Origin of the sequence: Massilia sp. X63, assembly GCF_041023745.1 — a bacterium.
Taxonomy (GTDB): Bacteria; Pseudomonadota; Gammaproteobacteria; order Burkholderiales; family Burkholderiaceae_D; genus Telluria.
This window is the reverse complement of record NZ_JBFTEF010000016.1, coordinates 57,672-103,095: the sequence shown is the minus strand read 5'-3', so window position 1 is coordinate 103,095 and position 45,424 is coordinate 57,672. Positions and strand designations below refer to the sequence as shown.

34 protein-coding genes (1 of these 34 running past the window's edge) are annotated in these 45,424 nt (G+C 64.8%); 15 read left to right on the top strand and 19 right to left on the bottom strand.

Annotated elements, in window-relative coordinates; all coding sequences use genetic code 11:
- From AB3347_RS22935 to rpsL, 4 genes are all read right to left on the bottom strand, one after another.
- The coding region (locus AB3347_RS22935) for a GTP-binding protein (RefSeq protein ID WP_227803300.1) at positions 1 to 124 on the bottom strand (124 nt) is incomplete at its 3' end.
- Between the two features lie 83 nt (positions 125 to 207).
- Positions 208 to 2,313, bottom strand: coding sequence for an elongation factor G (gene fusA / locus AB3347_RS22930; protein ID WP_369094028.1), 2,106 nt, complete (start codon positions 2,311 to 2,313; stop codon positions 208 to 210).
- 115 nt (positions 2,314 to 2,428) lie between these two features.
- Positions 2,429 to 2,899 (bottom strand): 30S ribosomal protein S7, encoded by a 471-nt coding sequence (gene rpsG, locus AB3347_RS22925; protein WP_027867277.1) that lies wholly within the window; start codon positions 2,897 to 2,899, stop codon positions 2,429 to 2,431.
- A gap of 151 nt (positions 2,900 to 3,050) precedes the next feature.
- The gene (gene rpsL / locus AB3347_RS22920) at positions 3,051 to 3,437 is read right to left on the bottom strand and encodes a 30S ribosomal protein S12 (protein WP_027867278.1); all 387 of its coding nucleotides are present in this window, start codon (positions 3,435 to 3,437) and stop codon (positions 3,051 to 3,053) included.
- Between the two features lie 361 nt (positions 3,438 to 3,798).
- On the opposite strand from rpsL, the gene AB3347_RS22915 reads away from it, so the two are divergent.
- The 11 genes from AB3347_RS22915 to AB3347_RS22865 all read left to right on the top strand — a co-directional run bounded on the left by AB3347_RS22915 (position 3,799) and on the right by AB3347_RS22865 (position 19,108).
- On the top strand, positions 3,799 to 5,607 hold the full coding sequence (locus tag AB3347_RS22915; protein ID WP_369094027.1) for a phosphoethanolamine transferase: 1,809 nt from the start codon (positions 3,799 to 3,801) through the stop codon (positions 5,605 to 5,607).
- A gap of 407 nt (positions 5,608 to 6,014) precedes the next feature.
- Entirely contained in the window at positions 6,015 to 7,283 is a 1,269-nt protein-coding gene (locus tag AB3347_RS22910) for an efflux RND transporter periplasmic adaptor subunit (RefSeq protein WP_369094026.1), read from the top strand.
- 30 nt (positions 7,284 to 7,313) lie between these two features.
- The gene (locus tag AB3347_RS22905) at positions 7,314 to 8,030 is read left to right on the top strand and encodes an ABC transporter ATP-binding protein (protein ID WP_369094025.1); all 717 of its coding nucleotides are present in this window, start codon (positions 7,314 to 7,316) and stop codon (positions 8,028 to 8,030) included.
- A 13-nt stretch (positions 8,031 to 8,043) separates the two neighbouring features.
- Positions 8,044 to 9,354: an ABC transporter permease gene (locus AB3347_RS22900; protein ID WP_369094024.1), complete on the top strand. Its 1,311-nt coding sequence runs from the start codon at positions 8,044 to 8,046 to the stop codon at positions 9,352 to 9,354.
- Positions 9,355 to 9,371: 17 nt separating this feature from the next.
- Complete coding sequence (locus AB3347_RS22895; RefSeq protein WP_369094023.1) at positions 9,372 to 10,604, top strand: ABC transporter permease; 1,233 nt, start codon at positions 9,372 to 9,374, stop codon at positions 10,602 to 10,604.
- 30 nt (positions 10,605 to 10,634) lie between these two features.
- Positions 10,635 to 11,966: a sigma-54-dependent transcriptional regulator gene (locus AB3347_RS22890; RefSeq protein WP_369094022.1), complete on the top strand. Its 1,332-nt coding sequence runs from the start codon at positions 10,635 to 10,637 to the stop codon at positions 11,964 to 11,966.
- Positions 11,963 to 13,339: a PAS domain-containing sensor histidine kinase gene (locus tag AB3347_RS22885; protein ID WP_369094021.1), complete on the top strand. Its 1,377-nt coding sequence runs from the start codon at positions 11,963 to 11,965 to the stop codon at positions 13,337 to 13,339. The genes AB3347_RS22890 and AB3347_RS22885 overlap by 4 nt, the downstream gene beginning before the upstream one ends.
- Positions 13,340 to 13,355: 16 nt before the next feature.
- Entirely contained in the window at positions 13,356 to 13,964 is a 609-nt protein-coding gene (locus AB3347_RS22880; protein WP_369094020.1) for a glutathione S-transferase family protein, read from the top strand.
- A gap of 53 nt (positions 13,965 to 14,017) precedes the next feature.
- The gene (locus tag AB3347_RS22875) at positions 14,018 to 14,794 is read left to right on the top strand and encodes a spermidine synthase (protein ID WP_369094019.1); all 777 of its coding nucleotides are present in this window, start codon (positions 14,018 to 14,020) and stop codon (positions 14,792 to 14,794) included.
- Between the two features lie 146 nt (positions 14,795 to 14,940).
- Positions 14,941 to 16,389, top strand: coding sequence for a Gfo/Idh/MocA family protein (locus AB3347_RS22870; protein ID WP_369094018.1), 1,449 nt, complete (start codon positions 14,941 to 14,943; stop codon positions 16,387 to 16,389).
- Between the two features lie 289 nt (positions 16,390 to 16,678).
- Positions 16,679 to 19,108: a TonB-dependent receptor plug domain-containing protein gene (locus AB3347_RS22865; RefSeq protein WP_369094017.1), complete on the top strand. Its 2,430-nt coding sequence runs from the start codon at positions 16,679 to 16,681 to the stop codon at positions 19,106 to 19,108.
- A gap of 157 nt (positions 19,109 to 19,265) precedes the next feature.
- Here AB3347_RS22865 and AB3347_RS22860 read toward each other — a convergent pair whose 3' ends face one another.
- From AB3347_RS22860 to AB3347_RS22805, 12 genes are all read right to left on the bottom strand, one after another.
- The gene (locus AB3347_RS22860; protein WP_369094016.1) at positions 19,266 to 19,694 is read right to left on the bottom strand and encodes a hypothetical protein; all 429 of its coding nucleotides are present in this window, start codon (positions 19,692 to 19,694) and stop codon (positions 19,266 to 19,268) included.
- 845 nt (positions 19,695 to 20,539) lie between these two features.
- Positions 20,540 to 22,231: an AIPR family protein gene (locus tag AB3347_RS22855; protein ID WP_369094015.1), complete on the bottom strand. Its 1,692-nt coding sequence runs from the start codon at positions 22,229 to 22,231 to the stop codon at positions 20,540 to 20,542.
- Positions 22,232 to 22,351: 120 nt separating this feature from the next.
- Positions 22,352 to 23,881 carry a hypothetical protein gene (locus tag AB3347_RS22850; RefSeq protein ID WP_369094014.1) on the bottom strand — a complete coding sequence of 510 codons (1,530 nt, stop codon included), beginning with the start codon at positions 23,879 to 23,881 and terminating at the stop codon, positions 22,352 to 22,354.
- A gap of 8 nt (positions 23,882 to 23,889) precedes the next feature.
- Complete coding sequence (locus AB3347_RS22845) at positions 23,890 to 25,887, bottom strand: hypothetical protein (RefSeq protein WP_369094013.1); 1,998 nt, start codon at positions 25,885 to 25,887, stop codon at positions 23,890 to 23,892.
- The gene (locus tag AB3347_RS22840) at positions 25,871 to 26,854 is read right to left on the bottom strand and encodes a BatA domain-containing protein (protein WP_369094012.1); all 984 of its coding nucleotides are present in this window, start codon (positions 26,852 to 26,854) and stop codon (positions 25,871 to 25,873) included. The genes AB3347_RS22845 and AB3347_RS22840 overlap by 17 nt, the downstream gene beginning before the upstream one ends.
- A complete protein-coding gene (locus tag AB3347_RS22835) occupies positions 26,851 to 27,741 on the bottom strand; it encodes a DUF58 domain-containing protein (protein ID WP_369094011.1) in 891 nt (296 codons plus the stop codon). The genes AB3347_RS22840 and AB3347_RS22835 overlap by 4 nt, the downstream gene beginning before the upstream one ends.
- A 2-nt stretch (positions 27,742 to 27,743) precedes the next feature.
- On the bottom strand, positions 27,744 to 28,748 hold the full coding sequence (locus AB3347_RS22830; RefSeq protein WP_369094010.1) for an AAA family ATPase: 1,005 nt from the start codon (positions 28,746 to 28,748) through the stop codon (positions 27,744 to 27,746).
- 3 nt (positions 28,749 to 28,751) lie between these two features.
- Complete coding sequence (locus tag AB3347_RS22825; protein ID WP_369094009.1) at positions 28,752 to 29,372, bottom strand: DUF4159 domain-containing protein; 621 nt, start codon at positions 29,370 to 29,372, stop codon at positions 28,752 to 28,754.
- 23 nt (positions 29,373 to 29,395) lie between these two features.
- Positions 29,396 to 30,733, bottom strand: a complete 1,338-nt coding sequence (locus AB3347_RS22820) for a TldD/PmbA family protein (protein ID WP_369094008.1) — start codon at positions 30,731 to 30,733, stop codon at positions 29,396 to 29,398.
- Between the two features lie 13 nt (positions 30,734 to 30,746).
- Complete coding sequence (locus tag AB3347_RS22815; RefSeq protein ID WP_369094007.1) at positions 30,747 to 32,384, bottom strand: TldD/PmbA family protein; 1,638 nt, start codon at positions 32,382 to 32,384, stop codon at positions 30,747 to 30,749.
- 140 nt (positions 32,385 to 32,524) lie between these two features.
- Entirely contained in the window at positions 32,525 to 33,859 is a 1,335-nt protein-coding gene (locus tag AB3347_RS22810; RefSeq protein WP_369094006.1) for a TldD/PmbA family protein, read from the bottom strand.
- Positions 33,860 to 33,873: 14 nt separating this feature from the next.
- Complete coding sequence (locus tag AB3347_RS22805) at positions 33,874 to 35,508, bottom strand: TldD/PmbA family protein (protein WP_369094005.1); 1,635 nt, start codon at positions 35,506 to 35,508, stop codon at positions 33,874 to 33,876.
- Positions 35,509 to 35,899: 391 nt separating this feature from the next.
- On the opposite strand from AB3347_RS22805, the gene AB3347_RS22800 reads away from it, so the two are divergent.
- Positions 35,900 to 36,700 carry a class I SAM-dependent methyltransferase gene (locus AB3347_RS22800; protein ID WP_369094004.1) on the top strand — a complete coding sequence of 267 codons (801 nt, stop codon included), beginning with the start codon at positions 35,900 to 35,902 and terminating at the stop codon, positions 36,698 to 36,700.
- Between the two features lie 131 nt (positions 36,701 to 36,831).
- Positions 36,832 to 38,403, top strand: coding sequence for a trypsin-like peptidase domain-containing protein (locus AB3347_RS22795; RefSeq protein WP_369094003.1), 1,572 nt, complete (start codon positions 36,832 to 36,834; stop codon positions 38,401 to 38,403).
- Between the two features lie 73 nt (positions 38,404 to 38,476).
- Here the strand turns inward: AB3347_RS22795 and AB3347_RS22790 are convergent, their stop codons facing one another.
- The gene (locus AB3347_RS22790; RefSeq protein WP_369094002.1) at positions 38,477 to 40,090 is read right to left on the bottom strand and encodes a serine hydrolase; all 1,614 of its coding nucleotides are present in this window, start codon (positions 40,088 to 40,090) and stop codon (positions 38,477 to 38,479) included.
- 32 nt (positions 40,091 to 40,122) lie between these two features.
- On the bottom strand, positions 40,123 to 41,976 hold the full coding sequence (locus AB3347_RS22785) for a M1 family metallopeptidase (RefSeq protein ID WP_369094001.1): 1,854 nt from the start codon (positions 41,974 to 41,976) through the stop codon (positions 40,123 to 40,125).
- Between the two features lie 173 nt (positions 41,977 to 42,149).
- Between AB3347_RS22785 and AB3347_RS22780 the strand changes: the two genes are divergently transcribed.
- On the top strand, positions 42,150 to 42,725 hold the full coding sequence (locus tag AB3347_RS22780) for a TMEM165/GDT1 family protein (RefSeq protein WP_369094000.1): 576 nt from the start codon (positions 42,150 to 42,152) through the stop codon (positions 42,723 to 42,725).
- Between the two features lie 15 nt (positions 42,726 to 42,740).
- On the opposite strand, the gene AB3347_RS22775 is transcribed toward AB3347_RS22780, so the two are convergent.
- Complete coding sequence (locus AB3347_RS22775; RefSeq protein ID WP_369093999.1) at positions 42,741 to 44,378, bottom strand: CehA/McbA family metallohydrolase; 1,638 nt, start codon at positions 44,376 to 44,378, stop codon at positions 42,741 to 42,743.
- 677 nt (positions 44,379 to 45,055) lie between these two features.
- Between AB3347_RS22775 and AB3347_RS22770 the strand changes: the two genes are divergently transcribed.
- A protein-coding gene (locus AB3347_RS22770; RefSeq protein WP_369093998.1) for a DUF3828 domain-containing protein crosses the window boundary here: on the top strand, positions 45,056 to 45,424 show its 5' portion. Its footprint extends 147 nt past the window's final position; 369 of the gene's 516 nt are visible here — the first part of the coding sequence; the start codon lies at positions 45,056 to 45,058; the stop codon falls past the right edge of the window.

Sequence of the window (45,424 nt, the reverse complement as noted above, 5' to 3'; positions counted from 1 at the left end):
CGCCGAACTTCTTCGACAGAACGGTTGCGATTGCAGCCGTCAGGGTGGTTTTGCCGTGGTCAACGTGACCGATGGTGCCGACGTTGACGTGCGGCTTGGTCCGTTCGAATTTTTCCTTTGCCATTTCCTATCTTCCTTTAAAAGAAACGTATTTGTTTTTAGCTTGTTGGGGACAGGTTCTCGTGAAACCCGTCCCCGGTTTTTTTATTACTTGGCTTTCGCGGTCACGATAGCGTCGATCACGTGCTTCGGAGCTTCCGAATAGTGCTTGAACTCCATCGTGTAGGTCGCGCGGCCCTGGGTCGCCGAACGCAGCGAGGTCGAGTAACCGAACATTTCCGACAGCGGGACTTCGGCCTTGATGATCTTGCCGCCGCCGCCCGGGATTTCGTCCATGCCCTGCACCATGCCGCGGCGGGACGACAGGTCGCCCATCACGGAACCGGCGTAGTCTTCCGGCGTTTCCACTTCCACGGCCATCATCGGCTCGAGGATGACCGGATTCGCTTTACGGCAGCCGTCCTTGAACGCCATCGAGCCCGCCATGCGGAACGCGTTTTCGTTCGAGTCGACGTCGTGGTACGAACCGAAGGTCAGGGTGACCTTGACGTCGACGACCGGGTAACCGGCCAGCACGCCGCTGGTCAGGGTCTCGCGCACACCCTTCTCGACTGCCGGGATGTATTCGCGCGGAACCACGCCGCCCTTGATGGCGTCGACGAATTCGAAGCCCTTGCCCGGCTCTTGCGGCTCGATGGTCAGGACAGCGTGACCGTACTGGCCGCGACCGCCCGACTGCTTGACGAACTTGCCTTCGACGTCGGTGACTGCCTTGCGGATGGTTTCGCGGTAGGCGACCTGCGGCTTGCCGACGGTTGCTTCCACGTTGAACTCACGCTTCATGCGGTCAACGATAATTTCCAGGTGCAGCTCGCCCATACCACCGATGATGGTCTGGCCCGATTCTTCGTCGGTACGCACGCGGAACGACGGGTCTTCCTGAGCCAGACGGTTCAGTGCCAGGCCCATCTTTTCCTGGTCAGCCTTGGTCTTCGGCTCGACAGCCTGCTGAATGACCGGCTCCGGGAACACCATCTTTTCCAGAGTGATGACGGCCGATGGATCGCACAGGGTTTCGCCCGTGGTCGCTTCTTTCAGGCCGACTGCAGCGGCGATGTCGCCGGCGCGGACTTCCTTGATTTCTTCGCGCTGGTTGGCGTGCATCTGCAGGATACGACCCAGACGTTCCTTCTTGCCCTTGACCGGGTTGTAGACGGTGTCGCCCGAATTGATCATGCCCGAGTAGACGCGGAAGAAGATCAGCTGGCCGACGAACGGGTCGGTCATGATCTTGAACGCCAGTGCCGAGAACTTCTCGTTATCGTCAGCCTTACGGGTGACCGGCTGGTCGTCTTCATCGGTACCTGCCACTGGCGGGATGTCGACTGGCGATGGCAGGTATTCGATCACGGCGTCGAGCATGGCTTGCACGCCCTTGTTCTTGAACGCGGTACCGCACAACATCGGCACGATTTCCGATGCGATGGTGCGCTGGCGCAGGGCGGCCTTGATCTCTTCTTCCGACAGATCGCCTTCTTCCAGGTACTTGTTCATCAGGTCTTCGTTCGCTTCAGCAGCGGTCTCGACCAGTTTTTCACGCCATTCGTTCGCCTGCGCAACCAGGTGCTCCGGGATGTCAGCGTATTCGAATTTCATGCCTTGCGAAGCCTCGTCCCAGATGATTGCTTTCATCTTGACCAGATCGACTACGCCTTGGAAGCTGTCTTCCGCGCCGATTGGGATCACGACCGGGATTGGGTTCGCCTTCAGGCGTGTGCGCATCTGTTCGTACACTTTGAAGAAGTTCGCACCGGTACGGTCCATCTTGTTGACGAATGCCAGACGTGGGACTTTGTACTTGTTAGCCTGACGCCACACGGTTTCCGACTGTGGCTGCACGCCACCGACTGCACAGTAAACCATGCAAGCGCCGTCGAGCACGCGCATCGAACGCTCGACTTCAATGGTGAAGTCAACGTGGCCCGGGGTGTCGATGATGTTGATGTGGTGAGGCTGGAAGTTCTTGGCCATACCGCTCCAGTAGCAGGTCGTCGCTGCCGAGGTAATGGTAATGCCGCGTTCCTGCTCCTGCTCCATCCAGTCCATGGTGGCGGCGCCGTCGTGCACTTCGCCCAGCTTGTGGTTCACGCCCGTGTAGAACAGGACGCGTTCGGTGGTGGTGGTCTTACCAGCATCGATGTGAGCGGAAATACCGATATTGCGGTAGCGCTCAATGGGGGTCTTGCGTGCCATAATTTTTCCTAAATCTTTGAATGGACAAAACCGGGCGGCATCTTGGTGTCAAAATGTGCCCGGCCTGAACAACGAATATTGCTTTGGCCGCCCCCCGCAGGGTTTGGCCATGTGCTTAGAAGCGGAAGTGCGAGAACGCTTTGTTCGCTTCAGCCATGCGGTGCACTTCGTCACGGCGCTTCATTGCGCCACCGCGCATTTCGGCCGCTTCCATCAGTTCACCACCCAGGCGTTGCGGCATGGATTTTTCGCTGCGCTTGTTTGCGGCTTCGCGCAACCAACGCATGGACAGCGCCATACGACGAACCGGACGAACTTCCACTGGCACCTGGTAGTTGGCGCCGCCGACACGGCGGGATTTCACCTCGACCATCGGCTTGCAGTTGTTGATCGCGGTCGTGAACACTTCCAGCGGGTCCTTGCCCGATTTTTGCTGGATGTGCTCGAACGCACCGTAGATGATGTTTTCAGCGACCGATTTCTTACCGGACAGCATCAGAACGTTGACGAACTTGGCGACATCGGTGTTGCCGAATTTTGGATCCGGCAGGATTTCGCGCTTGGGTACTTCACGACGACGTGGCATTTCAATTCCTTCCTATCTTCAGTTGAGTGCGGTAACCGCACTCGCGAAAGACCCTCATGATCTTTCACTTACTCGGCCTTCCGGCCGGCTCAACTTAACTTTTTAATGTGACCTGTATGTGACAGGGTCCGCAGGATGACAGCCCGAAGAATTACTTCTTGGCGCCAGCTTTAGCGCGCTTCGCACCGTACTTCGAGCGAGCCTGCTTACGGTCTTTCACGCCCTGGGTATCCAGCGCGCCGCGGACCATGTGGTAACGCACACCTGGCAAGTCTTTCACACGGCCGCCGCGGATCAGGACGACGCTGTGCTCTTGCAGGTTGTGGCCTTCACCGCCGATGTACGAAATGACTTCGAAACCGTTGGTCAGGCGAACTTTAGCGACCTTACGCAGTGCCGAGTTCGGCTTCTTCGGGGTCGTGGTGTAAACACGGGTGCACACGCCGCGCTTCTGCGGGCAGTTTTCCAGTGCCGGGGACTTGCTCTTCACAACCGCGGCTTCACGCGGCTTGCGAATCAGTTGATTGATGGTTGGCATCGTTCAAAAATCCAACAAAATTACTACGTTGATGACCCGGACCCTTGTTGCGCTGGTCCGGGGACTGAAACCTAGTCCCGCTTGTTGCTCACAGCAGAGGCGACGAAAGCCACTCACCGAAGGAGCGGCCGCGAATGCGTATACCATGTGCAGAATAAATCGAGAACTCGCGAGTATAGACCCGATGCGGGAGTGGGTCAACCGCTTTGCCGGATGCGGAACCGACGACGAAGGTAAACCGCGGTTTACCATGGTGGATGTGGCAAGCCTGCTACAAAACAGCGCTGAAGCTTACAGGCAGAATAGTGTATTTCCAGCTATAAAGACGGGATAATAGCCGATTTCGCCCTCTTCCTGACCGATGTCCAGCCTGCCGCCGCTCCTGCCACGCCTCCCGCTGCGTCCGGCCAACCTGTACCTCCTGCTGAGCTACGCGCTGCTCTCCTGCATGCCCTTTGCCGGTCATCTGCTGGGCGGCCAGGGGCAGCCGGACAGCCCCTGGCAGCTACTGGGCGCCGGGCTGTTCTCCTGGATCGCGGCCTGGGCCCTGTGCAAGCGTCCGGCCTGGTTCCATTGGGCCCTGCTGCCGGCCTTCCTGGCGCTGCCGACCGAGCTCTATCTGCTTCTTTATTATGGACAGGGGATCTCGACCCACCATCTTGGCGTCATTGCCGAGACCAGTCCGAGCGAAGCCCTGGAATTCCTGGGCGGGAAAGCCTGGCTGCTGGGCGCCGTGCTGCTCGGCGTGCTGCTGTGGTTCGGCTCGACCTGGGTAGTGGCCTGGCGCAGCCGCGACTTCGACTGGAACGACCGCTCGCGCTGGGTCGTGCTGGGCGTGCTGGCCGCCTGCGCGGCGGTGCTGGCCTATGGCCAGGCAGTCGGCGTCGCCCAGTCCAGGACGCCGGCCAGCGCCTCCTCCCCGGCCGCCTCGGCGGGCAGCTGGCCGGCCTTGCCCGCCTGGGCCAGGCCGCCGGTCGACCTGGCGCTGTTTGCCCATTCCTGGCCCTTCGGCCTGGCCGCGCGCGGCCTCGACTTCTACAAGGAGCGCGTCTACCTGGCGGAACTGAACCGGCGCAGCGCCGCCTTCCGCTTCCATGCGCGCCAGAGCGGCGAGGCGCACGGGCCGCAGGTCTTCGTCGTGGTGCTGGGCGAATCCTCGCGCTTCGACCGCTGGAGCCTGAACGGCTATGCGCGCGAGACCAATCCCCTGCTGGCGCAGGAAGCGAACCTGGTGATGCTGAAGGACGTGATCACGCCGGTATCGGCCACCCGCCTGTCGGTGCCGGTGATCATCTCGCGCAAACCGGCGATGCAGAGCCTGAAGGACGGTTTTTCGGAAAAATCCTTCCTGTCGGCCTTCAAGGAAGCCGGCTTCAAGACCTTCTGGATCTCGAACCAGGTCTCGTTCGGCAAGTTCGACACGCCGGTATCGGTGTTCGCGCAAGAGGCGGACGAGGTCCAGTTCCTGAACCTGGGCGACACCTCGGGCGCTTCGAACCACGACGCGGTGCTGCTCGATCCGCTGCGCCGCGCGCTCGCCGACCCGGCGCAGAAGGTGCTGGTGGTGCTGCACACGCTGGGCAGCCACTGGAACTACGCGCACCGCTATCCGAAGGAATTCGACCGCTGGCTGCCCTCCCTGCGCGCGCTCGACAAGCCCGACTACACGAATCCGCGCATCGAGCCGGAAATGAACAACAGCTACGACAGCGCCATCCTGTACACCGACTGGTTCCTGTCGCACGTGATCGGGGTGCTGAAGGAAAGCGGCTTGCCGGCCTCGATGCTGTACGTGGCCGACCACGGCCAGACCCTGTACGACAAATCGTGCAAGATCGCCTTCCACGGCCACAATACCCAGTACGAATTCCACGTGCCGGCCTTCGTCTGGTATTCGAACAGCTACGGCGAGCGCTTCCCCGGCAAGATCGCCCAGCTGCAGCGCCATCGCCAGGCCCGGCTCTCGACCGAGAACATGTTCCACACCCTGCTCGACATGGCCGACATCCGCTATCCGGACGAGCGGCTGGCCTGGAGCTTCGTCAACCCGGCCTTCCAGCGCCACAAGCGCTACGTCGACAGCTACGGCTGGACCGACTACGACGATGCGAAGATGCGCGGCGACTGCCGCGAGGTGATCGCGAACGGCAAGCCGCTCAAGCGCTACTGAGGCTGGCTTGCGCTTGTGCTTCCGGCTCGACCGGGTCGGCACTCGGATGGTCGTGAGCCGGCGCGCCACCTCGCAGATCAGGCAGGTCTAACATTTAGACACGCAGATCGGGGTCAGGTCTGACATTTAGACACGAACTCTGCCTTGCGACAGTGGCTTCTACTGACGAGCTCGTGTCCGAATGTCAGACCTGACACCAGTCTTAAGCGCCAATCTTCAGTCTTTATCGCAGCGGACCCGAATGGCCGCCTGTGCCGGACACTGTCCGCCGCACTGTCCGCGCGCGTATTGACGGACAGCCCGGACAGCGGACACGGCTGCATCATTCCCTGCAAAATCAAGGACTTGCTTAACTGGCACGAAACCTGCATTGACAGCGCCATCCAATGTTGTCACCAGAAGATGCCATGATCCGCGATACCTCACATCAAGACGCCGTCCTCACACCGGCCCCGGTCCACAAGCTCAAGCGCCGCGCCCTGTGGGTGGGCGGCGCCGTCGCTATCCTTGCCCTGAGCGCCGCCGTGCTGGGCGCCTGGACCAGCAGCGAGCACTCGGTCAGCGCAGCGCGCCTGCGCATCGCCGAAGTCACGCGCGGCACCCTGGTGCGCGACGCGTCGGTGAACGGTCGCATCGTCGCCGCCGTCAGCCCCACCCTGTATTCGACCGCCCCGGCCACCGTCAACCTGAAGGTCGCCGCCGGCGACACCGTCAAGAAAGGCGACGTGCTGGCCGTGCTGGAATCGCCCGACCTGAGCGATGAACTCAAGCGCGAAACCTCGAGCTACGAGCAGCTCAAGGCCGAGGTGGCCCGCCAGCACATCCTGGCGCGCAAGCAGAAGCTGCTGGCGCAGAAGGAAGCCGACACCGCCGAAATCGAGCGCCTGTCGGCCCAGCGCACCCTGGAACGCTACGAAAGCGTGGCCCAGGTCGGCGTCATCGCCAAGATCGACTACCAGAAGGCCAAGGATGCGCTGAACTCGGCCGATATCCGCGCCCGCCACGCCTCGCAGGCGGCCAGCCTGGAAGGCGACGACGTCCAGCTGGCCCTGAAGACCAAGGTCAACGAGCTGGAACGCCAGCGCCTGTCGCTGGCCAACGCCCAGCGCCGCGTCGACGAACTGACCGTGCGCGCCCCGGTGGACGGCTTTATCGGCACCCTGAACGTCCAGAACCGCATGGTGGTGGCCGCCAATGCACCCCTGATGACCCTGGTGGACCTGTCCAAGCTCGAGGTCGAGGTCGAGGTGCCGGAAACCTATGTGGCCGACATTGGCCTGGGCATGAACGCCGAGATCACCCTGCCCTCCGGCAAAGCCACCGGCAAGCTGTCCGCGCTGTCGCCGGAGGTGGTCAGGAACCAGGTGCTGGCGCGCGTGCGCTTCGACGGCGAACAGCCCAAGGGCCTGCGCCAGAGCCAGCGCGTGACTGCCCGCCTGCTGATCGAGGAACGCCCGAACGTGCTGATGCTCCCGCGCGGCCCCTTCGTGGAAAGCGAAGGCGGGCGCCATGCCTACGTGGTGCAGGACGGGATCGCCGTGCGCACCCCGATCCAGCTGGGCGCCACCAGCATTTCCGCCGTCGAGATCCTGTCCGGCCTGAAGCCGGGCGACAAGGTCGTCGTCGCCGGCACCGATACCTTCGAAAACGCCGCCCGCGTCTCGATCAACCGTTAAGCCAGAAAACCAACAAACTAGGAGAATCCCATGCTGCGCATGACCAACCTGAGCAAGGTGTACCGCACCCACATGATCGAGACCCACGCGCTGCGCGGTTTCGAGATCGAAGTCAGGCAGGGCGAGTTCGTCACCGTGACCGGCCCGTCCGGCTCCGGCAAGACCAGCTTCCTGAACATCGCCGGCCTGCTGGAAGAATTCACCTCGGGCGAGTACATCCTGGACGGCGTCAACGTGAAAGGCCTGGACGACAGCGCCCGCTCGCGCCTGCGCAACGAAAAGCTCGGCTTCATCTTCCAGGGCTTCAACCTGATCCCCGACCTGAACCTGTTCGACAACGTCGACGTGCCGCTGCGCTACCGCGGCTTCAACAAGACCGAGCGCAAGGAACGCATCGAGGACGCGCTAGCCAAGGTCGGCCTGGCTTCGCGCATGAAGCACTACCCGGCCGAGCTGTCCGGCGGCCAGCAGCAGCGCGTGGCGATCGCGCGCGCGCTGGCCGGTTCGCCCAAGCTGCTGCTGGCCGACGAACCGACCGGCAACCTGGATACGCAGATGGCGCGCGGCGTGATGGAGCTGCTGGAAGAGATCAACGCGGCCGGCACCACCATCCTGATGGTGACCCACGATCCGGAACTGGCGGTGCGCACCCACCGCAACGTCCACATCATCGACGGCCAGGTGTCCGACCTGGTGCGCAAGGGCCCGTCCCTGGTCGACGCCAAGACTGCCGTGGCATCGGCATAAGGAGCCAGGCGCCATGTTTTCCTATTACTTCAAGCTCGGCGTGCGCAGCCTGCGCCGCAACCCCGCCCTGACCGCCCTGATGGTGCTGACCCTGGCCATCGGCGTGGCCGCCAGCGTCTCCACGCTCACCATCCTGCACATGATGTCGGGCGACCCGATCCCGCACAAGAGCGACCGCCTGCTGGTGCCGCATGTGGACAACGGCCCGGCCGAAGGCTGGGTGCCGAGCGACGGTCCCAACGACCACCAGCTGGGCTACATCGACGCCGCCAACTTCCTCAAGAGCGGCCAGGGCGAGCGCCGCAGCGCCATGTACGGGGTGTTCCAGCCGATCGAACCGCCACGCAGCGACATCCCGGCCTTCACCGCGTCCGGCCTGGCGCCGACGCGCGACTTCTTTGCCATGTTCGACGTGCCTTTCCTGCACGGCCAGCCCTGGCTTGAAGCCGACGACGCACGCGGCGCCGACGTGGTGGTGCTGGGCCGCGCGGTCTCCGAGAAGCTGTTCGGCGACGCCAACCCGGTCGGCAAGCAGCTCAGGATCGGCGGCTTCCCGTACACCGTGGTGGGCGTGCTCGATACCTGGAATCCGCTGCCGCGCTACTACCGGCTGATCGGCGGAAGCCGCTTCGGCAACCCCGAGGAATTCCTCATCCCGTTCTCGACCGCGCTGCGCCACGAGATGGGCCACAACGGCAGCATGAACTGCAGCGCCAACCGCGACCCCGGCTTCGCCAACCTCTTGACGTCGGAGTGCACCTGGATCCAGTTCTGGTTCGAAGCCCGCGCGGCAAGCGACCGCGCTGAACTGCAGTCCTGGCTCGACAACTATGCCAGCGAGCAGCGCAAGCTGGGACGCCTGAAGCGCAATGCACCGAACAAGCTGTACAACGTGCGCGAGTGGATGGAGGAACTGAAGGTCGTCGGCAACGACAGCAAGCTGTCGGCCTGGCTGGCCTTCGGCTTCCTGATCCTGTGCCTGGTCAACACCGTCGGCCTGCTGCTGGCGAAGTTCTCGGTGCGCGCCTCCGAGATCGGCGTGCGCCGCGCGCTCGGCGCCTCGCGCCGCGACGTGTTCCAGCAGTTCCTGGTCGAGACCAGCGTGGTCGGCCTGGTCGGCGGCGTGCTCGGCCTGGCACTGTCCTTCGGCGCGCTGGCGCTGATCGGCATGCAGAGCAAGGGCATGGCGGCGGTCGCCCGCATGGACTGGCAGATGCTGATGCTGACCTTCATCATGTCCGTCACCGCCGCCATCGTCGCCGGCCTGCTGCCGACCTGGCGCGCCTGCCAGGTGACCCCGGCGATCCAGCTGAAATCGCAATAAGAACGAGAGAGACCATCATGGAAATCAAGCCCATCCTGTCCGCGATGATGCGCAACAAGACCGGTCCGATCCTGGTTGCGCTGCAGGTCGCGCTGAGCCTGGCGATCCTGGCCAACGCCCTGCACGTGGTGAACGAGCGCCGCGAAGTGGCGGCGCGCCCGACCGGCCTGTCCGACGAGGCAGCCACCTTCTACTTCAATGTCCGCAACCTGAACAGCGACGGCCCCGAGCAGATGCTCGCCACCATGAAACGCGAAGCCGAGGTGCTGCGCGCGGTGCCGGGCGTGGTCTCGGTGGCGAACGTGTCGCAGATGCCGATTTCCGGCAGCGGCAGCACCAACAGCGTCGCCCTCGATCGCCGCCAGGAGCGCGAAAGCGCGCTGGCCTCGATCTACGTCTCGGGCGACTCGCTGGTCAAGACCCTCGGCTTGCGGATCGTCGAAGGCCGCGATTTCCTGCCGCAGGAAATCGTCGACATCAACGAGAACGAGAATCGCGACCTGCCCAAGCAGCTGATCATCTCGAAAGCCCTGGCGGACAAGCTGTGGCCGGGCGGCTCCGCCATCGGCAAGACCATGTACTTCGGCACCGGCGAGGGCGCCCAGGGCGCCCAGATCGTCGGCGTGGTCGAGCGCTTGCAATCGGCGCATGGCGACGTCGGCGAACGCGGCGAGTGGTCTGCGATCACCCCGGCGCGCCTGTACGGCAACCCCGGCGCCCTGTACGCGATCCGCGCCGAAGCGGGCCAGCGCGACCGCGTGATGAAGGAAGCGGAAGCGGCGCTGCGCAAGTCCTCGGCCACGCCGATGATCCTGGAAGCCAAGACCGTCGAGGACGACCGCAAGAAGCGCTACCGCGGCGATGTCGCGCTGTCGTGGATGCTGATCACCGTCAGCGTGCTGCTGCTCCTGATTACCTGCTCGGGCATCGTCGGCATGGCCAGCCTGTGGGTCACCCAGCGCCGCAAGCAGATCGGCGTGCGCCGCGCCCTGGGTGCGCGCAAGCTGGACATCCTGCGCTACTTCATCACCGAGAACGTCATGATCACCAGCGCCGGCGTGTTCGGCGGCGTGCTGCTGGGCCTGGGCCTGAACCATCTGCTGGTGACCAAGCTCGAGATGGCGCGCCTGCCGGGCCACTACCTGGCGGGCGGGGCGATCGTATTCTGGGCGCTCGGCATCCTGGCGGCCTACGGCCCGGCCTGGCGCGCGGCCAGCATCTCGCCGGCCACGGCCACCCGCAGTGCCTGACGATCAGCAAGCAATGCTAAACTCGCCGCCATGCCCACTGTACTGATCATCGACGACAACGCCGCCGTCGCCATCGCGCTCGACGTCCTGTTCTCCCTCCACGACATCGCCTCCCTGAGCGCGGCGTCGCCCGAGGAAGGACTGGACATCCTCGGGCGCGAACAGGTGGACCTGGTCATCCAGGACATGAACTTCACGGCCGACACCACGTCCGGCGAGGAAGGCGTGGCCCTGTTCCGCGAGATCCGCAAGCGCCACCCGGACCTGCCGGTGATCCTGCTGACCGCCTGGACCCACCTCGACGCCGCGGTAGAGCTGATCAAGGCCGGCGCCGCCGACTACCTGTCCAAGCCTTGGCACGACGAGCGCCTGCTCACCACGGTCAGCAACCTGATCGAGCTGGGCCAGGCCAACCGCGCCCTGAACCAGCGCCTGCAGCGCGAGCGCAAGGCCAAGCGCGAGCTGGAACAGAACTTCGACCTGCGCGGCCTGGTGTGGCAAGACCCGGCCACCGAACGCGTTCTGAGCCTGGCCTGCCAGGTGGCGCGCGCCGACGTGCCGGTGCTCATCACCGGCCCGAACGGCACCGGCAAGGAACGCATCGCCGAGATCATCCAGGCCAACTCGCAGGTGGCCGACGGCCCCTTCGTGGTGCTCAACTGCGGCGCCCTGCCCTCGGAGCTGATCGAGGCCGAACTGTTCGGGGCCGACGCCGGCGCCTACACCGGCGCTTCGAAGGCGCGCGAAGGCAAGTTCGAGGCGGCCGACGGCGGCACCCTGTTCCTCGACGAAATCGGCAACCTGCCGCTGGCCGGGCAGATGAAACTGCTGCGCGTGCTGGAGACCGGGCGCTTCGAGCGCCTTGGTTCCAACCGCGAGCGCCAGGTCAAGGTGCGGGTGATCAGCGCCACCAATGCGGATCTCGGGGCCATGATCCGCGCCGGCAGCTTCCGCGAAGACCTGTTCTACCGCCTGAACGTGATCGAGCTGCGCCTGCCGCCGCTCGCCGCGCGTCCGGGCGACATCCTGCCGCTGGCGCGCTCCTTCCTGCGCGGGAAGACCCTGCATCCGTCGGCGGAAAGCGCGCTGCAGGCCCACACCTGGCCCGGCAACGTGCGCGAGCTGAAGAACGTGATGGCGCGCGCCAGCCTGCTGGCGCAGGGCGACCTCATCAAGGCGCCGGACCTTGGCCTGCCGGTGACGGTGGCGCCCTCCCCGGACGCCGAACCAGACCGCGAAGCCATCGTGCAGGCGCTGGCGCGCGCCGGCGGCGTGGTGGCGCAGGCGTCAAGCGAACTGGGCCTGTCGCGCCAGGCCCTGTACCGGCGCATGGAGCGGCTCGGCATCGCCAGGCCGGCATGAAGCGCCCGGGCCTGCGGCTCTCGCTGGTAACGCGCTGGTCGGCGCTGGTCGGCACCCTGCTGGCCCTGGGCATGCTGATCGCGCTCGGACTGGACCATTTCTTTCCCGAACATCCGGTGCTGGTCTTCCTGGCCTGCCTGGGGGCGATCGTCCCGATCGCCATCGTCACCATCCGCTCGCAGATCCAGCCGATCCTGTCGCTGTTCCGCGCCCTCGAGGGCACGGTGGCGAGCTACCGCGACGGCGACTTTTCCTTCAGCCTGCACTGGCCGCAGAACGACGAGCTGGCCGACCTGATAGCCGCCCACAACGACCTCGGCCAGGTGCTGCGCGCACAGCGCCTCGGCCTGGTGCAGCGCGAGCTGCTGCTCGACACCATGGTCCAGAACACGCCGGTGGCGATGCTGCTGGTGACGGATTTCGCCACCGGCGCCAACACCCCCGCCGGCGCCGCGGCCGGCACCATCGTCTACGCCAACCTGGCGGCGCGCCAGCTGCTGTCCGAAGGCCGCAAGCTCGAAGGACACGGCCTGGACGCGGTGCTGGAAACCGCCGCGCCAGCCCTGAAGGAGGCGCTGGCGCGCGGCGGCGACGGCCTGTTCACCGCCGGCGAGTCCGAGGACGAAGAGGTCTACCATCTGGCGCGCAGCAGCTTTACCCTGAACGGCCGGCGCCACGAACTGCTGCTGCTGCGCCACCTGACCACCGAACTGCGCCGCCAGGAAGTGCAGACCTGGAAGAAGGTGATCCGCGTGATCAGCCATGAGCTGAACAACTCGCTGGCGCCACTGGCCTCGCTCGCCCACTCGGGCGCGGAACTGGTGCGGCGCGGCCAGACCGAGCGCCTGCCGCAGATCCTGCAGACCATCGGCGAGCGCACCCGCCACCTCGAAACCTTCATCCTCGGCTACGCGCGCTTCGCCAAGCTGCCCACGCCGCGCCTCGACGCGGTGCCGTGGCAGGCCTTCGTGGACCGGCTGGCCGACCAGGTGGCGTTCCGCCAGGGCGGCGAGCTGCCCGCGGAGCCGGCCTGGGTCGACGCCGCCCAGATGGAGCAGGCCCTGCTCAACCTGCTCAAGAACGCCCACGAATCCGGATCGCCACCGGACGGCGTCGAGCTGCACGTGCGCCGCGTGCAGGAGGCGGTGCGTATCGACGTGCTGGACCGCGGCAGCGGCATGAGCGACACCGTGCTGACCAACGCCCTGGTGCCCTTCTACTCCACCAAGCGCAGCGGCACCGGTCTCGGGCTGGCGCTGGCGCGCGAGATCGCCGAAGCCCACGGCGGCCGCATCTCGCTGTCGAACCGCGAGGGCGGCGGGCTGGCCGTGACCCTGATCCTGCCGGCGCTGCCCGGAACGCAGAATCCGTGACCACGAAAGGACGCACATGCTGAAGATCATCGGCAAGGACAGCTCGATCAACGTCCGCAAGGTGCTATGGACCTGCGCCGAGCTCGGGCAGCGCGTCGCGCGCGAGGAGTGGAACGCCGGCCACGCGGACCTGAATCCGAACGCGCTGGTGCCGGTGCTGGTGGACGATGGTTTCGTGCTGTGGGAGTCGAACGCCATCTGCCGCTACCTCTGCACGCAATATGGCGAGCAAGGCGGCGCTGCCCTGCTGCCGTCCGGCGCGCGTGAGCGTGCCCGCGTCGAGCAATGGATGGACTGGCAGGCCACCGAGCTGAACACGGCATGGCGCTACGCCTTCATGGCGCTGGTGCGCAACAGCCCGGCGCACCGGGACCGGGCCCAGGTAGAAAGCAGCATCGCCGCCTGGAACCGGCACATCGGCCTCCTCGACGCACAGCTGGGCAGCACCGGCGCCTACGCGACGGGGACCGCTTTTACCCTGGCGGACGTCGTGCTGGGCCTGTCGGTGAACCGCTGGATGATGACGCCGATGGACAGGCCGGATTTCCACCATGTGGCGGCCTACGTCGACCGCCTGGCGCAGCGGCCGGGCTTTCGGGAGTTCGGGCGGAACGGCATCGCCTGAAGTATGCCGGCGGGCGTGGTGGTAGGATAGGCTTTCATTGCTGCCGTTTCACCATGCCGCCTTCCTACGCCCGTATCGATCCCCGCTTCGCCCAGCCCGGTCACCCGCCCGCCACCATCGACGAATTCGACGGGGTGCGCTTCCTGCACCTCGGCACTTCCTGGGTGCAGGGTGCGATGCGCCTGTCCAAGCCGGACGCGATCGAGCTCGAATACGTCCAGATGATGATGATGTGGACGCTGTTCATCGCAGCGCCGCGCCGCATCGTCCAGCTGGGCCTGGGCAGCGCGGCCCTGACCAAGTTCTGCTACCGGCGCTTTCCCGACGCCCGCGTGACCGTGGCCGAGCTCAATCCCAACGTGATCGCCATCTGCCGCGCCCTGTTCGGCCTGCCCGAGAACGACGCGCGCCTGGACGTGCGCGAGATGAACGCGCTCGACTTCGTGCTCGATGCCGCCAACCACGGCCAGGTCGACGCGCTGCAGGTCGACCTGTACGACCACGACGCGCGCGGGCCCGTGCTCGACTCCCTGGACTTCTACCAGGGCTGCTACGACTGCCTGACGGAAAACGGCATCATGACCGCCAACGTCTTCGGCGACTTCAACAGCTACGACAAGAACCTGCTCACCATGCAGCAGGTATTCGACGCCGTGGTCTGGCTGCCCGAGGTGCACGACGCGAACATCGTGGTCCTCGCCTTCAAGCACGCGCCCCAGCTCGACTTCTCGGTGCTGTACGAACGCGCCGGCGAGATCCGGCGCCACCTGAACCTGCCGGCCAGGAAATGGGTCGACGGGCTGAAGGAGTGGATGCGCGACCACGCCTGAGGCGACAGCGCGGCACTGCGCTACCTGGCCACCCACCCTGCAGATTCAGTCCAACCAGTTTGCAAATTGGTCTTGCCAATTTCTTTTCTTCACGCCACCATATGCGGCAAGGTCCTCCGAGGGCCTGGCTAACGTGGAGACGAAGCATGAACGAAAAGAATTCCGGCGGCATGGACCGCCGCACCGTCTTGAAAACCGCCGGCGCGGCCGGGCTGCTGCTCGCCACCGGCGCCTACGCGGCTGCCCCGCGCAAGCGCTATGCGGTGGTCGGCGTGGGTTCGCGTGCCCGCATGTTCACCAACGCGATGACGGGCAAGTTCCGCGACACCAGCGAAGTGGTGGCCGTCTGCGACCGCAACGCCGGCCGCCTGGCGCGTGCCGTGAAGGTCATCACCGAGACCGGCGCCAGCCAGCCGCGCGCCTATGCCGCGGCCGACTTCGACCGCATGATCCGCGAGACCAGGCCGCAATTCGTGATCGTCACCACCACCGACGCCAGCCACGACGACTACATCGTGCGCGCGCTCGACGCGGGCTGCGACGTGATCACCGAAAAGCCGATGACCACCACCGCCGAGAAGGCGCAGCGCATCCTCGACGCCGTCAAGCGCAGCGGCCGCCAGGTCCGCGTCACCTTCAACTACCGCTATTCGCCGCCGCGCACCCAGATCAAGGAGCTCCTGATGTCGGGCGAGATCGGCGACGTGATCTCGGTCGACTTCACCTGGCTGCTCAACACCGTGCACGGCGCGGATTACTTCCGCCGCTGGCATGCCAACAAGGCCAACTCGGGCGGCCTGATGGTGCACAAGTCGACCCACCACTTCGACCTGGTCAACTGGTGGCTCGGCGCCCAGCCCGAGACCGTGCACGCCTTCGGCTCGCGCCAGTTCTATACCCCGGAAACGGCGCGCCGCATGGGCCTGTCCGGCCCGCACGAGCGCTGCCTCACCTGCCCGGAAAAACAGAAATGCAACTTCTACTTCGACCTGGCGTCCGACCCTGGGCTGAAAGCCCTGTACCTCGACAATGAACGGTACGACGGCTACTACCGCGACCAGTGCGTGTGGCGCCCGAGCATCGACATCGAAGACACCATGAACGTGCTGGTCCGCTATGACAACGGCGTGCACCTGAACTATGCGCTGTCGGCCTATGACGCCTGGGAGGGCTACCACATCGCTTTCAACGGCACCAAGGGCCGCATCGAGCACCGCATCGTCGAATCCGGCGGCGCGGCCGGCGCGGCCAAGGTGCAAAGCGGCAGCGAGAGCGTGTCGATCCGCGTCATCCCGATGCGCGGCCAGCCGCGCGACATCGAACCGATCATCGGCAAGGGCAGCCACGGCGGCGGCGACGACGTCATGCTCACCGAGATCTTCGGCGACGGCCCGGCCGACAAGTACAAGCGCGCCTCGGACGAGCGCGCCGGCGCCTGGTCGGCCCTGGTCGGAATTGCGGCGAACAAGTGCTTCGAGACGGGACAGACGGTGCGTGTCGCCGACCTGGTCACGGGACTCACGCCGCCGGACCGCGCACCGATGCCGGATCGCCGCGCGCCGGTCCCGATGCCGATCCGGATCAAGATCCCCTGATGGCCTCCACGGCAGCGGCACGGCTGCCGCTGCCGGGTGCGGCATCAACGGCCCTCATTCCAGCCGCAGGCGGAATGAGGGCTTTTTTTGGCCCCTGCACTGCCTCCAAAACCATTTCCGCTCAAGACGCAAGTGCGATTCCATGAATAAGGGGAATCACGTAAAAGTGTTGTGTATTGCACAGTTCACACTTGTACTTACGTAAAGGTTTGCTCAGAATCAAGTAGCTAGAGTTATAGCAGACATAGCTTTTGTGATGCCTTTATTTCAAACTCATTGAGGGGACAAGATGGTGAATCAAGCGAACAAGCGGGCATTGGTGGCGACCGCACTGGTATCGGCCATGGCATCGGCATTCGCGCAGGAAGCCGCTGACAGCCAGAAGGAGCCGGCCACCGTCGTGGTGCTGGGTTCGCGGACCCAGGCCAAGAGCGCGCTCGACACCGCCGTGCCGGTCGGCCTGATCAGCGCGAAAGACCTGCAGTCGGCCGGCTCGCTCGAACTCGGCAAGGTGCTGCAAGACCTCGACCCGTCGTTCAACTTCACGACGACTTTCATTAGCGACGGCACCGACATCATCCGCCCCGCCACGCTGCGCGGCCTCGGCCCCGACCAGCTGCTGGTGCTGGTCAACGGCAAGCGCCGCCACCAGCAGGCGCTGGTCAACGTGCAGCAGACCATCGGCCGCGGCTCGGCCGGTACCGACATCAATGCGATTCCCCTGTCCGCGATCCAGTCGATCGAGGTGCTGCGCGACGGCGCCGCCGCCCAGTACGGCTCGGACGCGATCGCCGGCGTGATCAACATCGTGCTCAAGAAGGGCGTCACGGACACCCAGCTCAGCGCCAGCGCCGGCACCACCAGCGAAGGCGACGGCGACACCTATACCGCCAGCGCGCACAAGGGGGTAGCTCTCGGCGCCGACGGCGGCTACCTGAACCTGTCGCTCGAAGGCCGGCGCCGCAACGAAACCAACCGCGCCGGCGTCGACAGCCTGCGCGTGAATCCGCCGCGCGTGACCCAGCGCATCGGCGACAGCCTGGCCAAGGACGGCTACCTGTGGATGAACGCGGCGCTGCCGGTCGGCGGCGGCGAACTGTATGCTTTCGGCGGTGCCTCCAAGCGCACGGGCGACGCGGCCGGCTTCTTCCGCTCGGCCGGCGACGCGCGCAACGTCCCGGCCGTGTACCCGAACGGCTTCCTGCCGAACATCAACACCACCGTCAAGGACTCCTCGCTGGCCGTCGGCTACAAGCACGACCTGGGCAAGGACTGGAGCGTGGACCTGAGCCTGAACCACGGCCGCAGCGAACTCGGTTTCCATGAGAGCAATTCGATCAACGTCAGCTACTACTACGAGAACGGCAGCTCGCCGCTGGCAGCCGACACCGGCAAGCTGAAGTTCGACCAGACCACCCTCAACCTCGACTTCAAGGGCTCGGTCGACTTTGCCGGCGCCCCGCTCTACATCGGCACCGGCTTCGAATGGCGCCGGGATAACTACCAGATCGTCGCGGGCGACCCGGTCTCGTACCAGTACGGCCGCACCAACGATCCGCGCAAGATCATCCGCGACCAGTCGGGTGGCATCGCGGCATCGGGCATCCAGGGCTTCCCCGGCTACACCCCGGGCACCGAAGTCGACGACGGCCGCCACAACACCGCCTATTACGTCGACCTCGAGCGCAAGCTGGGCGACATGCTGTCGCTCGGCGCGGCCCTGCGCCACGAACGCTATTCGGACTTCGGCAACACCACCATCGGCAAGCTGAGCGTGCGCTACGACCCGTCGCGCCTGATCGGCCTGCGCGCTTCCGCCTCGACGGGTTTTCGCGCACCGGGCGTGCAGCAGAAGTTCTACAGCTCGGTCTCGACCAACCTGAACGCCGCCGGCGTGCTCACCGAAACCCTGACCGCGCGCGAGAACAGCGCCGTGACCCGCGCCTTCGGCATCGCCCCGCTGCAGGAAGAAACCTCGAAAAGCGCCAGCGTCGGCATGATCCTGCGCCCGACCCAGAACTTCTCGGTGACGGCCGACCTGTACCGCACCAACATCGACGACCGCATCGTGTTCTCGTCGAACATCGCGCCGGAATCGGGCGCCTGCGCCACCGCAGCCGCCTGCCCGATCAAGGCCATCCTCGACCCGCTGCGCGTGGGCCAGGCCCAGTTCTTCACCAACGCGATCGACACCTCGACCACCGGCTTCGACCTGGTCGCCCAGCACACCACCCGCGGCCAGGGTTCGACCCTGGTGCTGTCCGGCCAGCTCGGCTTCAACCGCACCAAGGTGAAGGGCCGCCATTCGCAATCCTCGGTCCTGACGGGCGAACAGCTGTTCGACGATACCCAGGTGACCCTGATCGAGAAAGGCCAGCCGCGCCAGCACCACGTGGTGGCCGCCGACTACACCATCGGCCAGTGGAACGCGACCGCGCGCGCCAACTACTTCGGCGAGGTGGAAGGACAAGGCTTCACCCCGGGCTTCATCCAGACCTGGGCAGCGAAGTGGATCCTCGACCTGACCGGCCGCTACAACTTCAGCAAGAAGCTGAGCGTCACCGCAGGCGTGAACAACGTGTTCGACACCTACCCGACCAAGTGGGATCCGGTGAAGGCGGCGCCGTTCCCGCAGCTGGGCTTCACCTACTGCTGGGAGACCTGCCCGTTCGGGATCAATGGGCGGTCGATGTATGCGAAGGTGGACTACGCGTTCTGAGGCGGCTTGCCTGCGCCCCGTGCGTCGCGCGGGGGGCAGGCATTTTCGATTCGACGCCTGATTCAGATTTCGGCGACGTGCGCTGTTTCAGTCAGTTCCGGTCTCAGCTGAACGGCCGGAACCGACCCGAAGCAGACTCACTAACCGGATCATATGGTTACATTTGATCCGCACCGAGAAGGATCGCTTCCCCGTAACCCGCTTGGACAAGGGTAGTGAGTTCAAGGAGGAACTTATCGACGGCACTCGGTTCGGTGCGTAACTCCGCTTCGAGCTTGTTCTTGCTTTCGAAAGTGAGGGCCCGGTTGGACTCGATCGCTACGTGACAAACACAATGCCCAACCGAGTCCAGAACAGAGATGGTAATCCCAAGAAACGCATAGCTATCCCGTTCACCCGCATGGAACGCGGCAGACTGGCCTGCGACGAGCGATAGTCGCTCGAGCTCTCCCGCCCATTTCTCCAGCTCTTTAAAGCTGGTGTAAACATGGGTCTTGCCAGTAAATCCCCAGCTCGTCGCGGAACACTCGATGGTCAACAAACCGTCTTCGTTCCCCAGTAGCCGAATCGAAACGTACGAGTCCATGGGATTCCTCCAAATTCATCATTGACCGCTTCTGGCCGAAGACAGTCCTTGACGGCCCCGTTGTTCCAACTTCTAAGGTGACTGATCGCCGCTGCCTGGAAGCGCACGTACTGCCATCTCTACCAGCGCCCAGAAACCACGCCTGTGTGCTTCAGCGACGACATGGAGCCGGTCCGCAAATACCGAATTGTTCGCTCCCATCTCATGTCCGCGCCCAAAGTAGCCTCGCACAGAATTGCAGGTCACACGCTCTTCAGATCCTGGACGCCCTGCCCAGTGGTGGAGTGAGCGAAGTTGGTCAAGCGTCATGCCCGCTGACTCTAGATAAGCTCACGGGCAGAGGGTCAAGTCTGGCATCCGGACACGAACTCATCCACAGGTCATGTTGAGCTCGTGTCCGTTTGTTAGACCTGACCCTGATTCCGAAGATGCATTGCTTTGCGTAGCCACTAGAGAATAACAAAGACGAAATTATCGACGTTTTGAGACCTTTCTGTCATTAAGTCTGAAGCACAGGGGCCATAAGCCGTGTTACCAACAGCACAATTGACCCGACAGCAGTGTGACAAGTAAAAATGACGAAGTCGGTCTTGCTAAAGTTCAGCGTCGGATCAGGCCTGACATTCGAACACGGCCTCTTCCATACTAATGCTGAGTTCGTGTCTGCATGTCAGAATTAACCCTAATGTACTGGCTCCTCGGAAATTCAAGAAATGTCGATCTCGCCTGTCCTTCACTTATTTATTGCTGAGCAGCCATAGCTAGAGATCCTGATTGCTTTATACTCCTGTCGAGTAATCGCTAGCCCGTGCAGAGCACGGCTAGCTCTGACTAGAATTTTAACCTTAAGCCATTGCATTAATGTCAGTCATTTCCGCCGCTAGTAGCGTCTCAGCAAAGGCCGACCCTTTCGCTACTTGATCGGTTCCACCAGCGTCCTCAAACATCGACTTTACTTTCAACGTAACCGCTGTGAGTTCGTCGGTGTCGATAATTAGTTGTGCCATACCATTTAGTTTGACAGCAATGTCATACTTTGTTCCAGTAAGAGAGATCGCATAGATCATCGCAACATAGTATTTAATGTTAGCGCTAGTCTTCCGATCTATTTCCAGATCCCTCATCTTGCGCTCAACGGTCCGCATGATTTGGATAACTTTTAGATAGACGTCGATTGGCATGTCAAGACTGAAAATCCGTTTGTATTCAGCGTCGGAGTTCAAAAGGGTCGAAGGCCGTGCACGGGCTTGATCCGGCTTTTGCAGAATCATTGCCATCATCGCTTGCGCCATATAAGGAATGCTGATGATCTGTGAGCTCGGCATGCCCTTGTTCTTGTAATAATTCTTTTTACGGTCATAATAAAAGCCGTTCGCCTTCAAGAAATCCTCAATGTTGCGGTGAATTTCATCCGAACTGCGGAGCGAAGCCGGCGGGATTGCTGTCTGGCTATTCGTGGCGCGGATAATCCGGTCTCGCGCCGGCTCATCTTTCTCACAGATGATACGAACCAGAACGGTACGCTTGTCCGCTACATCCTCGCTCAACTCCGAAAAATGTTGGTAGATTTCGTGAGACGTTTGTAGACCATTAACGATCTGTGGATCTTCGATTGTGAGCTGTTTGCCAGCCAGCACAGCCTTAGGAGTGATAATTGTGACGCCGTTATTGAGATACCAGAAGTCCTCGGACTGGGCGTTCTGCAAGGTTTGTCGAATGCCCGTATTGACGATAACACTCCCTTGGTAGTCCCGCACGTTCGACTCAAACAGGCTGCGAGCAAGAGCTCCGGCATCGGAGATGAATTTGAAATAACTTTTTAGGTCCACTAAGCAAATATAGCTTCCACCAGCGGTCCCGATCGGAGACTCTGCCACTTCGAGAGTACGCGAGGTTGTCGGAATATCGCGGGTCAATTCAAGCAAGCGAGAGGCGCCTACAAACTCGAACGAAAATTCCGAATTACTGAACATCGACGAAATCACCTCGCGCAGCTTATCCACTTTGCCCTCTACATTAGGATGTGCTGCAACCCCTTGAGTAACATAGAAGTACCGGATGATAAGTTTCGGAAAAGTCTTTGCAAGTAGGCCGTATGCCTTTCTAAACAACTCGACCTTTTCCCGGATATCTTTGTTGTAACGAGCCGCGAAGTCGTCAGTCGCGTTGGCCAAGTTAAACAGATCTTCGGCGGACTCCCGGAATCTGACGACAGCGTCCTCCTTAAATGTCGGCGAGGTCTTCGACTGAATGATCACGAGCTCGATCGTGTTTTTCTTTTGCGTAGCGTTGATCGGTGTGTCTTCTTTAAGAAGCTCACCGTTGATGAACGTGTAGATAGAGTCAATTCCGCCGTCACCGCCATTGCCCACAATCCCATATTCAATATCATCATAGGAAAGGTCTTGGTTCTTAAGCAGTTCGGTGGCTGCGTAAATTTCGAAGTATTCTGAAATGGACGAGCCGTCTTGGCTCTCTTCCCAGCGCTCTTTGATTATTTGCTCAAGAATAATTTGGTCGTTCGTTTTCTTGTCCATAAAACTTCGCGAAATAGGTTGTGCGTTGGGTTGGCTCTGAATATATCAGATTGCCCCGAATGGTATGTGATACTTTTGACCATAAAATTAAAAACACGCGCTGATGTCCCCTCTGACGACTCAGCGGCGTTCGCGCCACCACAACAGCAGCATCGCCAGGGTGAACGCGAGCGCAAACGGCCAGGCCGGGAAGGCGCGCGCGGCGCCCTCCAATGCCTTCACCGGCGTGCGGGCCGCATAGCGCGCGGTGGCATCGCGACGCTGCGCGGCCTGCCAACGCGGCCAGTCGCCGGGCGCGTAGACGTACACAGCGTGCTCGCCCGCCTTCGCATCGTGTACCCGCAGCCAGCCCGGCTTCTCCGGCCACACCGCCACGCAGGCGGCATCCAGGCGCGGCGTCCAGGTGCGCGTCAGTTTCAGGTCGGGGAAGCTCGCCTCCCCTTGCACGCCGCGCGCGCACAGTTCCATGCGCTGGCCCGGCAGCGGCAGCTCTTCCGGCTCCAACCATTCGACTTCTTTCGAAACGTCGATGCCGACGCGATCCAGCACGCCCTGCCACCACAGCGCCAGTGCCTGCGGCTCGGCGATCGCATGGCGGTGCCATTCGCTGGCGCCGAGCCAGGCGATGCGGCCCTTCTGCCAGCTGCGGGTCCAGACCAGGTTGTCGGACCCCGTCCATTCGCCGGCGTCGCGCGTGGCCGGATTCAAGGCCGCCACCGGCAGCTCCAGCGGCGCATCGATCTTCTTGCCCGAGGGTTGCGCCTGCAGCGGCAGGCCCAGGGTGCGCGACCAGATGCCCGGATCATTGGCATTCGCGCCCAGCACCAGCAGCGGCAGGCCACCGCCCACGCGGCCCAGCAGCGCGGAACGTTCGGCGCCGCTGGCGCGCTCGAACCAGGCGGCGTCGATGACGAGCAGATTCGGCGCCTTCATTTCTTCCAGCGGCAGCTCGGTGCGTGTGATGGCGCGGCCCAGCACCACCTGCCAGTCGAGCAGCGCGCCGCTGCCGGCCAGCAGCTCGTTCAGGGTGCGCAGGTCGAAGGATGGCGCGCCGAAGCGGCCCTGCACCTGCAGGATGTTCGGCTCGATGATGGTCAGCGGCACTGGGCCTTCGGCGATGATCTTGCCGGCGGCGTCCAGCAGGCGCGCCTTGAGCACCACCCGTTCGGCCAGCGGCGGGATCCAGTTCACCGCCAGCTCGCCGGCGCCGCGCGTTTCCGCGATGAGCTGGCCGTTTTCGGCCAGCAACTGCAGGCGCGCGTCCGTCTTGTCGTCGCGCTGCACGCGCAGGGTGAAAGTGCGACCCAGCGCCAGCTGGCGCGGGTAGTGCAGGCGCAGGCTGCCGCCTTCGGGGCGCTGCCACAGCAAGGGCAGCGCCGGCAGGTCGTTCCACTGCGCGGCGCGCAGGCCGTCGCCCTCCACCGCGAAGGCGCGCACGCCTTCCAGCATCGGCGCAGGCGCGGCCGGGTCGAGCGTCAGGGTGCGTCCTGCGTCGCCCGGCAGGCGGATGCCGGCCGCGAACAGGCCGAGCGCCGCCGCGGCGACCAGCACCAGCACGGCATCGATCCATGTGCGGCGCCGGGCGTAAAAGCCGGCGCTGGCGACGCCGGACAGGCCGATCAGGACCAGCAACAGGTTTGTACTCATCATTATTTCGCTCATGGCCTGGCCCCTTCACGCCATGCGCGCACGAAGGGCGTCTCGACCCTTGGCGTGGCCTGCAGCAACACCTGGCCCTGCCCTGCGCCCTGGCGCAGCCAGGCGCGCAGCACCGGGCGGCACGGCAGGCAGCCGTCAAGCACGTCCTGGATCGCGGTCTGGGCCGACAGGCGCTGGTCGTCGTCCTGCAGGCGCTCGCGCACCCAGTCGTGGGCAGTGCGGGTCCACAGCGCCGGCAACGGGCCGTCGCCGGACAGCGCCTGCACCAGCAGGCTAACGTCTTCCGGCACCCGCTTGTCGGCGCCGCCCTGCGCGCGACGATAGCTGGCGGTGCCGTCCATGTCGCCGGTCATGCGCTTTTCTTCCTTGATCGGCGGCGGCACGAAGGCGGTCTTGTGCAGGTAGATGCGTTCGGCCTGCTGCAATTCCTTGATCGCCTCCAGCGCCTTGTGCTCGGGCGGCAAGGCCAGCTTCGGCGTGAGCGCGCGCAGCGCCTTCTCCGCATCCCACATCGCCACCAGCGCGCGGCGCAGCACCTTCTTGGTTCCTTCGTCGTACAGCGTGGCGTTCTCGGCCTCGTCGTGGGCATGGCCGTACTGGTGCAGGATGTCCTGGGCACTCCCCCCTCCTGCGCTAGCTTCGCCCGGGCCGTGATCGTCGTGATCGTCCTCGCCATCGGCGAACAGCGACGATTCCTCGCCCAGGAACTGGCCGTAGCGGCGCCGCAGCCCGCCCTGGTCGGCGGCGATCTTCTGGCTGCGCTCGACCACTTCGTCCCGGCTCATCTTCGTGCTGCGCATGTCGGCCACCAGCTGTTCGGTATCGATGATGATCTGGCGCTGGCTGCGCAGGCTCTGGGGCTTGACCAGCATCGGCATCGCGGCGCTCTCTTCCTCCGCCTCCTCGGGCGGCGCCGGCAGGCGCAGCGTGTAGGTCGGCGACTGCACGGTGTGCGGGCGGGCCGCGTTGTCGGTGGCGCGGACGAAGAAATACAGCTCGTCGCCCGGCTCCATGCCCAGTTCCTGCAGCGACCAGTTCTTCGACCAGTTGCGCTGCCTGCGGTCGGGCGATGCGGGAATCGGCATCTCGCGGTCGGTAAAACGGATGTTCTCGCCGCTGCCGCGCGCCAGCGTCATGTGCAGGGTAGCCCGCGTGACGATGTAGTCGTCGCGTACCTTCACGCCCATCGCGGCGCTGGTGGCGGTATCGCGCAGTTCCTGCACCATCTGGGTCGGCGCGGTGATGGTGATTTCCGGCGGCTGGTCGGGAATGACCTTGACGGTATAACGGTTGCCGCGCCAGCGCCAGAACACCGATTCGGTCGCAAGCCAGCGTGCGCATTCCCTGGCCGGCTTGAGCAACTGGCCGTTGCTGACTTCGATGGCTTCTTCGGCGGCTGCGGGATCTTTCAGGCACCAGGTAATGACGGTCTGTTCCGGCACCTGCAGGTCCTTCGGCGCCGATTCGAGCGGCGCCACGCCGGTATAGGCCGGCGGCGCGGTGCGCACTACCAGCTGCGCGGCCAGCGGCGCCGCGATTGCTGCCGGCGCCTTGCCGGGCGCGGGGGCGCCGGCCTGCGTGGCCGGCGCACTGGCGAACCAGACCGCCGCTGCCGCCACTGCGCTGCCCAGCAGCCAGGGCCAGCCGGCCTTGACGCGGCCGCGCGCGATGCGGCGCAGCTGCTGCCCGCTCACGCTGGCGTCGAGACGCTCGAGCAGGCGGCGGCGCTGGAGCTGGGCCACCGGCGTGGCCGCGTGCTCGAGCAGCGCGCTGCTGTCTTCCATTTCCGGCACGGCGCCATCCAGCCACGCGGTCCACTCGAAGGCGACGCGGCGGCGCAGGATGGCCCAGTCCCAGGCACACCACATGGTCCAGGCGATCAGGCCCGGGGCCGAGCGGATGAGCAGCCACGGCAAGGCGCCCGCGATCCACAAGGGCAGCCGGCGCAGCTGGGCGGCACGCCAGACGCGCCGGACGATATCAGCGCCTTCTTGCATGCGTCAGGATCCTTTCGAGTACGAACAATGCCACCAGCAGCGCCATCAGCATGTCGCGCAGCGCGCCGCTCGGTTCGGGCGCACGGCCCGTGCCTGCGGCCTCGAACACGCGCGACGGTGCGGTGTAGCTTGGCGGGCCAAGGTGCAGGTGCTGCCAGTTGTCCAGCAGCGCGCGCGCGGCTTCCGCGTTCTTTGGCGGCCAGGCCTCCGCATGCCACAGGCGGCCGCGCGCGCTGTCGGCATAGTGCAGGCCATCGACGTGCGGCGCCTTGGCCAGTTCCGGGAAAGCGGCGCGATCGGTGACAAGCCACAGCGGCGCGCGCAGCGACGCCGGCGGCGCGTCCTTGCGGTCCCAGACGATGAGCGATGTGCTGGCGCCAGGGGTCTCGTCGATGGCGATGCCGGCGGCGGCGAACACGCGGCGCCACTGCTCGGGGCGCTCGCTGGCGACGTACACGCGGCGCGCCTTGTTCTCCGGCTGGCGCGCCAGCGTGCGCAGTTCGATCCGGCGGCCGAACTCGGGGACGAGCGCCGGCATCGGCACATCGCCCAGCACCAGCAGGCGCGCCTCAGGGCGCCATTCGCGCTGGTGGGCGCGCAGCCAGGCGATCGCCTGGGCGGCAGGCATGACGAGCCGGTCGGCCTTGGCCAGCCCGGCCTGCGCCGCCTGCTGCTCCACCCAGTTCGGATCGGTGCCGGCAGCCACGACGACCGTATCGCCGCGCCGCGGCATGACGGGATCGGCCAGCCAGGCGATGACGACCGCCAGCATCAGGCAGCGCACCAGCAGCAGGACCAGATCGTTCAAGCGCCACTCGCGTGTCTGGCGCGGCTCGGCGCGCGGCAGGAAGCGGCTGGTCGCCAGCAGCTCGGCCTTGTGCTGCTCGCGCTTGCGGCGGTGCCACCAGATGGGCAGCAGCAGGATCGGCAGCGCCAGCCACCAGAGCGCATTCATGGTCGACATCATGCGCGGCTCCCGGGCCGGCGCAGCCACAGACGCAGGACCTCGCCCGGAGGCTGCTCGATGCGCGCCGACACGATCGGGATGTCGCTTCTGCGGCAGCTCGCGGTCACCGCCGCGAAATGCTGTTCGCGGTTGCGGCGGTAGCCTTCCTTCAGGTCGGCGCCGAAGCGGTACACGCCGGCGCCCTGCTCGGGGTCGCGATAGGCCAGGTTCGCGGAAAAGCTCGCGTCCACTTCCGCCTGCGTCTGCAGGCACAGCACGCGCACGTCATGGCGCATGCCGCGCAGGCGCATCAAGGCCTGCGACAGCGGCGAGGGCCAGTCGAGAAGGTCGCTGGCGGCAAAGATCACGCTTGGGGATTGCGCAAAATGCAGGCTGGCGCGCAGGGTGTCGGCATCGGGCAGCTCGCCGGCGGCCTGCACGCGGCTGAGCTGCAGCAGCACGCGCTGCAGCTGGCGCGGGCCGCGCATGGCCGGGGTGAACTGCACCTTGCCATCGTTGAGCACGACCAGGCCGAAGGCGTCGCCCTGGCGCTGGGCGATGGCAGCCACGCAGCCGAGCAGCGTGCGCGCATAGGCCAGCTTGTCCACGCCTTCCACCTCGCGGCTGGGTTCCAGCATCGAGGCGCTGGCGTCCAGCACCAGCCAGACCGCCACGTGGCTGTCGCGTTCAGCCTCGCGCACAAAGTAACGGTCGGCGCGCGCCAGCAGTTTCCAGTCGACGCGGCGCCACTCGTCCCCGGGCGCATAGGCCCGGTATTCCGAGAATTCGACGCCCGCCCCGCGCTCGCGCCCGGCGTGGATGCCGTGGCCGAGCCCCGCCAGCACATGGCGGATGACGAGGTCGAGCTTCTGCGTGTGCGCGATCAACGCGGTCTTCGCCAGCGACAAGATTAATCGACCCGGATCTCGTTACGCAGGGATTGCAGGATGTCGGCGATGGCGATGCCGTCGGCCTCCGCCTCGAAGTTGCGCAGCACGCGGTGCGCCAGCACCGGCAGCAGCATGGCCTGGATATCCTCGCGGGTAACCGCCAGGCGTCCCTGCATCAGGGCGCGCGCCTTGGAGGCCAGCACCAGCGCCTGGCCGGCGCGCGGACCGGCGCCCCAGCCGATGTGGTTCTTGACCGCGGCCACCGTGGTGAGCGCCGGGCGGGTGTTGCGCACCAGGCGCGTCGCGTAGCGCAGCAGGTGCTCGCCGATCTCGATGTCGCGCACCAGCTGTTGCAGGCGCAGCAGGGTCTCGACCGTCATCGCCGGTTCCGCATCGTCCAGGCCGGCGTGGGTGGTGCGCGAGACCATCAGCACTTCTTCGTCCTCGGTCGGGTAGACCACGTCGATGCGCAGCAGGAAGCGGTCCAGCTGCGCTTCCGGCAGCGGATAGGTGCCGGCCTGCTCGATGGGGTTCTGGGTGGCCAGCACGAAGAAGGGACGCGGCAGCTTGTGCGTAGTGCCGGCGAAGGTGACGGCGCGTTCCTGCATCGCTTCTAGCAATGCCGACTGGGTCTTGGGCGGCGCGCGGTTGATCTCGTCCGCCAGCAGAACCTGGGTGAACACGGGGCCCGGCTGGAAGCGGAACACGCGCTGGCGCGTGCTGGTGTCTTCTTCCAGGATCTCGGTGCCGACGATATCCGAGGGCATCAGGTCCGGCGTGAACTGCACGCGGCGGAACTGCATGTCGGTGGCCTGCGCCAGCGACTTTACCAGCAAGGTCTTGCCCAGGCCCGGCACGCCTTCGACCAGCGCATGGCCGCCCGCCAGCAGGCAGGTCACGAGCAGGTCGACCACGTCTTCCTGTCCGATGATGACGCGCGCCATGCTCTCCTTCAGCGCCTTGATGCTCGCCACCAGTCCGGCGATTTCCTGTTCACTCCACGCTACCGCATCACGCTCAGCCACCACTTACGCTCCCAACGCATATTGAATGATATTGACTGCGAAACGGGTGTTGTCGACCGCGAGGAACCGCTTGTTGCGGAAGTCGTAGTCCCACTCGCATCCGTAGTCCTTGTTCGAGTACAGCAGGCGGATGCGCCCGCCGAACTCGATCGCCTTCAGGTACTCGTGCACCAGGTCGTCGCCCCAGCCATTGAGTTCCCCGCCGGTGGTCGGCGGCCCGTCGAACTTGAAGAAGCAGGAATACAGCGGATGCGTATTCGGGATCTTCTTCAAGGCGGAGGCGCCGAAAATCTTCGTCATCTCCGCTTCGAACGACTTGGCGAACAGGCCGTCGATGTCGTGGTTGCAGTCGTCCACGAAAATGAAGCCGCCGCCGCGCACGTATTTTTCGAGGTTGCGCCGCTCGGCCGGGGTGAACTGCACCAGCTTGTGCCCCGCGAAATAACAGAACGGCGCCTGCAGCATCTTCGGATCCGACAGCGCGACGATGCGCTCCGCCGGATCCACCCGCAAGGTGGTGTACTCGACCAGCGAGTTCAGCACGTTGCTGGGCATACGGATATCCACGTCCCAGTCGCCCGATTCGTAGCTCAGGCGCGTGAAGTAGAAATCGAAATTCGCCATTAGATGCGCGCCATCCGTGAACCTTAGACCGCGTCGGACAGCGAGGTGAAGTTGAAGTCGCGGACCTTCATCGGCGGCAGCACCATCTGGAACGGCACCTCGTCGCCACCGATGATCTGCGGCTTGCCCAGTTCGTCGATGTTGTTGAGGATGGTGACCGGGCTTTCGTTGAAGCGGAAGTTCTTCACCGGGTACTTGATCTTGCCGTTCTCGACGTAGAAGGTGCCGTCGCGGGTCAGGCCGGTGATCAGGAGCGACTGCGGATCGACCATGCGGATGTACCAGGTGCGGGTGACCACGATGCCCTTCTTGGTGCCTTCGATCAGCTCTTCCAGCGACTTGGTGCCGCCGGCCATGATCATGTTGCCGTGGCCCGCGGTGGCCTGGTTGCCGGTCTTCTTGGCCCAGAATGGCGAATAGCCGAGCGAGGCGACGCGGCCGTCCTTGATCAGGTCGGTGCGCTTGCGGGCCAGCATGGTCTGGTTGTCCCAGGGTGCCACCGGCACGTCCGGATTCCACGGATCGGCCCAGATATTCACCTGCTGGTCGAACAGCTTCTCGCCCAGGCGGTTGCCGCCGCCCTTCTTGGCCAGGAAGCTGCGGCCTTCGTCGGCGGCGCGCGCGCTGAAGGAACTGAACATGTTGCCCAGGATTTCCGAGGTCGCCGCCGGTTCCAGGATCACGGTGTAGCGGCCCGGCTCCAGCGCTTTCGCATCGACCGAACGCAGCGCCTTGTCGATCGCGATCTCGGCCGCTTCGCCGGCGTTGAAGCGGCGCGCATCGACCGCCGAGCGGGTCACCCAGCCCGAACCGCGGCCGTCTTCGGTGCGCGCGGTGCAGGTGAACGAGAGGTCGGTGAATTCCTGGAAGCCGAACACGCCGTTCGAGTTGGCGACGCAGGCGAAACGGGTGCTGTCGGTGAAGAAGCCGGCGGTGACCAGCTTCTTGGCGCGCGCCTGGCCGATGGCGGCCGCGGCGACGTCGGCGCGGTAATCCGGATCGATCGCGGCGGTCGAGCCCACGAAGGTCTTGGTGGCGAGGTATTCCTGCTTGCCGACGGCCGGCATGAACTCCGGGTTCTCCGGCGCCAGGCGCGCCAGCTCCTCGGCGCGGCGCACGGCTTTTTCCAGCGACTTGTCGTCGAACTCGTTGACGACGGCGGTGCCGACGCGCTTGCCGAAGGCCACGCGCACGGCCAGCTGGGTGTCTTCGGTCAGGCCGGCGGTCGACACGCTGTTGCGCGCGAAGCGGATGTTACCGGTGCGGTTGCCTTCGATCGACACGCTGCATTCGTCGGCCTTGGAGAAACCGATCACGCGGTCGGCGATGCGTTTTGCTTGTTCCTGGTTCAGCTGTTTCATGATGTTCTTCCCCTCAACCGATCTTGCGTGCAGTGTTGATGACGTTGATGCCATTGAAGCGGCTGGTAGCCGATCCATGCGAGACGGCGCTGACCTGGCTCGGCTGGCCCTTGCCGTCGAAGAAGGAGCCGCCCATGCGCCAGTCGCGCTCGTCGCAGATGGCCGAGCAGGCGTTCCAGAACTCCTGGGTATTGGCCTGGTAGGCCACGTCTTCGAGCGGGCCGGCGATCTTGCCGTTCTTGATCTCGTAGAACAGCGTGCCGCCGAACTGGAAGTTGTAGCGCTGCTGGTCGATCGAGTAGGAGCCGCGGCCGAGGATGTAGATGCCCTTTTTCACGTCCTTGACCATCTCGTCCGGGGTCAGGCGTGCCTTGCCGGCTTCCAGCGACACGTTCGGCATGCGCTGGAACTGGATGGTGCTCCAGCTGTCGGCGTAGGAGCAGCCGTGCGATTCCTTCTCGCCGATGATATGGGCCTGGTCGCGGGTGGCCTGGTAGTTGACCAGCACGCCGTTGCGGATGATGTCCCACTTCTTGGCGCCCACGCCCTCGTCGTCGTAGCCGATCAGGCCCAGCGAACCCGGGGTGGTGCGGTCGGCAACGAAATTCACGCGCTCGGAACCGTACTTGAATTTCTTCGTTTCCCACTTGTCCAGCGAAGCGAAGCTGGTGCCGGCGTAGTTGGCTTCGTAGCCGAGCACGCGGTCCAGTTCGGTCGGGTGGCCGACGTTTTCGTGGATGGTCAGGAACAGGTGTTCGGGACTCAGCACCAGGTCATACTTGCCCGGCTCGACCGACTTGGCGCTGAGCTTCTCGCGCGCCTGCTTGCCGGCCAGGCGGGCGTCCTCGACGATGTCGTAGGAGTTGGTGTACAGCGTGGTCACGCCGCCGGCGGCCTGCACCTTGTCGCTGGCCTTGGCGTCGAAGTATTCGTAGCCCATGCTCACCGGCGAGGAGAGGCCGGCGCGCGAGCGGAACTTGCCGCTGGCCTTGTCGACCGCGGTGGCATTGATCGGCGCCCACAGGCGGTGCACGTCCTGGTCGATGTAGGAGCCGTCGGTGGAGGCAAAGTACTTCTGCTGGTTGATCTGGAACAGCGACGCGGTCATGAAGGTGGCGCCGGCGTCCAGGCCCGCCTTGTTGGCGGCGATCAGCATGTCGGCCTTGTCCTTGACCGGAATGCCGCGCCAGTCCTTCTTCATCGGGGTGGCCCAGGCCACTTCGCCCACGCCCTTCACCGGCGCCAGGCGCACCGGCTCCGACTGCAGCTTGGCGTTGGCCTTGGCGATCGCGACCGCCTGGCGCGCCGCGTTGGCGACGCCGTCCGGGCTCATGTCGTTGGTCGAGGCGAAGCCGTAGGCGCCGTTGGCGATCACGCGCACGCCCACCCCGCTCGACTCGGTGTTGCTGATGTTCTCGACGTTCAGGTCGCGCGTGATGATGAACTGGTTCAGGTAGCGGCCGATGCGCACGTCGCAATACGACGCGCCGGCCTGGGTGGCGGCGTTCAGCGCGGTGTCGGCCAACAGCTTCTTGGCGCTGCGCGGCATGGCGCTCATGAGCTCATCGGCGGCGATGGCGTTGCCGAAGACCGGGATGAGCATGGCGCCCGCGGTGCCGGCGCCGATCTGGAGGAATTTACGACGTTCCATGTGAATTATCCGTGTGTTTTTCGTAGGGTGGGCGGCTCCGCCGCCCACGCGGTGATAGTTAGCAGCGAGATCATCCCGCACGAAAGCGGAGCTGTTGCATATCACCGCGTGGGCGGGGAACCCGCCCACCCTACAATGGCTTAAACAGCGTCCGAGAGCGACGTGAAGTTGAAATCGCGAATCTTCATCGACGGAATCAGCATCGAATAATTCGCCTCGTCGCCGCCGATCACCAGCGGCTTGCCGATTTCCTCGATGTTGTTCAGCATGGACACCGGGCTCTCGTTGAAGCGGAAGTTCTTGATCGGGTACTTGACCTTGCCGTTCTCGATGTAGAAGGTGCCGTCGCGGGTCAGGCCGGTCACCAGCACCGATTGCGGGTCCACCATGCGGATGTACCAGGTGCGGGTCACCAGCACGCCCTTCTTGGTGTTGGCGATCAGCTCGGCCGTGCTCTTGTCGGTGCCGGCCATGATGATGTTGCCGGCGCTGCCGATGGCGCGCTGGCCTTTCTTCTGGGCCCAGTACTGCGAGTAGTTCAGCGCATTGATGCGGCCGTCCTTCACCAGGTGGGTGCGTTCGCGCGGCAGCATGTTGCCGTCCCACGGCAGCACCGGCACGTCCTTGTCCCACGGGTCCGACCAGATGTTCACCTGCTGGTCGAACAGCTTGTCGCCCAGGCGGTTCTGGCCGCCCTTCTTCGACAGGAAGCTGCGGCCTTCGTCGGCCATGCGGGCATTGAAGCCGCCGATCATGAAGGTCAGCAGGTCGCTGGTGGCGCTCGGTTCCATCACCACGGTGTAGCGGCCCGGCTCGAGGGCCTTGGCGTCCACCGAGCGCAGCGCCTTCTCGATGGCGATGTCGGCCGCTTCGCGTGCGTCGAACCTGGCGACGTCGCGCGCCGAGCGCTTGACCCAGCCCGAACCGCGGCCGTCTTCGGTGCGCACGGTGCAGGTGAAGTCGAGCGAGGTGGCGACCTGGTGGCCGAACACGCCGTTCGAGTTGGCGACGGTCTCGAAGGTCTCGCGGTCGGTGAAGAAGCCGGCCGACACCAGGCCCTTCTTGCGGCAGGCTTCCATCGCGTAGGCGGCGGCCTGGGCGCGAAACTCGGGGTCGATGGCGGCGGTGCCTGCGACGAAGGTCTCGGACGGCTTGTAGGCGGTCTTGGCGATCGCGGGCATGAATTCCGGATTCTCCGGCGCCAGGCGCGCCAGGTCCTCGGCGCGGCGCACGGCCTTTTCCAGCGACTTGTCGTCGAACTCGTTGATGGTGGCGGTGCCCTGGCGCTTGCCGAAGGCGACCTGCACCGTGATGCGGGTGTCGTCGGCCAGGCCGGCGGTGGACACGGCGTTGCGGGCGAAGCGGATGTTGCCGATGCGGGCGCCTTCGACGTTGACGATGCACTCGTCGGCCTTCGAGAGCGACAGCACGCGGTCGGTGATGCGCTTGGTCTGGTCCTGGGTAAGGATGCTCATGGTTGTCCCCTGCCTCAGCCGATCTTGCGAGCGGTGTTGATCACGTTGATGCCGTTGAAGCGCGCGGTCGACGAACCGTGCGAGACGATGCTGATCTGCGGCGGCTGGCCTTTGCCGTCGAAGAAGGAGCCGCCCATGCGCCAGTCGCGCTCGTCGCAGATGGCGGTGCAGGCGTTCCAGAATTCCTGGGTGTTGGCCTGGTAGGCCACGTCTTCCAGCATCGGGCCGATCTTGCCGTCCTTGATTTCGTAGAACAGCTGGCCGCCGAACTGGAAGTTGTAGCGCTGCTGGTCGATCGAGAACGAGCCGTCGCCGACGATGTAGATGCCCTTCTTGATGTCCTTGACCATCTCGTCCGGGGTCAGCTTCTTCTTGCCGGCGGCCAGCGAGACGTTCGGCATGCGCTGGAACTGCACCGAGTTCCAGCTGTCGGCGTACGAGCAGCCGTGCGATTCCTTTTCGCCGATGATGTGGGCCTGGTCGCGGGTGGCCTGGTAGTTGACCAGGATGCCGTCCTTGATGATGTCCCACTTCTTGGTCCTGACGCCTTCGTCGTCGTAGCCCACGCAGCCGAGCGAGCCCGGGGTGGTCTTGTCGGCGAACAGGTTGACGATCTGGTTACCGTACTTGAATTTCTTCGATTCCCACTTGTCGAGGGTGGCGAAGCTGGTGCCGGCGTAGTTGGCTTCGTAGCCGAGCACGCGATCCAGTTCGGTCGGGTGGCCGACGTTCTCGTGGATGGTCAGCCACAGGTGTTCCGGCGACAGCATCAGGTCGTACTTGCCCGGGGTGACCGACTTGGCGGTCAGCTTGGCCTTGGCGTCGCGGCCGGCGGCGCGCGCATCCTCGATGATGTCGTAGGAGCCGGTGTACAGGGTGGCGACGCCGCCCGCGGCCTTGAGCTTGTGCTCGGGGCGCGCGTCCAGGTATTCGTAGCCCATGCCCACCGGCGCGCCGAGGCCGGAACGCGAACGGAACTTGCCGGTGGTCTTGTCCACGGCGGTGGCCTGGAAGGGAGCCCACAGGCGGTGCACGTCCTGCTCGATGTAGGAGCCGTCGGTGGACGCGAAGTACTTCTGCTGGTTCACCTGGAACAGCATCGAATTCATGAAGGTCGCGCCGCCTTCCATGCCGGCCTTGTTGGCGGCGATCAGCAGGTCCGCTTTCTCCTTGATCGGCACCGCGCGCCAGTCCTTCTTGATCGGCGTGGCCCACGAGACCTCGCCGACGCCCTTCACCGGTGCAAGACGCACCGGTTCGGACTGCAGCTTGGCGTTGGCCTTGGCGATGGCGACCGCCTGGCGTGCCGCGTTGGCGATGCCGTCGTTCGACATGTCCGAGGTGGCGGCGAAGCCGTAGGCGCCGTTGGCGATCACGCGCACGCCGACCCCGGCCGACTCGGTATTGGCCACGTTCTCGACGTTCAGGTCGCGGGTGGTGATGAACTGGTTCAGGTAGCGGCCGATGCGCACGTCGGCGTAGCTGGCGCCGGCCTTGGTGGCGGCGTTCAGCGCGACGTCGGCCAGCGCCTTCTTGGCGGCCGTGGGCATGGAGCTGAGCAGTTCGTCAGCGGCGATCGCGCGGGTGAAGGGGACGAGCGTGGAGGCGAGCGCCAGGCTGCTGAAATTGAGAAAGGTACGGCGTTCCATAATGTCTCCTGAAATCAACCTACTTCTGGGCAGCGGTCCCGCCTTGGCGTGCGGTCCGCTCTTGTATTTACCGCGGAGGGATGGGTCTTTACCGGGGACGGCGCCCCTCGGCAAACTTGTCAACCTTAGCAGTAACTCGACATTTTGAATAGGCAATTGTTGTGCCAGATCAAAGCATCTTTTAAATGCATGATTCGACGGGTGTCCGGTGTCCGCAGGGAGTGTCCGCGCAGCTGTCCGGGCGTCCGCGGCGGACACTCGCGCGGACATCTTTACGAAGGCGAACATGCATATACGAGGAAGGCTTGACTGTCCGGCAAGGGTGGCCGATCATCAGCGCGGCGGCGGCGTCCCGCCCGGCCGCGCACAATCACTTGGAGACCTCGAACCGATGAAACGACTGATCCTGGCCGCGATGCTGGCCACCGGCCTCGCTTCGGCCGCCGGCACTGCATTGGCCGACGACGCACTGAAAGCCGCCATCGCGGGCGAACACCGCAGCGCCGCCAACAAGGCGCGCGATGCGGCGCGCCACCCGTACGAAACCCTCACCTTCTTCGGCATCAAGCCGAACATGACGGTGGTCGAGCTGGTGCCGGGCGGCGGCTGGTACACCGAGATCCTGGCGCCCTACCTGCGCCAGGACGGCAAGCTGATCGCCGCAGGCCAGGCCTTCGTGCCCGAGAAGCGCGGCGGCATGGCGCTCAAGCAGAAGTTCGATGCGAATCCGGCGGTCTACGGCAAGGTGGTCCCGGCCGTGTTCGAACCGCCGGCCACCTACCAGATCGCGGCGCCGAACAGCGTCGACATGGTGCTCACCTTCCGCAACCTGCACAACTGGGTCGGCCAGGGCGACGACGCGCTGAAGACCACCTTCAAGGAAATCCACAAGGTGCTGAAACCGGGCGGCGTGCTGGGCATCGTCGACCACCGCCTGCCGGCCTCGATGACGCAGGACGCCAAGGCCTCGAGCGGCTACGTGCACGAAGCCTGGGTCATCAAGACCGTGGAGAGCGCGGGCTTCAAGCTGGCCGGCAAATCCGAGGTGAACGCCAACCCGAAGGACACCGCCAACCACGAAAAAGGCGTGTGGACCCTGCCGCCGGTGCTGTCCAACAAGGACCAGGACCGCGAGAAGTACATGGCGATCGGCGAGAGCGACCGCATGACGCTCAAGTTCGTGAAACAGTGAAGCGCCACCGGGAGGCCGGCAGCACGATGGCTGCCCCTCCCCGGTGAAGATTGGTGTATTTCCTTCGGCGGCGAGCGTGTATATTCTTGCCATTTGGTCCAGTCGACCCGTTTGAGCCACCGAAGGAACCCATGAAAACCGCACGCCTCGCCGCCGCCGTGGCATTCGCCCTGGCCGGCCTCGTCCACGCACAGGACACCACCCCGCCCCCAGCGCCAACGCCCGCCACCCCGCCGTCGCCGGCCGTGTCCACGCCGTCTGCCACCACCGCCCCTGCCCTGCCGGCGATCGAGAACTCGGTGGTCAAGATCTTCGCCACCGTGCGCCGTCCGGACCCGTACAAGCCCTGGACCAAGGCCTCGCCGAGCGACGTGACCGGCTCGGGCGTCATCATCGAGGGCAAGCGCATCCTGACCAATGCCCACGTGGTCGGCTACGCCAGCCAGGTCGAGGTGCAGGCCAGCCAGTCGGGTGACAAGGTGCCGGCCAGGGTGATCGCGCTGGCGCGCGGCCTCGACCTGGCGGTGCTGGAGCTGGACGATCCTTCCTTCTTCGACAAGCGCCCGCCGGTGCAGCGCGCGGCGGTGCTGCCGGACGTGCGCGAGGCGGTGTTCGCCTACGGCTATCCGGTCGGCGGCAACTCGCTGTCGACCACCCGCGGCATCGTCTCGCGCGTGGAGTTCGTCGGCTACGGATCGTTCAGCTCGGGCCTGCGCATCCAGATCGACGCGCCGATCAACCCGGGCAACAGCGGTGGCCCGGTGATCGCGGGCGACAAGATGATCGGCCTGGCCTTCTCGATGGCGGCCGGCGCCCAGAACATCGGCTACGTGATCCCGAACGAAGAGATCGAGCTGTTCCTGAAGGACGTGGCGGATGGCCGCTACGACGGCAAGCCGCTGCTGCACGACAGCGTGCAGACGCTCGAGAACCCGGCGCTGCGCCAGTACCTGAAGCTCGACAAGTCGGTGGAAGGCGCGCTGGTGCACCGCCCGTACCGCAGCGACGCCGCCTGGCCGCTGAAGGAAGGCGACATCATCACCCATATCGGCGAATACCCGATCGACAACCAGGGCATGGTGAAGCTCGGCGCCAACCTGCGCGTGCGCTTCCAGTACCGCATCCAGCAGGTGGCGAAGAACGGCAAGCTGCCGATGACGATCCTGCGCGGCGGCAAACCGATGAAGGTCGAGGTGCCGGCCAGCGGCCCGCGTCCGCTGCTCATTCCCGACCTGAACGGCGGCTATCCGTCCTACTTCGTGTACGGCCCGGTGGTGTTCACCCGCGCGACCAGCGAATTCCTGTCCTTCCTGGCGGTGAATGCGATGGCCGCCAACTCGGCCGCCTTCAACGACAGCCCCCTGATGACGCAGCGCGGCGATTCGCCGGACGCGGCGCGCGAGGAGCTGGTGGTGATCAGCGGACCGTTCTTCCCGCACCCAGTGGTGCGCGGCTACAGCAACCGCTTCGGCTCGGTGGTCGAGTCGGTCAACGGCGTGAAAATCCGCAGCCTGGCCCACCTGGTGTCGACGCTGCGCGACCTGAAGGACGAGTATGTGGTCTTGAAGTTCGACCAGCGCTATGGCGAGACCATGATCCTGCCGCGCAAGGCGACGCTGGATGCGACCGAGGGCATCCTGTCGGATAACGGGATCCGGACGCGGGGGTCGGAAGACATGATGAAAGTGTGGGGCGGGAAGTAAGACGTTTCGAAGGCTCTACGGGTAGTTGAACGCGTGGACGGCGGAGCCGCCCACGCGTTCAACCAGCTTCAGGTCAGCTCTTCTTTTCCTTCTTCACTGGCGTAAACAGCAGATCCTGGAAGTCATAGCTGAAGTCCGTCTCGGTCGACACCGGCTTCATGCGCATGCGTTCGATGCTGCCGTCGGGCTCCAGCGAGAAGGTGACGTAGGCGTCGGCATTGAAGTTGCGCTCCTTCCAGCGCACGATGAAGGTGTCGTGCTGGAAGTGCTCCATCTCCCCGGCCAGGTCGGGGGTCTTGGCGAAGGACATCACCAGCTTGTCGTTCACGCGGCGAATGGTCGCCTTGCCGTACCACGCATCCTGGTAGTCGCCCTCGTACGAGGCCAGCGCCAGCGAAGGCTTCGAGCTTGCTACGCGCGCTGCCGCTTCGCCCTTCACGCGGGCCGCTTCCTTGGCCTGCATTTCCTTGTCGATGTCCGCGATGCGGCCGATCCAGTCGGTGGGCGCCACGCCCAGGTGCTGGTCCAGCAGGCGGTACTGCAGGGCGTTGAGCGAGGGGCCGCTTTCGGCATTGGTGAGAATCGCGATGCCCAGCTTCGACTCCGGCACCAGGAGCACGCGGGTGTAGAAGCCCTGCAGCGCGCCGCCGTGCATGGCCACCAGCTTGCCCTGGTAGTCGCGCAGCTGGAAGCCCAGGCCGTAGGCATAGAAGTTCGGCTTGGTCGCCGCCAGCGGCGCGCGCGGCGTGTTGATCGTCATCGGGGTCTGCGCGGTCCACATCTCGCGCGCCTGCTTGTCCGACCACAGGCGCACGTCCTTGCCGGCCGCATCCTTGCCGACCTTGCCGCCGGCCAGCAGCACGTTCATCCAGCGCGCGATGTCCTCGGCATTGGTGTTGATGCCGACCGCGCCGACCGCGTTCGCCACCGGCATCGGCTTGACCGGCACCGCCTTGCCGTTGATCTTGCTGTGCGGCGCCGAGACGTTGGCGAACTTCGCGCTCTCTTCCAGGCTGGTGGTGGTGTTGGCCATCCCGACCGGCTTCAGGATCCACTCGTGCATGGTCTCGCCCCAGGTCTTGCCCGACTTGGCGGCGATGATCTTGCCGGCCACGATGTACAGCAGGTTGTCGTAGGCGTAGGCGCTTCGGAAGCTGGTGGCCGGCTTGATGTAGCGGAGGTTGTGGATGATCTCGTCGGTGCTGAAATTGGTGGTCGGCCACCACATCAGGTCACCGGCGCCCAGCCCCAGGCCGCTGCGGTGCACCAGCAGGTCGCGGATGGTCATCTCGGCGGTGACGTAGGCGTCGTACATGCGGAAGTCCGGCAGGTGCTTGATCACCGGGTCGTCCCAGGACAGCTTGCCCTGGTCGACCAGCATGGCCAGCGCGGCGGCGGTAAAGGCCTTGGAGTTCGAGGCGATCTCGAAGATGGTCTTGCCGTCCACCCTGGCCGGCTCGCCGCGCTTGCGCACGCCGAAGCCTTCGGCGGCCAGCACCTTGCCGTCCTTGACCAAGGCGATGGCGATGCCCGGCACGTCGAATTCCTTCATGACGCGCTCGACGTCGGCTTTCAGGTCGTACGCCGGCGCCTGGACGGCGGCGGCGGGCGCGGCCTCCTGTGCGAACACGGCGCCGGTGGCGGTAGCGGTCAGCGCGAGCAGGGCCGCGGCTGCAATGCGATTCATGGCAAACACTCTGTTCATCCCCTGGTTATCGTTTATTTCGTCATCTGCTTGTCGACGCTGCCCTGCGTCTCCGGGTGGTAGCGCTCGCGCGCGGCCTTGTACACGCGCTCGGCCCAGGCGCGGTCTTCCGCATTCGCGCGCAGTGCGCCGTACAGCGGCACCACGAACTTCTGGCGGCCCACGCTCATCAGGAAGGCTTCCAGGTTCGGGCGGATGCCGCGGTAGCCGGCGTGCACCGCGGCGCGGTAGAAGCGGAACGCGACTTCGTTGTTGCCGGTCTTGGCCAGGCCATAGGCCTTGTCCAGTTCTTCCAGTCTGGCGGCGTTGGTCTTGTTGTCGATGTCGTTCAGGAACTTCATCCACTCGGCGGCGTTCCAGTCCTTGGCCGGCAGTTGCGCGGTCGTCATCTCGCCCTTGAGCCAGCGTGCGGTGGTGTCGTTCAGCCTGGCCAGGCGGCTCGACACGGCCTTCTTGGCGCTGGCCGGGATGCCCGGACCATACAGCCATTCGTCCAGCTCGGCGTCGCTCATGATCGCCGGGTTCCTGGCCAGCAGGTTGGCGCGCAGGAAGGCCACGAACTGGTCGGTGGTCACGCTCTGGAAGGCGTGCTGGTCGAACCAGCTGCGCAGGAAGGGATCGAAAGCGGCGCGGCCGGCGCGCTGCTCGAGGGTGCGCAGGAACCAGGCGCCCTTCGGATAGGCCAGGCCTTCATCCGTATAGTGCTCGGAGCTCGTGTCCGGGTCGCGCGTGAGCAGCGCCTGCTTGGCCGTCGGAATGTCCTTGAGCGAATCAAGCGCTTCTTCCTGCTCGAGCTGCAGGTTCATGGTCGCCACTTCCTCGCCGTACAGCTTCTCGAGGATGCGGGTGGTGACGTAGGTAGTGAAACCTTCGTTCAACCACCAGTGCTTCCACGAGGCGTTGGTCACCAGGTTGCCCGACCAGCTGTGCGCCAGCTCGTGCGAGACCAGGTCGACCAGGCTGCGGTCGCCCGCGATCATGGTCGGGGTCAGGAAGGTCAGGCGCGGGTTTTCCATGCCGCCGATCGGGAAGGACGGCGGCAGCACCAGCATGTCGTAGCGGCCCCAGCGATATGGGCCGTACAGCGATTCGGCCGCGGCCACCATCTTCTCGGTATCGGCCAGCTCGTACTCGGCGGCCTTGATGCGCATCGGCTCGGCGTAGACGCCGGTGCGCGGGCCCAGGGTGCGCGCTTCCAGCTCGCCGATGCCGATCGCGATCAGGTAGGACGGCACCGGCTGCGGCATGCTGAACTTCCAGCCGCCCTTGCCGGTGGCCTTGGGATCGTTATCGGCGCTCATCACGACGCGCATGCCGCTAGGGGCCTGGATGCGCGCGGTGTAGGTGAAGCGCACCGCCGGGGTGTCCTGGATCGGCACGAAGGAACGCGCGGCGATCGGCTGCGACTGGCTGAACATGAACGGGTACTTGCCCGACATGGTCTGCTTGGGCGTGAGCCACTGCAGCGCCGGCGCGGTGGGCGCGGTCTGGTAGTGGATGCGCACCTTGGCCGGCTGGCCGGGCAGCGCGATGTGCAGGGCCTGGCCTTTTTCGGTATCGGGCTTGTCGAGGGTGTACTTGACCGGGCGCCAGGCGCCCTTCGCATCCTGCGCCTCGATCTTCGAGATGCTCAGTTCACGGGTGTCGAGGTCCAGCGTGCCGGCCTTCTTGTCGAGCCAGTCCAGGCTCAGGTCGGCGTAGCCGGCCAGGGTCCTGCGCGTGAAGTCGGCCTTCAGGTCCAGGTGCAGGGCGGTGGTCTTGACCTGGTCGTACTTGGCATAGCTGAGGGGATCGAGTGCGAACGCGTAGGCGCTCCACTGGCAGATAAAGGCGCAGGCCGTGGCGCGCAGCAGGGTGCTTGTCTTCATGGTCTCTCGTGGAAGGATCGAGCCCGTCGCACAGCCCAGGTAGGGCCGGGGGCGCAGGCAGGATAGCACTTTCAACCGTGCCGGAGAAGTACGAGCGCGGGCTTGGCGCGCGCTGTATGCACGGCTGCCTCTGCTATGATCGAAGCCTTCGTATCTGCCCTAGCTGCCGCTTCATGGACGCCTTTCTCGTATCGACCGGCATCGTGGGCCTTGCCGAGATCGGCGACAAGACCCAGTTGCTGGCCTTCCTGCTCGCCGCGCGCTTTCGCCGCCCCCTGCCGATCGTGTTGGGCATCTTCGTGGCCACCGTCGCCAACCACGCCTTTGCCGCCGCCGTCGGCGCCCTGGTGAGCGAACTGCTGGGACCAGGCGTGATGCGCTGGGTGCTGGGCCTGTCCTTCCTGGCGATGGCCGCCTGGACCATGATTCCCGACCGGATCGCCCCCGAAGACACCCCGCCGGCACGCTACGGCGTGTTCCTCGCCACCCTGCTCGCCTTCTTCATCACCGAGATGGGCGACAAGACCCAGGTGGCCACCGTGGCCCTGGCGGCGCGCTACGACGCGATGGCGGCGGTGGTGGCCGGCACCACCTTCGGCATGATGCTGGCGAACGTGCCGGCCGTGGTCTTCGGCGAGCGCATGGCCAGGCGCGTGCCCCTGCTGCTGGTGCACGGGCTGGCGGCGCTGATCTTCGCGGTGCTGGGCATCGCCACCCTGATGGGCGCGGGCGAAGCGCTCGGGTTCTGAACGGACGCCGCGGCCTCACTCCTGCGTGACCCACACCGGCGCCGACCACAGCACGTTGCCGTCTTCCTGCGTCACCTTCGCATAATAGAAATGCCTGCCCGGCGCCGGCGTGAAGCTGGCGGTGGCCAGGTTCGCCACCTCGGTGACCGTGCCATTGCGCCCCGGCACCCCTTCCATGATCGCCACCGCCGCCGCCTTCTTGCCCGCGCTGGAAGCGAAGTGCGCGGTGAGCGTGAGCGGGCCGCGGTTGACGAAGCGCTCGCCCATCATCTTTCCGTTCGCGGTGAACACCAGCTGCGAGCCCTTGTCCATGGTGGCGAACACGCGCCGCGCCTTGAGCGCCTCGATGAAGCTGTCGCGGGTGAGCGCCGTCCCGTTGGGCAGCAGGATGCCGGTGCGGTTGGTATAGGACGCGCCCCAGTTGGCGCAGTGGTTGTCCTGGTTGGTGCTGAAGGCGACGTGGTAGCCGGCTTCGAGCAGGCGGTTGCAGGCCTGCTCGAAGTTGCTGCGCCGGGTCTCGCTCTCGGCGTCGTTGGTGGAGAACGCGGTACTGTTCATCACCTCGCACAGCGCCATCGCCTCGTCGCCGTCCGCCGTGTAGGCGAGCGGCACGCCGTTCACCTTGAACTGCCCGCTGTGCGCGGGATGGTTGAACTGCCCCACCCAGCCGCGCGCCCGCATCAGGGTGTAGAGCGCGCCATAGTCGCTGCGCGCGATGCGGGTGTCGGCCAGCAGCTCGCCCAGGGCATTGGTTTCCCAGCCCAGCAACTCGTCGCTGTTGAAGATGTTGATGTGGCCGCCGTTGTTGATGACGCCCCACTCCATGCCGTACAGGGCCAGGAAGCCCGGCTTGGTGGCGTTGAAGGCGGCCGCGCTGGCCAGGCCGGCCCGGTACAGGTCGCGCGCCTTGGCCGGATCGGCATTCGGGTTGGTGCCGTCCGAGCCGTCGTACATGTGGTTGTGCTCGGAGACCGCCAGGATGTCGAGGCCGCGCCCCCTGGCATAGGCAAACGCGGCCTCGGGACCGTACTTGGCCTTGAGCGGCTCCTGCGCGCCCTTGCAGTCGTCCAGGGCGGCGCCGCCGTCGCTGTGGTTGCTCTGGCTGTGCAGGTTGGCGAGATATACGGTATAGGGCAGCGCGCCGGTGGCCGGCGCCATCGCCGCGCCGGCAGCCTCGCGCACGCCGGGCAGCGGCGCGAAGCGCGGCATGCGCGGCGCGGCCGGCTGCCCGACCGCGATCTGCCAGTCCTGCTCGACGGCGCCGTGGTGCTCGTCATGGGCGACGCCGCGCAGGATGGCGTGCAGGCGCACCGCGTACAGGCCGGCCCGGGCGGGCGCGCCCTTGATGCGGCCGTCCCACATGACCTGCACCGGTACGTCGCTGCCCAGGATGGGATTGGCGCCGCGCCAGACCCGGACCACCCGCTTGTGCGGATCGACCAGTTCCAGCTTCCAGTAGACGTTCCCGGACTGTTCCAGGCCGGGGTAGCTGAAGTTGAGGCTGAAGGTCCGGCGCGCATCCGCTGTGCCCTGGAAGGGCGCGTGCAGGGTGGCGTCGAATTCCTTGTGCTCGGCCGGGGCCGCGAACGCGCTGCTGCAGCACAGGGCCAGCAGGAGCGCACGGAGGGAGGGGGGCAGGATGATGGTTTTCATGATGCAATTTTTGCAATTGCACACAAAGTCTTGTTGATTTAACAACCATCACGGTGAGACATTATTTACGCATCTCTTGTTCCTAAACTAAAAATTAAAGATGAATGAAGTTTTCAGGACGTATGACGATGCGCTAAGTAAATAGTTTCTGGAAAGCATGGAGATTTAGTCAGGGAGTCGTAGCGATTCAAGGCGCCGCTGGCCTCATTTGGAGCCTATTGATGCTTGTGGCCGCAAATTGACTCTAGACAAACCCTATAGCCCAGCTTCGCGCAACGATAGCCGCTTAAGTTCGTTAATCCCCAGAACGACCATGCACGGGCTAGTACCGCCCCATATGGCGGGATCGGGCGGCCTAACGATGGATATCACTTCACCGCGCATACAGAGCTACAGATCACGCGCGCCGCCCTGTGCACTTATGGTCAACCAACGACAAAAGTCTGTACCCAAGGCGGCGTTCCGGCCGTCCTGAGACTGGGAATGCTGATCAATCCAGAACGCAAAGCGGCGACCAGAACACGCAAGGCGGCCATAACGAAATAAATTCAAAAGCACTCAACCTAAACCACGGAGGCAATAAATGGCAATGGACGTGTATCTGCAGATCGACGGGATCAAGGGCGAGCAACGCGGCTTTTGGCCGGGGCCGAATTATGAAAAGGAGAAGCCAACCTATGTTGTCTACCGCCGCTAACCGTGTTGTTGTGACTGTACTCGCTCTCTTCGCCCTCGCGTGGGGAGACGCAGTGGCTGCTGCCAAAGCAGAAACTGAAGCTGGGGTGGTGGCTAAGCTGTACAAGGATTTTGCTTGGCAGGCAATAGCGGCCCAGACGGACCTCTTCGGGGATGTCCTCGCGAACCAAAGCCGGCCTACCCTTGAGAAGTATTTCACACCTGCATTAGCGGATTTACTGGTCAAGGACGCGGCTTGTCAAGTGAAGCACAAGGGAATCTGCAATCTTGAGGTCGCCCCCCTGTTCGACTCTCAGGACCCTAGAGTGACAGACCTAGAGGTGGCGACTATAGCGCCTGGCAGGGTTGCT

Coding starts and splice junctions, on each gene's coding strand:
- fusA (WP_369094028.1), bottom strand. CDS start 2,313: ATGGCACGCAAGACCCCCATTGAGCGCTACCGCAATATCGGTATTTCC.
- rpsG (WP_027867277.1), bottom strand. CDS start 2,899: ATGCCACGTCGTCGTGAAGTACCCAAGCGCGAAATCCTGCCGGATCCA.
- rpsL (WP_027867278.1), bottom strand. CDS start 3,437: ATGCCAACCATCAATCAACTGATTCGCAAGCCGCGTGAAGCCGCGGTT.
- AB3347_RS22915 (WP_369094027.1), top strand. CDS start 3,799: ATGTCCAGCCTGCCGCCGCTCCTGCCACGCCTCCCGCTGCGTCCGGCC.
- AB3347_RS22910 (WP_369094026.1), top strand. CDS start 6,015: ATGATCCGCGATACCTCACATCAAGACGCCGTCCTCACACCGGCCCCG.
- AB3347_RS22905 (WP_369094025.1), top strand. CDS start 7,314: ATGCTGCGCATGACCAACCTGAGCAAGGTGTACCGCACCCACATGATC.
- AB3347_RS22900 (WP_369094024.1), top strand. CDS start 8,044: ATGTTTTCCTATTACTTCAAGCTCGGCGTGCGCAGCCTGCGCCGCAAC.
- AB3347_RS22895 (WP_369094023.1), top strand. CDS start 9,372: ATGGAAATCAAGCCCATCCTGTCCGCGATGATGCGCAACAAGACCGGT.
- AB3347_RS22890 (WP_369094022.1), top strand. CDS start 10,635: ATGCCCACTGTACTGATCATCGACGACAACGCCGCCGTCGCCATCGCG.
- AB3347_RS22885 (WP_369094021.1), top strand. CDS start 11,963: ATGAAGCGCCCGGGCCTGCGGCTCTCGCTGGTAACGCGCTGGTCGGCG.
- AB3347_RS22880 (WP_369094020.1), top strand. CDS start 13,356: ATGCTGAAGATCATCGGCAAGGACAGCTCGATCAACGTCCGCAAGGTG.
- AB3347_RS22875 (WP_369094019.1), top strand. CDS start 14,018: ATGCCGCCTTCCTACGCCCGTATCGATCCCCGCTTCGCCCAGCCCGGT.
- AB3347_RS22870 (WP_369094018.1), top strand. CDS start 14,941: ATGAACGAAAAGAATTCCGGCGGCATGGACCGCCGCACCGTCTTGAAA.
- AB3347_RS22865 (WP_369094017.1), top strand. CDS start 16,679: ATGGTGAATCAAGCGAACAAGCGGGCATTGGTGGCGACCGCACTGGTA.
- AB3347_RS22860 (WP_369094016.1), bottom strand. CDS start 19,694: ATGGACTCGTACGTTTCGATTCGGCTACTGGGGAACGAAGACGGTTTG.
- AB3347_RS22855 (WP_369094015.1), bottom strand. CDS start 22,231: ATGGACAAGAAAACGAACGACCAAATTATTCTTGAGCAAATAATCAAA.
- AB3347_RS22850 (WP_369094014.1), bottom strand. CDS start 23,881: ATGATGAGTACAAACCTGTTGCTGGTCCTGATCGGCCTGTCCGGCGTC.
- AB3347_RS22845 (WP_369094013.1), bottom strand. CDS start 25,887: ATGCAAGAAGGCGCTGATATCGTCCGGCGCGTCTGGCGTGCCGCCCAG.
- AB3347_RS22840 (WP_369094012.1), bottom strand. CDS start 26,854: ATGATGTCGACCATGAATGCGCTCTGGTGGCTGGCGCTGCCGATCCTG.
- AB3347_RS22825 (WP_369094009.1), bottom strand. CDS start 29,372: ATGGCGAATTTCGATTTCTACTTCACGCGCCTGAGCTACGAATCGGGC.
- AB3347_RS22820 (WP_369094008.1), bottom strand. CDS start 30,733: ATGAAACAGCTGAACCAGGAACAAGCAAAACGCATCGCCGACCGCGTG.
- AB3347_RS22815 (WP_369094007.1), bottom strand. CDS start 32,384: ATGGAACGTCGTAAATTCCTCCAGATCGGCGCCGGCACCGCGGGCGCC.
- AB3347_RS22810 (WP_369094006.1), bottom strand. CDS start 33,859: ATGAGCATCCTTACCCAGGACCAGACCAAGCGCATCACCGACCGCGTG.
- AB3347_RS22805 (WP_369094005.1), bottom strand. CDS start 35,508: ATGGAACGCCGTACCTTTCTCAATTTCAGCAGCCTGGCGCTCGCCTCC.
- AB3347_RS22800 (WP_369094004.1), top strand. CDS start 35,900: ATGAAACGACTGATCCTGGCCGCGATGCTGGCCACCGGCCTCGCTTCG.
- AB3347_RS22795 (WP_369094003.1), top strand. CDS start 36,832: ATGAAAACCGCACGCCTCGCCGCCGCCGTGGCATTCGCCCTGGCCGGC.
- AB3347_RS22790 (WP_369094002.1), bottom strand. CDS start 40,090: ATGAATCGCATTGCAGCCGCGGCCCTGCTCGCGCTGACCGCTACCGCC.
- AB3347_RS22785 (WP_369094001.1), bottom strand. CDS start 41,976: ATGAAGACAAGCACCCTGCTGCGCGCCACGGCCTGCGCCTTTATCTGC.
- AB3347_RS22780 (WP_369094000.1), top strand. CDS start 42,150: ATGGACGCCTTTCTCGTATCGACCGGCATCGTGGGCCTTGCCGAGATC.
- AB3347_RS22775 (WP_369093999.1), bottom strand. CDS start 44,378: ATGAAAACCATCATCCTGCCCCCCTCCCTCCGTGCGCTCCTGCTGGCC.